Source organism: Pantoea anthophila, from assembly GCF_006494375.1.
Taxonomy (GTDB): Bacteria; Pseudomonadota; Gammaproteobacteria; order Enterobacterales; family Enterobacteriaceae; genus Pantoea; species Pantoea anthophila.
Map to the genome: position 1 here is coordinate 1 of NZ_VHIZ01000027.1, position 57,671 is coordinate 57,671.

Annotated in this window: 49 protein-coding genes and 1 tRNA gene (1 of these 50 running past the window's edge); 23 read left to right on the forward strand and 27 right to left on the reverse strand. The window is 56.8% G+C overall.

Annotated features, from left to right (window positions below; all coding sequences use genetic code 11):
- The 8 genes from FJW00_RS04955 to FJW00_RS04990 all read right to left on the reverse strand — a co-directional run.
- Positions 1 to 622: DUF6945 domain-containing protein (locus FJW00_RS04955; protein ID WP_444939630.1), on the reverse strand; the 622-nt coding region annotated here is incomplete at its 3' end.
- Complete coding sequence (locus FJW00_RS04960) at positions 594 to 794, reverse strand: hypothetical protein (RefSeq protein WP_140923189.1); 201 nt, start codon at positions 792 to 794, stop codon at positions 594 to 596. The genes FJW00_RS04955 and FJW00_RS04960, both read right to left, overlap by 29 nt.
- Positions 795 to 808: 14 nt before the next feature.
- Complete coding sequence (locus tag FJW00_RS04965) at positions 809 to 1,024, reverse strand: hypothetical protein (RefSeq protein WP_140923190.1); 216 nt, start codon at positions 1,022 to 1,024, stop codon at positions 809 to 811.
- Between the two features lie 836 nt (positions 1,025 to 1,860).
- Complete coding sequence (locus FJW00_RS22530; RefSeq protein ID WP_140923191.1) at positions 1,861 to 2,517, reverse strand: hypothetical protein; 657 nt, start codon at positions 2,515 to 2,517, stop codon at positions 1,861 to 1,863.
- Positions 2,518 to 3,455: 938 nt separating this feature from the next.
- Complete coding sequence (locus FJW00_RS04975; RefSeq protein ID WP_140923192.1) at positions 3,456 to 4,247, reverse strand: hypothetical protein; 792 nt, start codon at positions 4,245 to 4,247, stop codon at positions 3,456 to 3,458.
- Positions 4,248 to 4,777: 530 nt separating this feature from the next.
- Positions 4,778 to 4,859, reverse strand: a tRNA-Leu gene (locus tag FJW00_RS04980).
- 209 nt (positions 4,860 to 5,068) lie between these two features.
- The gene (locus tag FJW00_RS04985) at positions 5,069 to 6,100 is read right to left on the reverse strand and encodes a DUF1176 domain-containing protein (RefSeq protein WP_140923247.1); all 1,032 of its coding nucleotides are present in this window, start codon (positions 6,098 to 6,100) and stop codon (positions 5,069 to 5,071) included.
- An 11-nt stretch (positions 6,101 to 6,111) separates the two neighbouring features.
- The gene (locus FJW00_RS04990; RefSeq protein ID WP_140923193.1) at positions 6,112 to 7,140 is read right to left on the reverse strand and encodes a DUF1176 domain-containing protein; all 1,029 of its coding nucleotides are present in this window, start codon (positions 7,138 to 7,140) and stop codon (positions 6,112 to 6,114) included.
- Positions 7,141 to 7,405: 265 nt separating this feature from the next.
- On the opposite strand from FJW00_RS04990, the gene FJW00_RS04995 reads away from it, so the two are divergent.
- Positions 7,406 to 8,419 carry an HNH endonuclease family protein gene (locus tag FJW00_RS04995; RefSeq protein ID WP_140923194.1) on the forward strand — a complete coding sequence of 338 codons (1,014 nt, stop codon included), beginning with the start codon at positions 7,406 to 7,408 and terminating at the stop codon, positions 8,417 to 8,419.
- Complete coding sequence (locus FJW00_RS05000) at positions 8,416 to 9,081, forward strand: class I SAM-dependent methyltransferase (protein ID WP_140923195.1); 666 nt, start codon at positions 8,416 to 8,418, stop codon at positions 9,079 to 9,081. Before FJW00_RS04995 ends, FJW00_RS05000 begins: the two co-directional genes overlap by 4 nt.
- 118 nt (positions 9,082 to 9,199) lie before the next feature.
- Here the strand turns inward: FJW00_RS05000 and FJW00_RS05005 are convergent, their stop codons facing one another.
- Positions 9,200 to 10,198 (reverse strand): YsnF/AvaK domain-containing protein, encoded by a 999-nt coding sequence (locus FJW00_RS05005; protein ID WP_140923196.1) that lies wholly within the window; start codon positions 10,196 to 10,198, stop codon positions 9,200 to 9,202.
- Positions 10,199 to 10,214: 16 nt separating this feature from the next.
- Positions 10,215 to 10,616 carry a DUF2382 domain-containing protein gene (locus FJW00_RS05010; RefSeq protein ID WP_033736634.1) on the reverse strand — a complete coding sequence of 134 codons (402 nt, stop codon included), beginning with the start codon at positions 10,614 to 10,616 and terminating at the stop codon, positions 10,215 to 10,217.
- Positions 10,617 to 11,149: 533 nt separating this feature from the next.
- Between FJW00_RS05010 and FJW00_RS05015 the strand changes: the two genes are divergently transcribed.
- From FJW00_RS05015 to FJW00_RS05025, 3 genes are all read left to right on the forward strand, one after another.
- On the forward strand, positions 11,150 to 11,659 hold the full coding sequence (locus FJW00_RS05015) for a YjjA family protein (RefSeq protein WP_140923197.1): 510 nt from the start codon (positions 11,150 to 11,152) through the stop codon (positions 11,657 to 11,659).
- Positions 11,660 to 11,790: 131 nt separating this feature from the next.
- Positions 11,791 to 12,426, forward strand: a complete 636-nt coding sequence (locus FJW00_RS05020) for a hypothetical protein (RefSeq protein ID WP_046101128.1) — start codon at positions 11,791 to 11,793, stop codon at positions 12,424 to 12,426.
- Positions 12,427 to 12,441: 15 nt separating this feature from the next.
- Complete coding sequence (locus FJW00_RS05025; protein ID WP_140923198.1) at positions 12,442 to 13,110, forward strand: MarC family NAAT transporter; 669 nt, start codon at positions 12,442 to 12,444, stop codon at positions 13,108 to 13,110.
- A 47-nt stretch (positions 13,111 to 13,157) separates the two neighbouring features.
- Here the strand turns inward: FJW00_RS05025 and FJW00_RS05030 are convergent, their stop codons facing one another.
- From FJW00_RS05030 to FJW00_RS05040, 3 genes are read right to left on the reverse strand one after another with little or no spacing between them, the layout of a single operon-like run.
- The gene (locus FJW00_RS05030; RefSeq protein ID WP_140923199.1) at positions 13,158 to 14,420 is read right to left on the reverse strand and encodes a c-type cytochrome; all 1,263 of its coding nucleotides are present in this window, start codon (positions 14,418 to 14,420) and stop codon (positions 13,158 to 13,160) included.
- Between the two features lie 4 nt (positions 14,421 to 14,424).
- On the reverse strand, positions 14,425 to 16,194 hold the full coding sequence (locus tag FJW00_RS05035) for a GMC family oxidoreductase (RefSeq protein WP_058957598.1): 1,770 nt from the start codon (positions 16,192 to 16,194) through the stop codon (positions 14,425 to 14,427).
- 31 nt (positions 16,195 to 16,225) lie between these two features.
- Positions 16,226 to 16,954 (reverse strand): gluconate 2-dehydrogenase subunit 3 family protein, encoded by a 729-nt coding sequence (locus FJW00_RS05040; RefSeq protein ID WP_046101124.1) that lies wholly within the window; start codon positions 16,952 to 16,954, stop codon positions 16,226 to 16,228.
- A gap of 691 nt (positions 16,955 to 17,645) precedes the next feature.
- On the opposite strand from FJW00_RS05040, the gene FJW00_RS05045 reads away from it, so the two are divergent.
- Positions 17,646 to 19,217: an ABC transporter substrate-binding protein gene (locus tag FJW00_RS05045; protein ID WP_140923200.1), complete on the forward strand. Its 1,572-nt coding sequence runs from the start codon at positions 17,646 to 17,648 to the stop codon at positions 19,215 to 19,217.
- 159 nt (positions 19,218 to 19,376) lie between these two features.
- Positions 19,377 to 20,879, forward strand: coding sequence for a helicase HerA-like C-terminal domain-containing protein (locus FJW00_RS05050; RefSeq protein ID WP_140923201.1), 1,503 nt, complete (start codon positions 19,377 to 19,379; stop codon positions 20,877 to 20,879).
- Between the two features lie 32 nt (positions 20,880 to 20,911).
- On the opposite strand, the gene FJW00_RS05055 is transcribed toward FJW00_RS05050, so the two are convergent.
- A complete protein-coding gene (locus tag FJW00_RS05055; protein ID WP_140923202.1) occupies positions 20,912 to 21,406 on the reverse strand; it encodes a hypothetical protein in 495 nt (164 codons plus the stop codon).
- A gap of 248 nt (positions 21,407 to 21,654) precedes the next feature.
- Between FJW00_RS05055 and FJW00_RS05060 the strand changes: the two genes are divergently transcribed.
- Positions 21,655 to 22,944, forward strand: a complete 1,290-nt coding sequence (locus FJW00_RS05060; RefSeq protein WP_140923203.1) for a DUF445 domain-containing protein — start codon at positions 21,655 to 21,657, stop codon at positions 22,942 to 22,944.
- A 65-nt stretch (positions 22,945 to 23,009) separates the two neighbouring features.
- Here the strand turns inward: FJW00_RS05060 and FJW00_RS05065 are convergent, their stop codons facing one another.
- The gene (locus FJW00_RS05065; RefSeq protein ID WP_140923204.1) at positions 23,010 to 23,855 is read right to left on the reverse strand and encodes a BtpA/SgcQ family protein; all 846 of its coding nucleotides are present in this window, start codon (positions 23,853 to 23,855) and stop codon (positions 23,010 to 23,012) included.
- A gap of 29 nt (positions 23,856 to 23,884) precedes the next feature.
- On the opposite strand from FJW00_RS05065, the gene FJW00_RS05070 reads away from it, so the two are divergent.
- On the forward strand, positions 23,885 to 24,766 hold the full coding sequence (locus FJW00_RS05070; RefSeq protein WP_140923205.1) for a ribokinase: 882 nt from the start codon (positions 23,885 to 23,887) through the stop codon (positions 24,764 to 24,766).
- Here FJW00_RS05070 and FJW00_RS05075 read toward each other — a convergent pair.
- A complete protein-coding gene (locus tag FJW00_RS05075; RefSeq protein WP_140923206.1) occupies positions 24,759 to 25,709 on the reverse strand; it encodes an ABC transporter substrate-binding protein in 951 nt (316 codons plus the stop codon). The genes FJW00_RS05070 and FJW00_RS05075 overlap by 8 nt on opposite strands.
- Positions 25,710 to 26,032: 323 nt before the next feature.
- Here FJW00_RS05075 and FJW00_RS05080 point away from each other — a divergent pair, with 323 nt between their 5' ends.
- The 6 genes from FJW00_RS05080 to FJW00_RS05105 all read left to right on the forward strand — a co-directional run bounded on the left by FJW00_RS05080 (position 26,033) and on the right by FJW00_RS05105 (position 32,164).
- Positions 26,033 to 27,055 (forward strand): LacI family DNA-binding transcriptional regulator, encoded by a 1,023-nt coding sequence (locus FJW00_RS05080; RefSeq protein ID WP_111207644.1) that lies wholly within the window; start codon positions 26,033 to 26,035, stop codon positions 27,053 to 27,055.
- A 375-nt stretch (positions 27,056 to 27,430) separates the two neighbouring features.
- Positions 27,431 to 28,177 (forward strand): ATP-binding cassette domain-containing protein, encoded by a 747-nt coding sequence (locus FJW00_RS05085; RefSeq protein WP_167428931.1) that lies wholly within the window; start codon positions 27,431 to 27,433, stop codon positions 28,175 to 28,177.
- A 22-nt stretch (positions 28,178 to 28,199) separates the two neighbouring features.
- Positions 28,200 to 29,201 carry an ABC transporter permease gene (locus tag FJW00_RS05090; RefSeq protein WP_162484734.1) on the forward strand — a complete coding sequence of 334 codons (1,002 nt, stop codon included), beginning with the start codon at positions 28,200 to 28,202 and terminating at the stop codon, positions 29,199 to 29,201.
- Positions 29,202 to 29,204: 3 nt separating this feature from the next.
- On the forward strand, positions 29,205 to 30,284 hold the full coding sequence (locus FJW00_RS05095; RefSeq protein ID WP_140923207.1) for a phosphotriesterase family protein: 1,080 nt from the start codon (positions 29,205 to 29,207) through the stop codon (positions 30,282 to 30,284).
- 12 nt (positions 30,285 to 30,296) lie between these two features.
- Positions 30,297 to 31,052, forward strand: a complete 756-nt coding sequence (locus FJW00_RS05100; protein ID WP_140923208.1) for a glutamine amidotransferase — start codon at positions 30,297 to 30,299, stop codon at positions 31,050 to 31,052.
- Entirely contained in the window at positions 31,052 to 32,164 is a 1,113-nt protein-coding gene (locus FJW00_RS05105) for a M20 family metallopeptidase (RefSeq protein WP_140923248.1), read from the forward strand. The genes FJW00_RS05100 and FJW00_RS05105 overlap by 1 nt, the downstream gene beginning before the upstream one ends.
- Positions 32,165 to 32,259: 95 nt before the next feature.
- Here FJW00_RS05105 and lptG read toward each other — a convergent pair whose 3' ends face one another.
- Positions 32,260 to 33,336, reverse strand: a complete 1,077-nt coding sequence (gene lptG, locus FJW00_RS05110; RefSeq protein ID WP_009092354.1) for an LPS export ABC transporter permease LptG — start codon at positions 33,334 to 33,336, stop codon at positions 32,260 to 32,262.
- Positions 33,336 to 34,436 carry an LPS export ABC transporter permease LptF gene (gene lptF, locus FJW00_RS05115; RefSeq protein ID WP_058957610.1) on the reverse strand — a complete coding sequence of 367 codons (1,101 nt, stop codon included), beginning with the start codon at positions 34,434 to 34,436 and terminating at the stop codon, positions 33,336 to 33,338. Before lptF ends, lptG begins: the two co-directional genes overlap by 1 nt.
- A gap of 268 nt (positions 34,437 to 34,704) precedes the next feature.
- Between lptF and pepA the strand changes: the two genes are divergently transcribed.
- The 4 genes from pepA to FJW00_RS05135 all read left to right on the forward strand — a co-directional run bounded on the left by pepA (position 34,705) and on the right by FJW00_RS05135 (position 40,190).
- On the forward strand, positions 34,705 to 36,216 hold the full coding sequence (pepA, locus tag FJW00_RS05120; protein WP_140923209.1) for a leucyl aminopeptidase: 1,512 nt from the start codon (positions 34,705 to 34,707) through the stop codon (positions 36,214 to 36,216).
- 65 nt (positions 36,217 to 36,281) lie between these two features.
- Positions 36,282 to 36,740, forward strand: a complete 459-nt coding sequence (locus tag FJW00_RS05125) for a DNA polymerase III subunit chi (RefSeq protein ID WP_009092358.1) — start codon at positions 36,282 to 36,284, stop codon at positions 36,738 to 36,740.
- 5 nt (positions 36,741 to 36,745) lie between these two features.
- Positions 36,746 to 39,601 carry a valine--tRNA ligase gene (locus FJW00_RS05130; RefSeq protein WP_140923210.1) on the forward strand — a complete coding sequence of 952 codons (2,856 nt, stop codon included), beginning with the start codon at positions 36,746 to 36,748 and terminating at the stop codon, positions 39,599 to 39,601.
- Positions 39,602 to 39,680: 79 nt separating this feature from the next.
- Positions 39,681 to 40,190 carry a GNAT family N-acetyltransferase gene (locus FJW00_RS05135; protein WP_058957612.1) on the forward strand — a complete coding sequence of 170 codons (510 nt, stop codon included), beginning with the start codon at positions 39,681 to 39,683 and terminating at the stop codon, positions 40,188 to 40,190.
- Here the strand turns inward: FJW00_RS05135 and FJW00_RS05140 are convergent.
- From FJW00_RS05140 to rraB, 4 genes are all read right to left on the reverse strand, one after another.
- Entirely contained in the window at positions 40,185 to 40,973 is a 789-nt protein-coding gene (locus FJW00_RS05140; protein ID WP_140923211.1) for a histidine phosphatase family protein, read from the reverse strand. The two genes, FJW00_RS05135 and FJW00_RS05140, sit on opposite strands and share 6 nt — an antisense overlap.
- A gap of 13 nt (positions 40,974 to 40,986) precedes the next feature.
- Positions 40,987 to 42,306: an OprD family porin gene (locus FJW00_RS05145; RefSeq protein ID WP_140923212.1), complete on the reverse strand. Its 1,320-nt coding sequence runs from the start codon at positions 42,304 to 42,306 to the stop codon at positions 40,987 to 40,989.
- 362 nt (positions 42,307 to 42,668) lie between these two features.
- Entirely contained in the window at positions 42,669 to 43,430 is a 762-nt protein-coding gene (miaE, locus tag FJW00_RS05150) for a tRNA isopentenyl-2-thiomethyl-A-37 hydroxylase MiaE (protein ID WP_140923213.1), read from the reverse strand.
- A gap of 56 nt (positions 43,431 to 43,486) precedes the next feature.
- Positions 43,487 to 43,903, reverse strand: a complete 417-nt coding sequence (gene rraB / locus FJW00_RS05155; RefSeq protein ID WP_009092365.1) for a ribonuclease E inhibitor RraB — start codon at positions 43,901 to 43,903, stop codon at positions 43,487 to 43,489.
- Positions 43,904 to 44,065: 162 nt separating this feature from the next.
- On the opposite strand from rraB, the gene argF reads away from it, so the two are divergent.
- From argF to ridA, 4 genes are all read left to right on the forward strand, one after another.
- Positions 44,066 to 45,073 (forward strand): ornithine carbamoyltransferase, encoded by a 1,008-nt coding sequence (gene argF, locus FJW00_RS05160; protein WP_046101107.1) that lies wholly within the window; start codon positions 44,066 to 44,068, stop codon positions 45,071 to 45,073.
- Positions 45,074 to 45,357: 284 nt separating this feature from the next.
- Positions 45,358 to 46,293, forward strand: a complete 936-nt coding sequence (pyrB, locus tag FJW00_RS05165; RefSeq protein ID WP_009092369.1) for an aspartate carbamoyltransferase — start codon at positions 45,358 to 45,360, stop codon at positions 46,291 to 46,293.
- 12 nt (positions 46,294 to 46,305) lie between these two features.
- Positions 46,306 to 46,770 carry an aspartate carbamoyltransferase regulatory subunit gene (pyrI, locus tag FJW00_RS05170; RefSeq protein WP_009092371.1) on the forward strand — a complete coding sequence of 155 codons (465 nt, stop codon included), beginning with the start codon at positions 46,306 to 46,308 and terminating at the stop codon, positions 46,768 to 46,770.
- A gap of 72 nt (positions 46,771 to 46,842) precedes the next feature.
- Complete coding sequence (gene ridA / locus FJW00_RS05175; protein ID WP_058957616.1) at positions 46,843 to 47,229, forward strand: 2-iminobutanoate/2-iminopropanoate deaminase; 387 nt, start codon at positions 46,843 to 46,845, stop codon at positions 47,227 to 47,229.
- A gap of 53 nt (positions 47,230 to 47,282) precedes the next feature.
- Here the strand turns inward: ridA and lplT are convergent, their stop codons facing one another.
- From lplT to FJW00_RS05200, 5 genes are all read right to left on the reverse strand, one after another.
- The gene (gene lplT, locus FJW00_RS05180) at positions 47,283 to 48,473 is read right to left on the reverse strand and encodes a lysophospholipid transporter LplT (RefSeq protein ID WP_009092375.1); all 1,191 of its coding nucleotides are present in this window, start codon (positions 48,471 to 48,473) and stop codon (positions 47,283 to 47,285) included.
- Complete coding sequence (gene aas / locus FJW00_RS05185; RefSeq protein WP_009092376.1) at positions 48,470 to 50,620, reverse strand: bifunctional acyl-ACP--phospholipid O-acyltransferase/long-chain-fatty-acid--ACP ligase; 2,151 nt, start codon at positions 50,618 to 50,620, stop codon at positions 48,470 to 48,472. Before aas ends, lplT begins: the two co-directional genes overlap by 4 nt.
- A gap of 91 nt (positions 50,621 to 50,711) precedes the next feature.
- Positions 50,712 to 52,097 carry an efflux transporter outer membrane subunit gene (locus FJW00_RS05190; RefSeq protein ID WP_140923214.1) on the reverse strand — a complete coding sequence of 462 codons (1,386 nt, stop codon included), beginning with the start codon at positions 52,095 to 52,097 and terminating at the stop codon, positions 50,712 to 50,714.
- 2 nt (positions 52,098 to 52,099) lie between these two features.
- Positions 52,100 to 55,201 (reverse strand): efflux RND transporter permease subunit, encoded by a 3,102-nt coding sequence (locus FJW00_RS05195; protein ID WP_140923215.1) that lies wholly within the window; start codon positions 55,199 to 55,201, stop codon positions 52,100 to 52,102.
- Positions 55,198 to 57,671, reverse strand: partial view of an efflux RND transporter permease subunit gene (locus tag FJW00_RS05200; RefSeq protein WP_140923216.1) — the 3' portion only. It continues 727 nt past the right edge of the window; 2,474 of the gene's 3,201 nt are visible here — the last part of the coding sequence; the start codon falls outside the window, past its right edge; the stop codon is at positions 55,198 to 55,200. Before FJW00_RS05200 ends, FJW00_RS05195 begins: the two co-directional genes overlap by 4 nt.

A 57,671-nucleotide genomic window follows, 5' to 3' on the forward strand; every position in this document is an offset into this window, starting at 1 on the left:
CTGTCTGCTGTTCGTCCTGGCTGTCATCGCTGCCAGAATCGGCTGAAGTATGAATATCATCAGAAGAAGGTAAAGCGGGGTTTGTTTCTGGCTGCTGTGGTTCTTGCGGGGAAGTTTCTGTAACAGCTTCTGTCTCTTGAACTTCTACTTTCGGCGCTTCCTGTGGGCGCTTGCTGCCGAATACCGGATATTCTAAACAGTTTACCCAACCTAATTTTTTATCTTTGCGTTCAAGCAAGAAATCATCAGGGTTAATGTTGTAGACTACATAACTGTTAGAACGTTTATCTTTTGCAAGGGTGATTGATTCTATTTCAATCAAACCGGCACTTGCTAATACTGGTAGGATTCTTTCGATTGTACTTAAACCTAATGAGCATCCTGCCGCTATATCGTCCTGGTTATCAAAGTAACCTTGATGCTCTGTACTGAAATAGCTATACCTGTAACGCATTACCTTATAAGCTGCTTTTACATTGGGAGTTAGCTTTACAGTTGCGCCAGTTTTCTTATTAGTTATGCGGGTTGCTTCTGATAGGGCTATTTCTTCACTACGGTAGAAATAAACATCGCCGTCTATTACTTTTTCAACTTCACTGTCTGTTGCTTCGGTCGGTTCCATTCGGGATTTGTGCATTTTGATCTCCATTTGCAGAGTTCGTTAATTTGAAATGTTCATCTAAGATTTTTGCAGCCAGACGAACGGCGGAAATTCCTTGTTTGTTAGCTTCTTCAACAAGGGCATTACGTAATTCTGATTTCAGTTTGATGTGTAAACCATTTTCATAAGCCATTATTAGATCTCCTATTAGGTAGTAATAGATTGTTGTTTTCTCAGTTCAACAAGCTTTTCAGCAGCCATAACTAATGCGTGTATAGCAAGTGCTTCACGGATTTTCTTAGAAGTTGCTGATTCGGGATCGATTGATGCTTGAGACTGGAGATGTTGTCTTGTGTATTCGCCTGAAAGAAGAAGTGTAACGTAGTCAAGATCAGGTGAATGTATTCGGTTATATCGAGCCATGAGCCTCCTGTATTTAAAATTATTTAATCTCCCTATCTCTATAGTACATGAATACAGACTTGGAGTCAAGGTGTTTAGGAATTTATTTTATTAAGCTCGCTTAGACTACCAGGATCTAAGGTTGAATGCAAGCTAATTTACAAAAATAATGGTAAATCGAATTCTACCCACCTGTAACGCTCTATGCTGCGTTCTAAGGCTTCAGGTAAGCAAACGTATTACCTACCCTTAGAAAACGCCGGAGAATGGCTTATATTTGGCCTTGTTATCTGTAACTTACGCTTAACTGTAACTCTGGAGAATATCCGGCGCGGCCCCCTTCTAACCGATCAGCCAGGCGTTAGCGTGCTGGCTACAATGGACTTGCGTCCAGTGTCTGGCTGTAGCCAGTGGAGCACATCAAATCTCAGGTTGAGATGATGGAAGGTGTAACCGATCATCGAAAGCTGGAATAGCATTGTGCCAGGGTAGGACGTGCAATCGTCCGATGTAGCACAATTATCAATGCCCTGTGGGCGACAACGGAGCAGGAGCAAACGATCTATATTACTTCTAAGAACTGTTGTTCAAAGAAAGAACAATCTTATAATTATTATTAAAGATCTATTTAACTTATATTCTATTTAATAGATCTATTTAACTACTCCCTCAAACTGAGGGCTATTTCTTCAAGATACCCCTCAAACTGAGGGACGTTTATAATATTACCCCTCAAATTGAGGGCCATCTCTATGACTGGTGCATCTACTGTTAGAAGAATACCCCTCAAACTGAGGGCTATCCCCATCGGCAAATTTTACCTATGGTAAGCCTATAGTTTTACCGTTCAGCACATTTCATAGTGACAAGTTTTTGAGCTTGTCTTCTAATCGTACAATTTCTTGATCAATATTGGCAAACCCATTAGAAATAGATTCCCTTACTTCTCCATCAATGGCTTTAATGCCTTGAGCGTAATCGATCATTACTTCTTGCTTTGCAGCATACAATCGCTGGTAGTAATCGGCATTATTATTTTTGTCAGCCATCCCTAACAATATTTTCTCATGCTCAACAATTAGTTGATTATTACCCTTGAAGGACTGGATTAATGAGCGAGCATATGTATAGATGTTGATGATTGAATCTCTTGGCTCATCATTCAACTTGGCAATAAACTTTGCATTTTGCTCGTAGAACGTGAAGTTATCATCACCAATAGGAAATCCTAAAAGCAGCATATTACCAGGACGTATATTCTCGATGTGAACTTTCATACGCTTGTCATACAGGACAAGAAGAGTAGAAATCTCACCTTTGATTCCTTTTAATACCGACAACTGAAGTTCTAAAGAATCTCTTTCTGCTTCTTTTCTGGTAATTGTTGCTTCCCGATCTACTCCTTTCAATGTAAACCAGCCACCAATAACAGCACCAATTAACGCTGTGATAAATGAGGACAGCCATTCAGGAATACTGTGTAAAAAGCTACTTAATTCCGCTAAAAACCCCATAATATTATCCCTTAATTATCGTGGTTAAGATGGGTTCCAGAATGCCATATGTTAGTCCCAAAGTTAACTTTCATTTGTTGGCCTAACTTTGACAAAGCCAGACGCAGCAAGGCTTGCAGGGTGATCGGTAGATGATTGTCACAATTCAACAATTTCAAGTTTGTTTGGCAAGAGCTTTCCTCTGCTATGTTGGTGCTATCAAAACCTGAAATTTTTTCTGTTTTTTGAGAGAATCGAAATGCAGATGATTACAGATGATACAGTTTCATTGCGAAATCATTTTCCAGGTGGGCGGATCTGTCCCATAAGGGTTTGTAGTAATTTTAAGGTGAAAGCCTCAAAACTTAAAAAATGTTAGTTCGTGGCAGATTAGCCACAAAAATTCTGAACAAGAAAAGTTGTCCTTAACATCTCTTAAGTCTCTTTATTGTGTGATCAAATAGCCTTCCTACCCTCGCTGGGGCTTCAAGTTAGCGAAAAGCAATACCTGACTAAAATAGTCAAGTACTTATAACATCTATTATGTTAAAAAGGCTGTTTTTCGAGCACTTTTTTCAATGTAAATTAGCAATCTTGAGTGATTAGGGGATTTTATGGGCGAAATTTGGCTACGATATTTCGTACAAATTATGACCAATTATTTGGCGGGGGATCGACGGCGTTCAGCAAAGCAGCCTTTGAGATGGGATACTTTCTTCAATCAATTATAGAGTTGAGGTATGGCTTTTATGAAGTCGCCCACGACGGGGGGAATTTTGAAATGAATAAAACGATAACCATGATTTTACTGTGCCTGGCAGCGGCGAAGGCTTTAGCCTTACAAGTAACGTTAACTGATGTTGAGCGTGTGGAGAATGGGAGAACTGCCCTATGCATTTACAAAGGGCATAACATAACCCGTACTGTTGAGGTTCCAGCAAGCCAGGATTGCAAGGCGGCTATGTCTTTTGAGACTGATTCTTAGCATTATCTACTGCGTTAATGAGATTTCCAAAAGCATTAATAAGCAAGGGCGTTTCAGTAATTTCTATTTTCAAAACTTTCTGATGACTGCCCTTACCTAACTGAGATTTGAATCTTTTGGTTTTCATGTCGTAATAACTGTTGCCAGGTGAAAACACATACAAAATCAGGAAACCATCTGCGATAAAGTACCAAATTACCCCATTGATACTTTCTTCAGGCATTTGTCTAATGTTGCTAAGCACAGCCTTAATGGTTTCTTCTTTAAAAAAACCCGTTTTATCAACAATCCTAAACAAGCAAATTTTTATGAAATCATCTATTCGAACTCTGCTTAATTTATTGAATCTTGGGTTATTTTGATAGATACAGTACCGCAAAGCATCATCAAGTTTTTCCTCACCTTGCACAGTGTTGTAGTGCGCATGTTTAGCTACTGATGCTCGCCAAAGAATACTCAACAAATAAAGGTAGTATTTATCATAGTTAAATGAGCTAAAAACAATGTGGTCATGATTTTTAGTGACCTTGTTACGGTTCCTTAATACATCCATTCCATACTGCTCAAAAGTAGTGTTCAAGTACTGTTCGCATTCTCGGCATAGCATAGGTTCTTTGGGGTCAAGACTACCTTCAAGGCTGTGCTTGCCGTCACATACCATCACTAACTTTCCCTGTTGTTTCAATCTCTTGAAGTAGCTCTTTGGAATAATGTGCGATTCCTGTAACTTACTTTCCTTAAGACATAACTTGCAAATTTCAAGCATAGCTTAATGCCTTATACATTTCGGATTGTATAATTTTACAGCAATTTTTTTTCCAGGCAATAGTATGCCATAAGCGCCGTGATGGGGTATTAACCGATCAGCGCCGTAGGCGTCATCTGTGTTGTGCTTTCACTCATTCTCTTATCAGGTAGCCGTTGTAATCCGGTGGCTGAGACCGTGGCAGAGCCAGACACTTTCCCGATCTGGTTAGGATTCCCATCTATCGCCTGTTTATCCCCTGTGCTGTCTCACGACATGGCATTACGGAACACCGCGCTAAGTGTGGAACGAATGAAAATTTTGGGATGGTTTAGAGACGTGGGCTGCGTCATAGCTTTCAAGTTGAAAACTGTACGTGTTTGAAGCTTGGAACTACACGCCGCTATGAGATAGTATTCCCTGATCTGCCACTACTAACTACAGCGGCAATTTCTGGTGAGGATTTGGATCATTTCTACCATGCAAAGGAGTTCGATAATTTTTGCTAAAGCCAGTGATGACGGGCTTTGTAGATTGATCAAGGTACTGAATGCCGAAGGCCGGACTCGAACCGGCACACCTTTCGATGGTTGATTTTGAATCAACTGCGTCTACCGATTTCGCCACTTCGGCACTGAAGGGATGCGGAAAACGTTGGGGATTATACCGTTACCCCCTGTTTCCGCAACCCTTATCCGCAGGCTAAGGTACAACTGCTGAAAAAACCATCTTTTCAGATTTCATGATCATCAGTTGGCAGCCTTGCTGACGCTGATTATTCCCCTCGCCCGCTCTGCAGCGGTTCCTCCAGCCCTCATGGTCCCCCTGGCGTAACCAAAGCGCTAACCCGAAACAGGCTTCACATCCGTTACCAGCGTGGGCAGATCCCAGGTGCCGCCCGCATGGATATAGCGGCACATCCCGGTTCCGCCGTCATAGCTTTTGCGGAAAGCCTGACCATCCCAAACCCAGCTCTCCTGGTTCATGCAGTCGCCGATGCCCCGGCCTTTCTGCACGCTGGTGATCTCGCCCTTGTCGTAATCCGATCCGGACACGGTTACCAGCACCGGCTGGCCTTTTAGCTGATTATCGATCACCCAGTAGCCATAGCCTTCGTTGTAAGCGGCTCGCCAGCAGAGCGCCGAAAGCAAGGCATGTGTCTCATCCAGTGGCGTAAGGGTGAGTCCGTCGGTCTCCGGATCGCTGTTTTCGGCAGGTGAGTATAGGCTGTCGCACGTGTCATCGTCATTGCGATTGACGGTTGAAAGCAGTCGGGTTTTCAGCGCGTCGATTTCCGCATCGGTCAGCAGACGGGGTTCGCCGCTGACGGTTTTTGCTGTCTGGATAACCGGTGCGGGCACAGCCTTAGCCACGCTGCTCTCCGGCTTATTGCCCTTTCTGGTGAGCGCGCCTGGCGTGCCGATCCGGCCCTGTACGTCGTCCGCTTTCATCAGCACGGCATAGGCGCCTTCGCCGGAAAGCAGGAAAGGCTTTGTGCCGCCTTTAAATTCAACTTTACCGTTGCCTTTGACGGCGCTGATGACCTCAGAAGTCTGACTGGCCGACATGCGCCAGTTGTCGTCAGCCGCCACCAGATCGCCGGCTGATTTCCCGTCGATCCACAGCGTCAGCTTTTCCGCCGGTTCGCTGTCATCTTCGGTGTCGCCCAGCGTCACCTCTCCCACCGTCTCTGTTCCGGGTCCGGCGGCACGGGTGAGCAGGATAGAGCCGGACGGATCCTCTTCTTTGCCATAACCCGCAATGCGGCAGGTCAGCGTATTATCACAGGCGACTTCCCAGTCTTTGTGCTCAAAGGTGGTGCCGCTCTGGCTGGCCTGAGCCGACAGGGAGAGCATCGCCAGAACGAACAGCATCGGTTTACGGTTCACTTTATTCCCTCATGTTTTACGTCTGATATCAGCGTGGGTATCACTCTGTCACCGAGGGTACGTGGAAACCAGCAGCCATCGTTGATTTCCACAAGGCTTTGACGAAACGCCCTGCCATCCCAGACCCACTCTTCTTTAAACACGCAGCTGCCGGCACTGCTTGCCAGCGAAACATTGGTGATTACCCCCTTTTCCCAGGTCTGAGCGTCGGTGGTGACGGCCACCGGCTTCGCTTTGCGCTGCGGGTCGGTGACCCAGAAGCCGTATCCCTGGTTATAGGCTGCGCCCCAGCACTGGGTGGAGAGCAACGTGTGCGTTGCATCCAGTGGCGTGGCGGTAATATCGCCGCTGATAATATGATCGTTGACGTCCTTCTCTCCGACTGCGGTCAGATAATCACATTCCTGATCCTGGGTTAATGCGGCAAGCAGCTGCGGCCTGAGCGCTGCCGCCTCTTCTTTCGTCAGAACAGAGGGCTGAGAGTGACTGATCTGTGCCGCCTGGATAACCGGAACAGCCACGGCTTTTGCGACGCTTTTTTCGGGCCTGTCGCCTTTTTTCACCCAGGCACCCGGCGTGTTGATGCGGCCCTGCACGTCATCCACTTTCAGCAGGGCTGCATAGGCGCCATCACCGGAAAGCTGAAGGGTCTCATTATCCCCTCTGAACTCCACCGTGCCGCGGCCTTTGATAGCCTGAATCAGCGCCAGCGACTGCGCATCTGACAACCACCAGCGATGCGCTTTCTGCGTCGCATCACCCACACGCTGGCCGTTGATCCAGAGCGTGAGCGCTGTTACCGGCTTCTGATTTTCATCATCCTCCGACAGCATGATTTCGCCAGCGGTGGCGGTATCCGCGCCCGCTGCACGCGTCAGCAACACGCCGCCCAGATTCTCTTCTGTGGTTTGCCCGCCGACACGGCAGGTTAAGGTGTTATCGCAGGCGACTGACCACGCCTTGTGATTAAAAGATACGCCGCTTTCCTGGGCGATAACCGGGGTGGCAAGCGCTGCCACTAGCATTACCCGCTTCTGAATAACCGTCACGCTGCTTCCTGTTCCCTGAATATGAGGTGAGTGAAATGACAATCTGCCGCTAAGCAGAGGACCTCCCTGCGGATGGACCCGGCAACAGCGGCTATCATAATCTCTTTATGACCTTTTAACGCCTTTTTATCCCTGAAAGCGCGCCCTCCTCATCCCGCCCCTTACGGTTTACATTTACCTGTGTTTGTTATCTGATCCTGTTACGTGAATTTTCGAGCTGCCTCGCAAAACAGGAACCTGCATGCGCTTTTACCAGGCCGATCCCCGCCTTGAAAACTACTGGCGCGGCGTTATTCTCTTTGGCAAAAATGTCGCCTCCTATAAGTTTGCCCTGGCCCATGCGCTCTATGATCTGAAGCAGCCAGACAGCGATCTGATTACGCTGGAAGCGCTGGCCGTGCCCTTTACGCGTCATTTATGTGCTCACCTGCGCGATGCCCCAAAACAAATCACCAGCAAAAGTAGCGGGTTTCTGGAGGCGTGCAGACAATTCAATGCGGGCGACATCACCGAAGATCAGCTGATTGCCATTACCGTGAAGCGCGGCTTTGCGAATGTCATTGATGCCTTTCATAACGTGAATCACGCGGAGATCGACAAACGTTTCTTTCTGGATGAACGGCGCAGCCATAAAGGCATCCGGCTGACGGATAACTTTTATCAGCTGACAGAAAATGATCAGTTTGCCAGTCTGGTCGCGGAAACAGAGGCCAGATGGCGGCTGGTTGAAGAAGCCTGGGCGATGAACGTTTCACGTAACCTGATTGCGGTTGATTATGATGATAACGACAAGATGCTTTTCAGCCGTCAGAGTGGTCGCCGCGTCACCATTACCAGCTGTCGCAGCAGCCTGAACGGCTACCAGAAAGGCCGGTGCTTTTATTGCTTCCGGCCGATTGGCGTGACGGGCGGTGAGGAGAACCTGGCTGATGTCGATCACTTCCTGCCGCTGATGCTCAGCGAAGAAATTGGCAACCTCAACGGCGTCTGGAATCTGGTGCTGGCCTGCCAGACCTGCAATCGCGGTGCTCAGGGTAAGTTTGCACGTATTCCCTCAATCTCGCTGCTGCAGCGCCTGAACGATCGAAACGAATACTTTATTAACAGCCACCTGCCACTGCGGGAAACGTTAATCCGTCAGACCGGCGATACACCCCAACAGCGGCACAGCTTTCTGCAGACAAACTGGAACAGGGCAAAATTTGCCCTGCTGCATGAGTGGCAGCCAGCGGCACAGGGAGACAGCCTGTTTTGAGCAATGAAGAGTATTACCGGGAGCACGCTCAGCGTTTTTTTCGCGATACGGCAAACGTAGATATGTCGGCACTTTATCGGCCTTTTATCAGCGAATTGCCGCCCGGCGCACGCATTCTGGATGCAGGCTGCGGTTCAGGGCGTGACGTCAGAGCCTTTAATGATATGGGCTTTGTCGTCGAAGCCTTTGATGCTTCCGCCGAACTGGTTGCGCTGGCCCGTCAGTTTTCCGGGAACGCGGTGGCGCAGAAGCGTTTTCAGGAGGTTGATGCGGTTGAAACTTACGACGGGATCTGGTGCTGCGCCTCACTGCTGCATATCTCCGAAGCGGAACTGCCTGGCGTCATGACCAGACTGGCCATCGCACTGAAACCAAACGGCGTCTGGTATCTCTCGTTCAAATATGGTCGCGGCGAGCGGGAAAAGGACGGCCGCAGATTTACAGATATGGATGTGGCCGGGTTGCAGAAGCTGATTGATGGCGTTAATGCTCTCGGCGCTCAGACGCTGGCAGAAAATAAGCCGCTGAAGACAACAGAAGCGGGTGCCGGGGAGAACAGGTTCGCTCTTGAGACAGCACATCTCTGGCAGACCGGTGATTTACGTGCCGGCCGGGGCGATGAGATCTGGCTGAATGCGATTCTCAGGAAAACGTTAAGCTGACATCTCTGCCTCTCAGGCGAGGTTCCAATCCCACAAAAAAGCCAACCTTGCGGTTGGCTTCTTCGTGCATGCTCAGCATCGGGCATTGCCCTCAGCGCCTGTTGTCAGGGTTGGCGCCTCAGTGCGAATGGTCATAATCACGATGATGCAGCTTGTTTTCAACCTTATCCTTCACTTCGCTGGCTTTCTCGCTCACCTTCTCCGTCAGGCTCTCTTTGTGGTCGCGGTTCTGCACGCCGGGTGAGGCCGTGCCTGCGGTTGCTGGTTTGCCTCGTGCCGCTGAACCCGGCAGCTCGCTATCCAGACCGCCACGGGCATGGTCGATATCCACTTCCTGACGACGCACCGTGTCATTGATGGTCTCGGTGCGGTCACTGCCATCGGTTCGCACCACCACTTCTTCTTTCACATGAGCCGTTTTGTTGATCACTGGCTGCTCATGAGTCTCCGCCACTTCGACGGTTTTCTCGGACCAGTCCACCTCTCCGGCCAGCGCGGGTTCATTCACCGAGCGGCGGAAGATGTCAGCGTGCTGCTCATGCAGCGAAATCTCTTCAGAGACGGTATCGGTCACCGTATAGCGGCGTACACGGGTGGAGCCTTCGCTGACCAGACGTTTACCCACTTCAATCTGCTCTTCGGCCAGACGCAGAATATCGGCCTCGCTCTCATCACCGGTCAGCGAGGTGCGTCGCGGCTCAACCTGACGGTCGTTGGTCTCACCGGCAAACTGTTTACCGGCCGTCGGGTTTACGCCCGGCGTGGTCGTGCCGTTATCCAGGGTGCTCTGCATACGTGACGGGACATCCACCGAGTCATGTGAATGGAGAATCGTCATGGCACGAGCCAGCTTCTCCTCTTCGGTGCGCAGCGTCAGAACCACGCCGCCTTTATCCATCGCCCGGGTATAGACATCCGCCTGATCTTTATCGACGGTATGGCCAAACAGGCGCTGCCAGAGGCTCGGATGGCGGACTGACTGCCCTTCCTGCTCTAAACGCTCTCCACTGATAAGACTGATGTCCCGATCGGAAAAGCCTGCTTTCACGAGATTTCTTTTCGCGGCCTCTGCCTGATTTGCAGAATCGAACAGTGTTACGATTTTTTCCTGTGCCATGATAGGTTCCTCTCTGTTAGCGGGTTTGATCGTCATCTCTCTCAACGTTCACCTGCTGCTCACGTCGGGTCACCACTTCCTGAAAAGGAACGTGTTCCTGCACTTTTCGGATGTGGATTTCCTCTTTAAGCACCAGTTTTCTGACGATTTGGATTTCTTCTTCAACTACCGGGACAATCAGTACACCGTTTTCTTCCCTGATATCGGGCATCGTCTCTACGGGTTGTGCTTTTGCTACATGCTCAACCTCAACCTTATCCCGGTTAAGCAATGTACTGATGACCTCGTCATGCTCGGTTGTGGAACGGGTAACCCGGACATGTCCATCCACAATCTTTTGCTTCGTCAGGGCTATTTTCTCTTCAGCGAGTTTAAGCGCGACCTCTGCAGAGTTATTGTGTTCTGGCTGCCCAGCCATATTGATTCTCCCGTTAAGATTAAATATCTGCCACAACTGCCTGACACAGTGATTAAGCATGAACACTCTCGCTGATTTCGCAAGCCGGAATAATAAAATTTCCGGCGAATGAAATTTATATTCAGCCCCCTCGATTAACATCAAATCAAATAAAAACCCTGTTTTTACCGCTGCGCTAAAAATAGAAAAACCTGTAAAAACAGAAACCTGAAAAGAACTGGTTTCACTGGCAAACAGTTACCTTTCGGTATGTGGCGTCAGGATTTATGCCGATAAAAAGGCCACAAAAATTCGCGGCAACCAGGAATATTCCTGCCATAACGGGCGAGAATATTAAATAATGTTTCAGCGCCAGATCTTTATTTACACAGCCATCATGCTGCGCCGGGAAATAACCCAGGCCGCGCTTTACTCTATTATTCAGCGCCATGATTACAGAAGAGTCTTAAAGTCGAATTAAATAAAAAAGTTCAGGAACTTTCTGTGCCTTTGCCTCTCTTAGCAAAACTGAATACGCAGATACCGAGGTTGAGATGAAACAGGCACAACGCAGTGTGTGGGGATGGGGACTGGCCGCGCTTCTGGTCGCAGGCAGTGCATCAGCAGCAAGCTGGCAGGATCAGCTAAGCAGTGCAGCGTCGCAGCTCAGCCAGCAGAATAGCAGTAACACCACCAGCACCACGCAGCAGAATGGCGGGCTGTCGCTCTCCTCCATTACCAGCATGCTGGGCGGCGGCGACAAAGCGGTCAGCGCCAGTAGCATGACGAACGCGGCCGGCGTGATGCAGTACTGCGTCGAGCATAACGTGGTGAAAAACAATGTGCAGTCGGTGAAAGATCAGGTGCTGAGCAAGCTGGGCCTGACCACGCCCGCCGCGCAACAGCAGCAGACAGACTACACCCAGGGCCTGGCCGGCCTGCTGAACACCGGTAACGGTCAGCAGCTCAATCTGCAGAGCCTTAGCAACTCGCCAATGGGTGAGAAACTCAAAACCAAAGCCTGCGACGTGGTCCTGAAGCAGGGCAAAAACTTTATCTCCTGATCCCCTCTCTGCCTCCCTCTCCTCGCGGTTCAGCGGGGAGCGGGAAACTCCCCCGTGCTGTGATGCCTGACATTCCCTTAACCTGGGGTTGAGCGCTATAGTGTTGTTTTGGTTTCTACAGGACAGCACGCATGAAAGGCATCAACATCGCACTTTACTTCGACCCCGATCAGATCCAGGCCTGCGTCCACCAGCAGGACGGCAGCTATCTCAGCAAAAAATTCGAGTATGACGATGGCGTGATTGAAGAGATCTATCAGTGGCTGGATCAGTACGAACCCAACCGCACACATATCTGTCTGATAGAAAACGAAACCGCCGAACTGCTGGCCGATGAGCTGGTCGACAGCGGCTATCGCGTTCACCAGGTCACCATGCACCAGCTGCTGAGTTGGTTCGCAGCCGAACCCCCTGCTTCCCCTGATGGCACGCCGATGCGCGCCATGCTGCGCTTCCTGGAAGAGGAGCATCCGCGCGAATATGAATCCCGCACGCCGCAGACCGAAGCGCTGATGGAGATGTTCGATGAGCTGGACGCGCTGGAGATGGTCGATGACGGCGACGACGAAGACGCCCTGCCGGGCGATCTGCTGCGCGCCATGAAGAAGCATAAAATCACCGCCAGCGCCGCGGCCCAGCGACTGCTGCCGGAAGTCAACGAACGCATCCGCGAACACCTGATGCAGTATCCCGAACTGATGACGCCTGAAATCCTGCAGGACTTCTTCCCCGAGTTGCTGGAAGCGCTGGAGCGCCCGAAACATTAATCAGGGGGATCTGACATGCTGGAGCTGATCAAAGCGGTAAGCCTGGGTCTGGTCGTGCTGCTGCCGCTGGCGAATCCGCTCACCACCGTGGCGCTGTTTTTAGGGCTGGCGGGTGACATGAACTTCCAGGAGCGCAACCGTCAGGCGCGCCAGGCGTCTCTCTACGTGTTCGCCATCATGCTGGTGGCGTGGTACGCGGGCAATGCGGTGCTGAACACCTTTGGCATCTCGATTCCCGGCCTGCGTATCGCCGGTGGACTCATTGTCGCCTTTATCGGTTTCCGGATGCTCTTTCCGGCGAAGCCTGCCAGCCATTCGGTGGAAGCAAAGCAGAAACTGGATGAGCTGGACGAGGCCAAAGAGCCGGTGAACATCGCCTTTGTGCCGCTGGCGATGCCGAGCACGGCCGGGCCGGGAACCATTGCGATGATCATCTCTTCCGCCTCGACGGTGAAAAGCGGGGTCGATTTTCCCGCCTGGGTGCTGAGCGTCGCGCCGGTGCTGACCTTCCTGCTGGTGAGTGTGATTTTGTGGGTCTCGCTGCGCAGCTCCGGAGCGATCATGAAGCTGGTCGGCAAAAGCGGCATTGAGGCGATCTCGCGCCTGATGGGATTTTTACTGGTCTGCATGGGCGTGCAGTTTGTGATTAACGGCGTGCTGGAAGTGGCGCGCACCTTCCACTGATACGGGCGTTCCCCTCTCCAGACCGGCCGAGGGGAAGCCCTTCTTCGTTACTTCAGCGTTTTACGCACCTCAGCCACCTGATCTTTACTCACGGCTGGCGCGCTGTTGCTCCAGCCCTGACGAATAAAGGTCGCCAGCTGCGCCACTTCATCATCACTCAGCCGTCCGGCAAAGCCAGGCATCGCCAGTTTTGACGGGGCCTTAGCGACAGAGGGTTGCTGCGCGCCCGCCAGGATCGTATGGATCAGACCGGTGGGGTCGCTGGCGTTGACGATCGTCGCCTGATCCAGCTCCGGGAAGACGCCCGGTGCGCCTTTACCGGTCACGAAGTGACAGGCACCGCAGTTATCCAGATAGAGACGCTCACCTTCGCTGAGGTTTTTCGCCGCGGTAAGTTTTGCTTCCGTTGCCTGCTGCGCCTGCACGTTATAGGCCTGCAGGGGCGGATTGCCGCCCAGAAACTTCAGGTAAGCGGCGATGGCGTTGAGATCGGCATCGGTCATGTGCGAACTGCTGTGCTCAATCACAGAGGTCATCTCGCCGCCCACCGCCGCCTTATCGTTACGCCCGGTCTGCAGGTAATCCACGATCTCCTGCTGGCTCCAGTGCGGCAGGCCACGCAGCGACGGCACTGCCCAGTGGTTCAGGCTGCCACCTGCCAGGAATTGTTCGTCACCGCTGTCGAGGGCTTTTTCGTTCATGCCCAGGCCGCGCGGCGTATGGCAGCTGCCGCAGTGACCCAGGCTCTCCACGATATAGGCACCGCGGTTAACCTCGGCTGATGCGCCACCGATTGGCCGGAACGGCTTATCGGACGCGAACGCCCAGTTCCAGAAACGCATGCCCCAGCGCTGGCTGAACGGGAAGCTCAGATCCGTTTCCGGTGGCTGTTCTGCGCTCGGCTGCACGCCTTTCATAAAGTAGACGTAGAGCGCGTGGATATCGGCATCGCTGATTCTGGCGTAATCGGGATAAGGCATCGCCGGATAGAGACGGGAGCCGTCCGGCAGGATGCCTTTACGCACCGCGTCAGCAAACTGCTGCTCGCTGTAGTTACCGATGCCGTGTTGCTTATCGGGCGTGATATTGGTGGAGAAGATGGTGCCGATGTTCGAGGTAATCGCCAGTCCGCCCGCATAGTCAGGCTTGCCCGGCAGCGAGTGGCACGCCATGCAGTCACCGAGGCGGGAGAGGTATTCACCCTGCTTAATCAGTTGTGCTTCATCTTCGGCGTGAACCGGCAGCGCAGAGAGGCTGCCCAGCAGCAGCGCGCTGCTGGCGATAAAAGAGTTAAGTTTCAGCTTATTCATGCGCTTATGCCTGTACCAGTGGGCCGGGATTTTTCAGGTAGTGATCTTTAATCGCCTGTGCGGCCATCAGGGTAATCGCACCGATGGTGTCGGTCGGGTTCGCCTGGAAGTTCTGCGGGAAGGCGTTGCCGCCCGGCACAAAGACGTTATGCACATCCCAGCTCTGCAGGTATTTGTTCAGCGCCGAGGTTTTCGGGTTATCGCCCATCACCGCCCCGCCCACGTTGTGGGTCGAGACATATTTGGTGATATCGAAATCCGCGCCCATCGGCAGGAAGCTCATGCTCATGCTGTCGGGGTTCAGCTCTTTAGCGATATTGCCGACGATCCCTTTCAGATGCTGCTGCAGCCTCAGCTCATTCTCTTTCCAGTTGAAGGTCATACGCAGCAGCGGCAGCCCGCGGTGATCGTTGTAGTTCGGATCGAGATCCAGATAGATATCGCGGTAGGACTGACAGGTGGTGGTAATGCTGATCTTCATCGAATGACCGTACCACTCCTCCAGGCCCTCCTTGTAGCCCATGCCCCAGGAGGGCGTGCCTTTTGGCAGCGCGGTGCTGATGGGCGTGCCGGTCGCCTGTGAACTGTGGATCTTCGCGCCGCCCAGGAAGCCCAGCCCGGGGCCATCGAAGTTGCCTGGCGAGATATCGTTAAACATCTGCCCGGTCGCGCCTGCGGTGGCGTAGGGGTTAAAGTTTTTATCTTTGAAGAACAGGGTCGCGCCGCCGTTCGACAGGAAGGCGTAGTTACGGCCGACCACGCCCTCTTCGGTTATCGGGTTGTACGGCTTGCCGATGCCGGAGAGCAGCATCAGCCTTACGTTGTAGAGCTGGAAGCTGCTTAGCACTACGATTTTCGCCGGCTGGAAGCACTCATTGCCCTGCGCATCGATGTAGATCACCCCTTTGGCGGTTTTCTTATCATCGTTCAGCACCACCTTAATCACTTCCGCGTTCACTTCATAAGAGAAGTTCGGCATGCGCTTCAGCGCGTCCATCACCGCCGTCTGCGGCGACGCTTTGGAGTAGTTCAGGCAGGGATATTTACTGCAGTAGCCGCAGTAGTTGCAGGGGGCGATCTGGTTGCCGTAGGGGTTTTTCCACGCCCGCGACACACAGGCCGACGGGTTCGGGAACGGGTGGTAACCGAGTTTTTGCGCCGCCTCTTTGAACATCACATTGTTCAGCGTGTCTTCCAGCGCGGGCAGCGGATAAGGTTCAGAACGTGGCCCTTCAAACGGATCGCCGCCCGGCAGGATTTTGCCGCGCAGATTGCCGGTGTTGCCCGACTGGCCGCAGATCAGCTCGAATTTGTAGTAGTACGGCTCGATCTCTTCCCAGCTGAAGGGGAAGTCCATCACCCGCATATCTTCCTGCAGAATGCCGGGCTTGTACGCCTCGTCGACATAGGTTTTGAGTTTGATATCGGTCGGAGTGGGACGGATCAGTACCGCCGTCCAGTGCATGCCTGCGCCGCCGACGCCGGTGCCCGGCGCAAATGCACCCCATTTACGGGTAGGCAGTGCGGTCTGGCTGCTGTTGTAGCGCACGGTGACCGCCACTTCTGCCGGGGTGGCGAACACTTTGTTGCGCACCGCATAGGCATATTCATCTGCCGGTTTCGGATAGGCGAACTCGTCATAATCGCGATCGCCGCCGCGCTCCAGGGCGCGCACCTCCAGTCCTGCCAGCGCCAGCTCAATACTCATCAGTGAGCCTGCCCAGCCGAGGCCGCAGACCACGACGTCGACTTCTTTTTTAGTAACCTGTGCCATGATAATCCTGTTTACCTGATGTGGAAGCGCCTCAGGCGCGTTCACCTTTGATGCTGACCGGGCCGAGCGGATAAGGCACGTTGTGCTGTTTGACCCACTCGGTGAAGCTGGCACGCGCGCCGGGGAAGCCGATGGCGATCCAGGCTTTCATCCCTTTATTGCCGCCATACATCGGGTCGGCCAGATAGCCATGTTTGGTATCGGAAAGCAGCTGGCTGAAGAAATGTGACGGTCTGAGATCGGCTTCGCCCAGCGCGGCAAAGTCGATCTGGTTTTTATTCACCTGCGTCAGCACCGCATCCTTCTCCTCCAGCGTCAGCGCAGCAAACGCTTTCTGATGGGTGTCATGGCACCACTGATTGAGCAGCTTTATGCCGGTCTGGTAGATCTGCTGGGGACGGAACGGGATCTGATAGCCCAGCGTCGCGGGAGCCTGGGTATTGAAAGGCCCCTGCAGATAGATCTCACTGCCGAAGGCTTCGCTGTGCAGCTGCTGATCGATAAAGATCGGCACATTGGTTTCCAGCGCGCCCGGCGCTTTGCCTTTGCCGCCTGCCGGGATCAGACGATCGGTGGCCGCCAGGATGAACTGCCACTCGTCGGCACTGAAAAAGATCGGCCTGTAATCGGCTAACTCGGGGGCCGCCATCTCTGCCGCCTGTGCCGCCGTGATGCCCTTTAACACCAGCTCACTTAATGGCAGCGCCAGCAGTGAACCGAGCAAAAATTTACGCCTGGTGGTGGGTTTTTCTAAAAGCATATCCGCACGACTCTCATCTGCTGAATACCCCTCTTAATCGCTGATGACGCTGAAAGGCGATGCGCAGAGGGGTATTCCCCGCCGGTATTCACGCACACGGCACAGACGACGGCAGAACGGTTAAGGGCGGGTAGAATTATCTATCGGTGACAAAGAAAATATATCGGTTAAAGACCTGACAATCTTAGGGATATAAATGTGTCTGAATGTAAATTTAAAATTTACGCGCTGTCACAGCAGAAAAAGGTTATCAGACGGCACCCATTCAGCGGGCAGAAAAAAGCATAACCGGAAGGGGTAATTCCGGGAAAAAACGATAAAAATCGGTTAATTAGCCATTACCCGGCAGCTATGTGGCGGGATATTTTCCTACTGTCATTATCACGCTAATTGATCGATAAAAGAATTACGCTTCCCTGCTCGCTGTCTTTTCAGCACGCCACGCTTTAAACAGGCCGCTTTTTTCAGGTGGTCAGTTACAGATAACGGGCTTTTGCTTCGGTGAGCAGGAATAATATTTCCGGTTCGAAAAGAGTCTTAAAAAAATAATCACCATCCGCCATTATATTCTCCTTCCTGTCCGCCTGAATCTGACGCGACTATTTGTGCAAAGCTCAGAACAAACCGGCATTTTGAGATTATCGGACGCCCGCTAGAGTAGAGCCATTACCGACTCAGGATAACCCTCTCTATGCGAAAAACGCTTTTGTCCCTGTTAACGGCGCTGACTCTGGTTCATTCCGCACACGCCGCCACCCCCGCCGATACACTGGTGGTGGCCGTTCCGCTGGATGGCATCATCAGTTTTGACCCGGCGGAAAGTTTTGAAGCTATCAGTAACAGCAGCCTGCGTAATATTTACCAGCTTCTACTGGAGCCGGATCATCACAATCCGCAGCAGCTTTCGCCGCTGGCCGCGACCCGCTGGCAGGCGGGCAAAACGCCGCACAGTCTGGTGTTTGATCTTAATCCCCAGGCCCGCTTCGCCAGCGGTAATCCGCTGACCGCTCAGGATGTGGTGTTCTCCTTAACCCGCGCGGTGAAGCTGAATAAAGCACCCTCTTTTATTCTGGGCGAGTTTGGCTGGACGCCAGAAAATATCGACCAACAGTTCACGGTGATCAGCGACCACCAGCTTGAGCTGCGCTGGCCGGCGGAGATTGGCCGCGACCTGGCGCTGCGCCTGCTGACCGCGCCGGTCGCCTCGATTGTTGACAGCAGGCTGGTCCGGCAGCACGCCAGTAACAACGACTACGGCAACGGCTGGCTGAAGGTGCACTCGGCAGGCAGCGCCGCCTACGCCATCAGGCAGTTTGTGCCGCTGCAGGCGCTGGTTCTGGAGGCCAATCCTTACAGCACCCAAAAACCGCATCTGAAGCGCGTTCTGCTGAAAGGGGTGGCCGATCCGGGCAGCCGCCGGCTGCTGATCCAGCAGGGAGATGTGGATGTCGCCTATCAGCTCGGCCCGGACCAGATCGCCGCGCTGAAGAACACGGCGGGGGTGCGTGTCGAGGCCTTCCCGTCGAGCCTGGTTTACTACCTCGGCTTTAACACCCAAAGTCCGCAACAACCGGCGCTGGGCAATCCGGCGCTGTGGCAGGCAGCGCGCTGGCTGGTGGACTATGAGAGCCTGGCGAACCAGCTGCTGAAAGGTCAGTACCGTATTCACCAGAGCTTCCTGCCGGACGGGTTTGACGGCACCCTGAATACCACACCGTTCCACTACGATTTGAAAAAGGCACAGGAAATACTGCAGAAAGGCGGCATTAAACCGGGCACGCATATCGCGCTGACGGTGGTCAACCAGCCCCCTTACATCGATGTGGCGCAGGCGCTGCAGGCGAGCTTTGCCAAAGCCGAGGTGCAACTCGATCTTCAGCCGGTGGCGGAATCGGAGCTGTGGAGCAAAATGCGCAGTCGTGACTTCCAGGCGATCTTCTCCTACTGGGGCGCGGACTACATCGATCCCAACACCAACGCCAGCGCCTTTGCTTATAACGTGCCCGGCGGCGGCAAAACCCTGGCCTGGCGCGTCGGCTGGACCATCCCTGAACTCAGCGCGCAGACCCGCGCCGCCGCCGGAGAGAGTGACGCCGCAAAACGTCGCAGCCTTTACACGGCCCTGCAGACCCGCGTCCAGCAGGATTCGCCGTTTGTTCTGCTGCTGCAGGGCGCAACTCAGGTCGCCGTGCGCAGCAACCTGAAGAGCCTGCAGCAGGGTATCGGCGTCAGCCTGCTCAATTTTGAAGAGGTGCAGAAGTAGAAAACCCGGCAGGGGTGCAGCCTGCCTGAAATGACACCAGTAAAAGCGAGGCCGTTGCAGGACAGCGCAACGGCCCCGCTTTTGACGAATTGTTCTCCTCTTCCCTGCCCTTCGCTTGCTATCCTTCAGGCATAACCCGTTGCCCGAGAGAGGAAAATCATGACATCTCCGCTACTGATTGCCCGGACGCCTGACGTCGAACTCCATCTGTTACCGCAAATGGCGAACCGCCACGGCTTAATCACCGGCGCAACCGGCACCGGTAAAACCGTCACGCTGCAGAAGCTGGCCGAATCCTTCTCCGCCAGCGGCGTGCCGGTCTTTATGGCCGACGTGAAAGGCGATTTAACCGGCGTGGCGATGGCCGGTCAGTCCGGCGAAAAGCTTCAGGAGAGACTGGCGAAGATCGGCGTCACCGACTGGCAACCGCAGAGCAATCCGGTGGTGCTGTGGGATATCTTTGGTGAGAAAGGCCATCCGGTGCGGGCAACCGTCTCCGATCTCGGCCCGCTGCTGCTGGCGCGCCTGCTGAACCTTAATGAGGTGCAGAGCGGCGTTCTGCAGATTATCTTCCGCATCGCCGATGATCAGGGCCTGCTGCTGCTGGACTTCAAAGATCTGCGCGCCATGACCCAGTACATCGGTGACAACGCGAAGAGCTTCCAGACCCAGTATGGCAATATCAACAGCGCCTCGATCGGCGCGATTCAGCGCGGTCTGCTGACGCTGGAGCAACAGGGTGCAGAGCACTTCTTTGGCGAACCGATGCTGGATATCGCCGACTGGATGCGCGTCGACAGCAGCGGTAAAGGCGTCATTAACATCCTCTCTGCTGAAAAGCTCTACCAGATGCCGAAACTCTATGCCACCAGCCTGCTGTGGCTGCTGTCAGAGCTGTATGAGCGTCTGCCGGAAGCGGGCGATCTGGATAAGCCTAAGCTGGTCTTCTTCTTTGATGAGGCGCACCTGCTGTTTACCGACGCGCCGCCGGTGCTGCTGGAGAAGATCGAACAGGTGATGCGCCTGATCCGCTCCAAAGGGGTCGGCGTCTGGTTTGTGACCCAGAACCCGGCGGATATCCCGGATCGGGTGCTGGGCCAGCTTGGCAACCGCGTACAGCACGCCCTGCGCGCCTTCACCCCCAAAGATCAGAAGGCGGTGAAAACCGCCGCAGAGACGCTGCGCGCCAATCCGGCTTTTGACAGCGCAGAGGCCATTCAGGCACTCGGCACCGGCGAAGCACTCATCTCCTTCCTGGATGCCAAAGGCAGTCCGTCGGTCGTCGAGCGCGCCATGGTGATTGCGCCTGGTTCACGCATGGGGCCGGTGACAGGCGATGAGCGCAACGGTCTGATCAACCATTCGCCGCTGTATGGCAAATATGACACGGACATCCATCGGGAATCGGCTTATGAACGGCTGCAACAGGGCGTGCAGGCCGCCAGTGACAAGGCCAATGCGCCTGCAGCCAAAGGCAACGCGGTAGCGGTCGATGACGGGATTCTGGGGGGATTAAAAGAGATCCTGTTTGGCAGCACCGGTCCGCGCGGCGGCAAGCGGGATGGTGTGGTGCAGACCATGGCGAAGAGCGCCGGGCGTCAGATTACTCACCAGATCATTCGCGGCGTGCTGGGCAGCCTGTTTGGCGGTCGTCGCCGCTAAAGGTGGGTGGCAGCCGGGCTGCCACCTTAACGCTACTGATGTTTCCAGTGGGTGGAGACCGGGTTGGTGACACTGTTCTTTTCCTGCGTGTAGGTACCGTTCTGCTGGGCAATCGCTTCGCCGGTATTGACAATCGCGTTCTGGATAAACACGTTCTGCTTATCGCCGCGCACAAAGGTCAGCTGATGGAAGGCGGTCTTGTTACCCCAGTCGCTGGAGGGCAGCGAGATAAAGCGCACCGTGAAGGTCTCATCATCGAAACTGCCCTGCATCACGTAGACGCCGTAATGGTTTTCACCCTGCGAGATGATTTTATAGGTGCCGTTGTCGTAGTAATAAATTTCGGCATCGGGAAAGGGTTTTTTGTCGTACATTTTACGGTAATGCAGGACCTGCTTAATGGTGGGCTTGCCGAAGCTGACGGTCAGATTTTTTCCATCGGCAGAGGTGGTCAGCCCTTCTGCATGCGCGCCGATACCACTCATTAACATCAACAGACTGGCGGTTGCCGTTGCGATTGCTTTCACGTGAATTCTCCTGGTCTGGTTCCATGGATAGGGTGTGTCAACGTAAGGAGACTGCCTCCGGAATGTACACCGCCGTAACTGTTTATCAGAGTGGTAATTTTTAAGGTGATTAGTTTTTAGGAACAGTCTGGTCAGCGCCTCGCCCGCCCGGTTAAGACCGCATTAATCCGTGCCAGACTTAACTGCACTTTTCGACCGGGAGAGGAGAACGTTGACCTGTTAAGCAGGCAAACTGCTAAGATCAGGATATGGATAAACAACGCGAACTCAAACGGACCAAACGCCTGGCGCTCTCGCTGCTGCTGCTGGCCGCTCTCACCTTTATCGTCACACTGTTTCTGCCGCCCAGCTTTTACGTCAGCGGCATCAAAGCCATAGCGGAAGCCGCGATGGTCGGCGCACTGGCCGACTGGTTTGCGGTGGTGGCGCTGTTTCGCCGCGTGCCGGTGCCGTTTATTGCCCGTCATACGGCCATTATTCCGCGCAACAAAGATCGCATCGGTGAGAATCTGGGGCGCTTTGTGCAGGAGAAGTTTCTGGATACCGATTCGCTGCTGAATCTGATCCGCCGCTACGATCCCTCTACCCTGCTGGCGCAGTGGCTCAATGCGCCAGGTAACGCCGACCGCGTGGGCCGCCATCTGCTGCAGGTGATGCGCGGCTTCCTGGATCTGACCGATGACACCCGCATCCAGACCTTTATGCGTCGTGCGGTGCATCGCGCTATCGACAAAGTCGATCTCAGCCAGACCAGTGCCCTGGTGCTGGAGAGCCTGACAAAGAACAATCGTCACCAGGCGCTGCTGGACGCGGCAATCGATCAGCTGCTGAAGCTGCTGCACAAACCCACCACCCGGGAATTTATCGCTAACCAGCTGGTGCGCTGGCTGAAGCGCGAGCATCCCATCAAGGCGAAAATGCTGCCGACCGAGTGGCTGGGCGAGCACAGCGCAGAACTGGTGGCGAACGCGGTGGATTCCCTGCTGGATGATGTGGCGCTGGATCAAGGCCATGAGCTGCGGCTGGGCTTTAACCGGGCGGTTGAGAAGCTCATCGTGAAGCTGCAGAGCGACCCGGAAATGGCGGCCCGCGCCGACGAGATCAAAGGCTGGCTGAAAGAGGATGCCTCCTTTAACCGCTATATCGGCGAGCTCTGGAATGATATGCGCAGCTGGCTCAAGGCAGATTTCAGCAGCGAAGAGTCGCGCGTGCAGGCGAAAATAGGCGATGCGGCACGCTGGCTGGGCGAAACCCTGGCCGCCGACCCGGCGCTGCGCGACTCAATGAATCAGCACCTGGAGCAGGCCGCCCGCAGCGTCGCGCCGGAGTTTGCCCGCTTCCTGACGCGCCATATCAGCGACACGGTGAAAAGCTGGGATGCACGGGATATGTCGCAGCAGATAGAGCTGAACATCGGTAAGGATCTGCAGTTTATCCGCATCAACGGGACGCTGGTGGGCGGCACCATCGGGCTGATCCTCTACCTGCTGTCGCAGCTTCCCGCCGTGCTGCCGGTGGTGAAAGGCTGGCTGGGCTGACGTACCCAAAAAACCTCGCCTCCCTGCGGGATTTTTTGTTCTCTGCGTCAGGCAATAAAGGGCGGTTATGGCTGCTCCAGCGCAGGCTGCGCGACCGCCATAAACGCTTTTACCCTCTCCCGATCCACATCGTTCCACCAGACGCCATCGACTTTGAGCGCACTGGCCACGATCACGGCCTGCGTGCGCGCCAGAATCTGGCAGACGTTGGCGGGCGTCACGCCCGATCCCACCAGCAGCGGTAAGGTGGTGGCAGCGCGGATCTCGTCGATTTCCTCCAGCGTGGCGCTGTCGCCGGTGCGTTGTCCGGTGGCGATAACCGCATCCGCTTCGAAGAAGTCGACATCGCGGGTCAGTTCCCGAATAGAGCGATCGGCCACTATCGCGTGGCTGCCGTGTTTAACATGGCTGTCGGCGAATACCCGGATATGTTCGGCCCGCAGCTGGCTACGGTAGCGCAGCGCTTTCGCGGCAGCCCCTTCAATAAAGCCTTCGTTGGCGATATAAGCATTCGCCCACTGATTGACGCGGATAAAATCCGCCCCGCCCGCCAGCGCGGTGGCAAAGGCAGGCAGCGCGGCATTCGCCAGCACGTTAATGCCCAGCGGCACGCCGAAACGCTCCCGCACTTTTTCCGTAATCACCGCCATCAGCGCCGGCGTTTCCGGGCCAATATCCTCAGGTTTTGAAAATGGAATATCGCCATGATTTTCCACAATCAGGCCGTGAACCCCGCCAGCAATATAATTTTCCGCATCGCGTAATGCGCGATCAATTATCGCGCTGACAGGTTTGCCCCGATATTTTGGTGAGCCCGGGAAGGGGTCACAATGAATGACGCCAATAACCGCTTTAGGGCGTGAAAATATCGCTTGTATTGCATCAATTTTTTCTGCTGATATAGCAACCATCGCTTCTTTATCCTGTTCGGGAAAACACTATGCGTGTTTATGTGGCTGGAAATATTACTGTCGATGAAACCTGGTCTGTTACCGACATTCCGGCTAAGGGCGCCTCTGTTCACGGTTATCAGCGATCGCAGGATATCGGCGGAAAAGGCGCGAATCAGGCGATAGTGTTATCCCGTTGCGGCATTGAAACCTGTTTAATTGCCGCGACCGGTCACGACAGCAAAGGAAAATGGATCCGTCAGCAGCTCATGAACGAGCCCGTGACGTTACTGCCCACGCAGCCCATGACCGCGTTGAGCGACACCTCGCTTATTCTGCACAGCGCCGACGGCGATAACGCCATTATTACCAGTACATCGGCGGCAGATGCGCTGGATATCAATACGCTTAGCCACCATCTGGCCAGCGCGCGTCCCGGCGATCTGCTGGTGCAGCAGGGCAATTTCTCGCCCGAAAAAACCCATGCGCTGTTCAGCCTGGCCAAATCCTGCGGCCTGATAACCGTATTTAACCCCTCACCCGTGCACGCCGCTTTTGCCTCATGCTGGTCGCTGGTCGATATCGCCGTGGTCAATCAGCACGAAGCGCAGCAGCTGCAGCCCCGCGCAGTGAAAACGTTAGTGACCACACTGGGCAGTGCGGGCGCCTGGCTGACGCAGGGCGACCAGCGAACGTTTTGTCCGGCGCAACCCGTTAATGCCACAGATACCACCGGCGCAGGCGATACCTTTCTTGCCGTGATGCTGGCTTCCGCGATCCTGCGCGGGGGGGAAATCGATGCCTTAGCACTGACGCATGCCAGTCAGGCTGCGGCGCTCACTGTCAGCCGTCATGGGACACGTCAGGCCTTCCCCACCGCAGAGGAACTCGCCGCGCTGCTCCAGTCAGGCGGCGAGCCAGCGGTTATTTAAACATTGCGCGATAACTGTCCACGTTGGCTTTGGTCACCACCGTGGCCGGAACCAGAATGGTTTTCGACACGGTTTTGCCTGCGGTAATCGCGTTCAGGGCTTTTACCGCCTCTTCACCCATCTTTTTCGGGGCTTGTTGCAGGACAGCCGTGACATAACCGCCATCAATCCCGCTGATGGCTTTGGACGTCAGATCCCAGCCAAAGACTTTGATCTCTTTCTGGCGGCCCTGGTTTTCCACCGCCGCAATTGCGCCCAGCAGTGCCGGCTCGCCGGTCGCGTAGATAGCGGTTAAATCCGGGTTACCGGTGATCAGGTTTTCTGCCGCCGTCATCGCCGTATCCTGCACGTTCTGACCATCAACCACATCCGCGACGGTGATGCCCGGATTGCTTTTGATGGTTTCTTCAAACCCTTTCTGACGCTGGTTCTGTACGGCCGAATTCAGCGCACCCACAATGCCCAGTCGCGCTTTGCCGCCCATATTTTTCGCCACGTAGTCGACAAAATAGTGACCAATAATTTTGCCGCCTTCCAGGTTATCCACGCCCACCTGTGCCGCCTGTGGGCCCGCCGGTAATACCGCATCAATCGCAATAACCGGTATTCTGGCGGCGGCCGCTTCTTTAATGGCTGGCATAATGCCGTTGACGTCAATCGCGTCCACCATAATGCCCTTCACACCCTGCTGAATATAGGTTTCAATGGCGTCGTTTTGAGACACTGGATTATCGTTGGCGTTAAAGATCACTAAATTTTTACCGCTGGCTTTCGCTGCTTCCTGGGCGCCATTATTCATCTGATTAAAAAACAGGGCCTGCTGATTGATCTGAACCAGCGCATAAGTGGGCGCGGCTTTTGCCAGTGAAAATAATGAACCCGCAGACAGTAAGCCGGTTGCCAGCGCAACAGCACGCAGTTTTCTGGTGTTAAATGCCATCATCTTAAAATTCCTCGTCGGGAATGAGCGATAACCAGTCGATCTCCGCATTAAAATGCAGAGGGAATAGTGTTGGCGGGCAAATATCGTCTGAATGGCTGCTTCAGCCAGAACCTGAATAATCGACTTTCTGCACACCGTCCATTATGGTGCACGTGTGAAAGGAATTAATCGGGTTTGGGAGTGACTCCCGGGTCGTGCGGTAAACTGCCTTTAACATTCGCTTCTGGCTAAATTTTGTCAAGCGATTATTTTATCGTCAGCGGGCATGGAAAAACTGTCTCCGCTGCGCGCAACTGTGTTACTGATAGCCGATTCCGGGCAAGATGGCAGGTGATATGAGTAAAAAACGGGTGCTGTTATCGGATGTGGCAGCGCTGGCCGGGCTCTCTAAAGCGACCGTATCCCGCTATATGAATCAAAGCATTATGCTGCCGCAGGAGACGATTGATCGCATTGAAGCGGCGATTCGTCAGCTGGATTATCGCGGTAACAGCCTGGCGCGTCGCCTGAGTAAGGGCGGCAGCGAAACCCTGGGGCTGGTGCTGCCCGATATTACCAATCCCTTCTTTGCCGAACTGGCAGATGCCGCTGAAGAAGCCGCCTCTGCCCATGGCTACAGCCTGGTACTCTGTATTACCCGCAACCATCCGGACAAAGAGAGTCAGTTTATTCGCTGGCTGGATACCTGCCAGGTGGATGGCCTGCTGTTTACCACCAACCATCCTGATAACGGTCTGTTACGCAAAGAGATTAACCGCCACCAGCGCATCGTGCTGCTGGATGAGGACATCCCTGGCAGCGTCGTGCCTAAGGTGTTTGCCGACAACGTTCAGGGTGGACGGATGGCTACCGAAAATCTGATTGCTGCGGGTCATCGGGATATCGCCTTTGTCGGCGGCCCGGCGGAGCTGATGAGTGTACGCGAACGCTACCAGGGGTTCTGCACCGCAATGGAGCAGGCTGGCCTGCGTGTCCCGCCCGAATGGGTGATGTACGGCGAATACCAGCGTGAGTTCGGTAAACAGGCGCTGGAACAGCTGTTCAGCCGCGCAGAGCGCCCCACCGCCGTCTTTGCCGCCAGCGATTTTCTGGTACTGGGATTGATGGATGGCCTGCGCGCGCGTGGGCTCAGTGCGCCCGACGCGCTGTCACTGGTGGGCTTTGATGACGCCACCTATGCTGACTTCACCCAGCCGCGTATATCCACCATCCGCCAGCCCGCACGTGAACTGGGCCGCACGGCCGTAGAGATCATGTTGCGTATCCTGAATGATGACCTCCCCGTCCCCGCCGAAACCCGCCTGCAGGTTGAATGGGTGGCGCGCGACTCGATACGGATCCGTTAACCACGATCCAGAATGGCGCAAAAGCGCACAATAGTGGCGCAAAAAGTGAGCGCCTTAATTTTGCCGTTTTCTGTTCAGTAAACCGGTTTACCTGAAGTCAAACCGCAAATGTGCTGTATTACAGTGAGTTAGACCATAAGTGCCACGCCGGGTCACAGACTGGCACGGAAGCTGCACTGTCTCACCCGGCAAACAAATATCGTGTAGCGTGTTGTTCTGTGTGTTGTGACAAAGGGTTTATCCTGTAGGTAAACCGGTTTACAAGGGCGTAAACCGTGCCGGATAGCCCCTTTTTACATGCAGAGTAACGGTCCCGTTAGTGGTGATGGGAGTAATCATATGCAGCAGGCACACACTGCCCTGACACGGGTAGAGATGGTGAATATTACCAAGACCTATGGCGCAATCCGGTCTCTGCAGGGCGTCAACCTGCAACTGGCTCCGGGTGAAGTGCTGGGTCTGGTGGGCGACAACGGCGCGGGAAAATCCACGCTGACCAAGGTGCTGTCAGGTGCGGTCGTCCCGACCAGCGGCACGATTCGTATTGATGGTGAAGAGCAGCATTTCTCTAACCCGGCGGATTCGCGCCGCTGCCATATTGAGATGGTGTATCAGGACCTGTCGCTGTGCGACACCGTCGATGTGGCAGGCAACCTGTTTATGGGACGTGAACCGATGAAGTCCATTTTCGGCATCCCGTTTCTGGACGAAGAAAAAATGCACACTGACGCGCGGGAAATGCTGAAAGGCCTGGGAATTTCTATCCCGGATACCCGGCTGCTGGTGCGCAACTTATCCGGCGGGCAGCGCCAGGCGATTGCCATTGCACGCGCTGCCGCCTTCGATCCCAAGGTACTGATTATGGATGAACCCACCGCCGCGCTGGCCGTCGCCGAAGTGGAGGCGGTGCTGGAGCTGATCCGCCGGGTGTCGGCACGGGGCGTGAGCGTCATCCTGATCACCCATCGCTTACAGGATCTTTTCCTGGTGTGCGATCGCATCATGGTGATGTACGAGGGCACCAATGTGGCGGAGCGCCGCGTGGCCGAAACGGATCTGACCGAGATCGTCAATCTGATCGTGGGTGAGAAGTTTGTCGCCCGCTCGGCCGCTGCGCACTGAGCGAGGTAACAGGATGACTATTATGAATCTGAGCAGTTCCCGTATGACACAGCACTCGCTGCCGCGTCGTCTGCTGCACAACCACTCTGGCGTGGTGAGCATCGCGCTGTTTTTCGTGTTCTGCTGCGTGGTCTTTTCCCTGATCACCGGCAACTTCCTCAGCAGTGCTAACTGGCTGAATATCATTCGCCAGAGCGCGCCGCTGCTGATCGTCGCCACAGCGATGACGCTGGTGATCACCACGGGCGGGATCGATCTTTCCGTAGGATCGACGCTGGCGCTGGTCGGCGCCCTTTCCGCTATCGCGCTGAATAACTGGGGCCTGCCCTGGCCAGTGGTGTTGCTGGGCGGCTTGCTGCTGGGCGCGCTGGTGGGGGCCATTAACGGCTTCTTTATCGCTTACGAAGGCATTCCGGCCTTTATCGTCACGCTGGCGACGCTGGCGGTGGTGCGCGGCGTGGCGCTGCTGATTACCCAGGGCTACTCCATTCCCATCCCTGCCGACAGCCCGTTCGCTTTAATGGGCCGCGCCTGGGTACTGGGCGTGCCAATGCCCGCGCTGATAGGCATCGTGGCGCTGATCGTTGGCCATATCGCGCTGAATCATATGCGTTTTGGTCGCTATGTCACGGCGATTGGCGCGAATGCGGAAGGCGCGCGCCGGAGCGGCATTAACACTAAAGCCGTGACCATGAAGGTCTACATCCTCAGCGGTATGGCGGCGGCGCTGGCGGGCATGATCATCACCGCGCGTCTGGGCAGCGGCTCCTCTAACCAGGGCGAAGGTTTCGAGTTGCAGGTGATCGCGGCGGTGGTGCTGGGCAGTACCAGCCTGTTTGGCGGCTTCGGGACCGTTATCGGCACGCTGCTCGGCGCGCTGTCGATTGCCATCATCCAGAACGGCCTGATTCTGTCGCATATCTCCCCGTTTTACACGCAGATCGCCACCGGTACGATTATTCTGCTGGCCATCTGGCTCAACACCCGCATTCTCAACCCGACGCGATCGGCGGCGAAAGGATAGCTGATGAAACACTCTATTTTTCGTCATCCCGATCCGCTGCCGCTGGGCAGCAACAGCGGCTATGTGATGACCGTCCTTGGCCCGCTGCCGGTGAGTGAGATGGGCGTGACGCTGATGCATGAGCACATTCTGCTGGATGCCTCCGGCAAGTGGGTACCGCCCTGCTGCTGTGGCGAGCGTCACCTGGCGGAAATGCCGGTCAGCATCGAAAACCTGGGCGAGCTGTCGCTTAATCCGCTGATCAGCCGCGATAACTGTCAGCTGTTTGATGTGGATCTGGCGATTGAAGAGCTGATGAAGTTCCGGGCACTGGGCGGCGAGACGGTGGTGGATCCCACCAATATCGGCATTGGTCGTGACCCGAAAGCGCTGCAGCGCATCGCGCGCCTGACCGGGCTGAACATCATCATGAGCACCGGGCTGTATCTGGAGCCCTCACATCCCGACTGGGTCAAAACGATCAGCATCGACGCGCTCGCTGACAGGCTGATTTATGACCTGGGCGGCAGAGAGGAGAAACCCGAGGTGCTGGCTGGCCTGATCGGCGAAATCGGTGTGTCCAGCCGCTTTACCCCTGACGAGGAGAAATCCCTGCGGGCGGCGGGCCGCGCCAGTGCCGCGACACGCGTGCCGGTTGAGGTGCATCTGCCCGGCTGGGAGCGCTTAGGCCATCGGGTGCTGGATATCCTGGAAGAAGAAGGCGCTGACCTGCATCATGTGGTGCTGTGCCACATGAACCCCAGCTTTGCCGATAAGCGCTACCAGCGCGATCTGGCACAGCGCGGCGCCTTTCTGGAATATGACATGATCGGCATGAGCTATTACTACGCCGATGAGACCGCGCAGTCACCGTCCGATGAGGAGAATGCCCGCGCCATTCGCGAGCTGATCGATGACGGCTTTATCGAACAGATTTTGCTGTCGCAGGACGTATTCCTGAAAACCATGCTGACCCGCTACGGCGGTCACGGCTATGGCTACATCCTTAAACATTTTGTCCCGCGCCTGAAACGCCACGGCGTCAGCGGCGAACAACTTGAAACCTTACTGATTGCTAACCCACAGCGCGTTTTTGGTGGGTAAGGGAGAACCTGAATGCAGAAGAAAATTTTACTGGTCGGCGAGTCCTGGACCAGCACGTCTGTTCACGTCAAAGGCTTCGATCAGTTTGCCACCGCCACCTGGCATAATGGCGCGACCGACTTTATGGCGGCGCTGGCCGACAGCGATTATGCCATCACCTACATGCCCGCCCATGCTGCCGCCACCGACTTTCCTTTAACCCCGGACGGGCTTCAGCAGTGGGATGCGATCATTCTGTCCGACATCGGCGCCAATACGTTGCTGCTGCACCCGGATACCTGGCTGAAGAGCCAGCGCACGGCAAATCGCCTGACGCTGATCCACGACTATGTGGCGGCGGGCGGCGCGTTGATGATGATTGGCGGCTACTTCAGTTTTCAGGGTATCAATGGCGGCGCGCGCTATCGCAACACGGTGGTCGAGAAAGTCCTGCCGGTGCGCTGCCTGGCCTGGGATGACCGCATCGAAACGCCCGAAGGCGTTTATCCCTGCGTGACCGAATCTCACGCGCTGTTCGCCGGTATGCCAGACGACTGGCCATGGCTACTGGGCTATAACGAAGTGGAGATGCACCCGGAAGGTAAACTGCTGGCGACCATCGCCGGCACGTCACATCCGCTGCTGGCGGTGCGCGAGTATCAGCAGGGTCGCTCACTGGTCTGGACCAGCGATATGTCTGCGCACTGGCTGCCGCAGGAATTTGCTCAGTGGCCGGGTTACCGCCAGCTGTGGATCAACTGCCTGGACTGGTTAACGGTGCGCGGATGATGAGCCAGAGCCAGACGCTGGCGCAGCAGCTGTTGCGCTTTGACACCATTAATCCCCCGGGCAACGAAGCGGCCTGCATGCACTTTCTGGCAGAGTGGCTGGCGGAACGGGGCTTTGAGGTCACCCTGTCCCCCTTCGGTGAAAATCGCCTGAACCTGATTGCCCGTCTCCCTGGCCGTCAGCCCGGCCCGCAGCTGGCATTTACCGGCCATCTGGATACGGTCCCGCTCGGCAATGCTGACTGGCAGTTCGATCCGTTTGGTCAAATCGTGGGTGACCGGCTTTACGGACGCGGTTCGAGTGACATGAAGGCCGCTGTCGCGGCTTTTGCTGTGGCCTGCGTGACGCATCAGCAGGCGATTCAGCAGGGTTCCGGCGTCGTGCTGATGATCACCGGCGGGGAGGAGACGGGCTGTGACGGCGCGCGGGCGCTGATTGCTGCCGCTGACCTGCCCGATGTCGGCGCATTGATTGTCGGCGAGCCCACCGCCAACTATCCGGTTATCGGCCACAAAGGCGCACTCTGGCTACGCTGTGAAACGCGCGGGAAAACGGCCCATGGCGCGATGCCGGAACTGGGCATTAATGCCATTTATCTGGCGGCGGAGGCTCTGGGCAGGATCCAGCACTTCTCGCCTGGCGCGCCACATCCGCTGATGAAGCAGCCGACCGTTAACGTCGGACGCATTTCAGGCGGCCTGAACATTAACTCTGTGCCCGATCGCACCCAATTTGATGTGGATATCCGCAGCGCACCCAATCTGCAGCACGCCACCATTCGACAGCAACTGACAACCTTACTGGGAGAGAGCGTAACGGTGACGACGCTGGTGGATCTGCCGGCCGTGCTGAGCGAAGAGAATCAGGCCTGGATTCATTCCGTTTATCAGCATTGTCAGGCGTTACATGACGCTCCGCTGACGCCGCGCATTGTGCCCTATTTTACTGATGCGTCACTGTTGTTGCCCGCACTGGGTACGCCGCCCTGCATTATCCTTGGTCCCGGCGAGCCATCCATGGCACACCAGACCGATGAATATTGCCTGCTGAGCCGGTTAGCGGAAGCGGAGCTGTTGTATGGTGCGTTGATTAACGACTGGATGAAATCATAGAGGGGTGCCTCAGACGGCCGGGCGAATAAAGGGGCGCACGGCGCCCGCCATAAAAAAGGCCGCCCTGAGAGGCGGCCTTTTTTCATTCACGGTGCTTAGCGCCGCTTAATCAGCATAAACATACTGATCGCAAAGAACGCGAAGCTTGGCAGGATCGCCCCCAGCACCGGCGGCAGTCCGTAAACCAGACTCAGCGGGCCGAAAATCTGATCCAGCACGTAGAACAGGAAGCCGAAGCTGATACCGGTCACGACGCGTACCCCCATCGACACGCTGCGCAGCGGACCGAAAATAAACGACAGCGCCATCAGCATCATCACCGCCACCGACAGCGGCTGGAAAATCTTGCTCCACATATTCAGCCGGTAACGTCCTGACTCCTGGCCGCTCTGCTTCAGATACTTACTGTAGTTATACAGACCGCGAATCGATAACGCATCCGGGTCGAGCGCCACCACGCCCAGCTTGTCAGGCGTCAGATTGGTTTTCCACTCGCCGCTCAGACTCTGTGAGCCGGTAATCTGCTTCGGATCGGTCAGGTTCGACTCATCGACCTGCGACAGTATCCAGCGCTTTTTGTCTTTATCCCAGGTCGCCGTCGCCGCATAACGCACGCTCTGTAAACGGCGCTGATCGGTAAAGTTATAGATGCTGACGCCGTCAATCTCATTGTCGCCTTTAATGCGCTCAATAAAGATGAAGTTGTTGCCATCCTTCGCCCACAGACCATTCTGCGTCGACACCAGTGCGCCGCCGTAAAGCTGCTGCGCCCGGTAGTTACGCGCCATCTGCTCGCCTGACGGCGCCACAAATTCCCCGATCGCCATGGTCAGCAGCACCAGCGGAATCGCCGTTTTCATCACCGACAGCGCCACCTGCATGCGGGTAAAGCCCGCCGCCTGCATCACCACCAGCTCACTGCGCTGCGCCAGCGCGCCCAGTCCCAGCAGAGCACCCAGCAGGGCCGCCATCGGGAAGAAAATCTCAATATCTTTGGGCACGCTCAGCAGGGTGTAATAGCCGGCGCTCAGCGCGCTGTAGCTCCCCTGCCCGGTCTTACGCAGCTGATCGACGAACTTGATGATGCCGGAAAGCGACACCAGCATGAACAGCGTCAGCATTATCGTATTGAAAATCGTTTTACCGATATAACGGTCAAGAACGCGAAACATCAGACTGACCCTCCGCGTGTAAAGCGGGCGCGAACCCGACGCATCGGCACCGTATCCCACAGGTTAAGCACTATCGCCAGCAGCAGATAGCTGATATTCACCACCCACATCCACACACCCGGATCGAGGCGGCCTTTTGCTCCGCTCGACTTCAGCGAACTCTGCAGCAGGAAGAAGATCAGATAGAGCAGCATCGCGGGCAGCATCGACAGCACGCGTCCCTGACGGGGGTTCACCACGCTGAGCGGCACCACCATCAGCGCCATCACCAGCACCGCGAACACCAGCGTCAGACGCCAGTGCAGCTCAGCCTTAAACTCAGGCGTGTTGTTGCTGAACAGGCCGGTAAAGCTCGACTGCTCTGCATCATTCGGATCGAGCGTCGCCGCCTTATAGCCCACAATCGCCTGATAGTTGGTGAAGTCGGTAATGCGGAAGTCACGCAGCAGGGCCGTGCCCTCAAAGCGGGTGCCCTTATCCAGCGTCACCACCTGCGAACCATCTTTACGCTGCTCCATGTGGCCGCTGTCGGCCAGCACTACTGACGGACGCGCATTGCCTTTAGGCCGCAGCTGCGCCAGGAAAACGTTGCCAAACTGGTTGCCCTTTACATCCTCGACAAACAGCACGGCGCTGCCGTCGCTGGAGGTCTGGAACTGGCCAGCGGCCATCGCCGCGGCTCCCGGGTTCGCTTTGGCATTCTGCGTTACCTCATCCTGATAGCGGGATGACCAGGGGCCGAGCCAGATAACGTTTACCGCCGCCACCAGCGAGGTAAAGAGCATCAATACCATCGCCGCTTTAACCAGCACGGCCTTACTCAGGCCGCAGGCGTGCATCACGGTAATTTCACTTTCCGTGTAAAGCCGTCCCAGCGTCATCAGGATCGCCAGAAACAGACTTAAGGGCAGTATAAGTTGTGCCATTTCAGGCACGCCGAGTCCTAACAGTGTCAGAACCAGGTTTGTCGGCACTTCGCCATCCACCGCGGCTCCCAGGATCCTGACTAACTTCTGGCAAAAGAAGATGAGTAGCAGGATAAACAGGATAGCCAGCTGGCTTTTGAGCGTTTCCCGAACCAGATATCTAATGATGATCACGCTTAGTACGCCTGTGAAAACTTGTCTTTTTGCAGGAAAATCGCTAGTTTCAACGCTTATCAGCCATTTTTCTTCATCAATGGCCGTCGTCGTAGCTAAAATTGTATGAAAAACGCGTCCGGGTGGTGAAAAAACAACATCTTGTCACCCTGATTCATTATGACCTCCAGCGGCAGAATGTCATGCTGCGACAATGAATAAATGGGTCATGAGCGCGCTACATTCTAGCGGCAGCAGCGGCCGTTGTCTTTAAGATTCAGGAGAGTGCATGGAGTTCAGTGTAAAAAGCGGAAGCCCGGAAAAACAACGCAGTGCCTGCATTGTCGTTGGCGTTTTCGAACCGCGTCGTCTGTCACCGATTGCCGAACAGCTGGATAAAATCAGTGACGGTTACATCAGTGCCCTGCTGCGCCGCGGCGAGCTGGAAGGAAAAGTGGGCCAGACACTGCTGCTGCATCATGTGCCAAATATCCTGTCTGAGCGTATTCTGCTGATTGGCTGCGGGAAAGAGCGTGAACTGGACGAACGCCAGTACAAGCAGGTCATTCAGAAAACCATTAATACGCTGAACGACACCGGCTCCATGGAAGCGGTCTGCTTCCTGACCGAGCTGCATGTCAAAGGTCGCAATACCTACTGGAAAGTGCGTCAGGCGGTGGAAACCTCAAAAGAGGCGCTCTACAACTTTGATCAGCTGAAGAGCAACAAAGCCGAGCCACGTCGTCCGCTGCGCAAGCTGGTGTTCAACGTGCCGACCCGTCGCGAGCTGACCAGCGGCGAGCGGGCGATCCAGCACGGGCTGGCGGTTGCCGCCGGTATGAAAGCGGCCAAAGATCTCGGCAACATGCCGCCTAACATCTGTAACGCCGCCTATCTGGCGTCACAGGCGCGCCAGCTGGCCGATGCCTTCAGCAAAAATGTGACTACCCGCGTGATCGGCGAACAGCAGATGAAAGAGCTGGGCATGAACGCCTATCTCGCCGTCGGCGCCGGCTCGCAGAATGAGTCGCTGATGTCGGTCATTGAATACAAAGGCAATCCGGACGCCGACGCGCGCCCGATTGTGCTGGTGGGTAAAGGGCTGACCTTTGACTCCGGCGGCATCTCCATCAAGCCGTCCGACAGCATGGATGAGATGAAGTATGACATGTGCGGCGCCGCCGCGGTCTATGGCGTCATGCGTATGGTGGCCGAGCTGAACCTGCCGCTGAACGTGGTCGGCGTGCTGGCGGGCTGTGAAAACATGCCGGATGGCCGTTCGATGCGTCCGGGTGACGTGCTGACCACCATGTCAGGCCAGACGGTCGAAGTGCTGAACACCGACGCCGAAGGCCGTCTGGTACTCTGTGATGCGCTGACTTACGTCGAGCGTTTCGACCCGGAAGTGGTGATCGACGTCGCGACGCTGACCGGTGCCTGCGTGATTGCGCTGGGCCATCACATCAGCGGCCTGCTGTCGAACCACAATCCGCTGGCGCATGAGCTGATCAGCGCGTCCGAGCAGTCCGGCGATCGCGCCTGGCGTCTGCCGATGGCGGATGAGTTCCAGGAGCAGCTGGAGTCCAACTTTGCCGATATGGGCAACATTGGAGGCCGTCCGGGCGGCGCGATCACCGCCGCCTGCTTCCTGGCGCGTTTCGCCCGCAAATATAACTGGGCGCACCTGGATATCGCCGGAACCGCCTGGCGCTCCGGCAAGGCCAAAGGCGCCACCGGTCGTCCGGTGCCGATGCTGTCACAGTTTCTGTTGAATCGGGCAGGATTGAACGGCGACGATTAAGCGCCCTCTTTTCTGACAGCAAGGGCGGATCTGATTCCGCCCTTGATCTTCTGATGAGCAAACCGATGAAAAACGCAACCTTCTACGTGCTGGAAACCGATGCCACCCAGGATGGCCTGAGCGCTGTTGAAGCGCTGGTGTGCAATCTGGCGGAAACACGCTGGCGGGCCGGAAAGCGGGTGCTGATTGCCTGCGAAGATGAACAGCAAGCCATTCGTCTCGACGAAGCGCTGTGGCAACGACCGGCCAATGCCTTCGTGCCGCACAACCTGGCGGGTGAAGGCCCGCGCTACGGGGCGCCGGTTGAGCTGGCCTGGCCACAGCGTCGCGGCAGTTCACCGCGCGACCTGCTGATAAGCCTGCTGCCCCACTTCGCAGATTTTGCTACTGCTTTCCATGAAGTGATAGACTTCGTTCCTTACGAAGACGCTCTCAAACAACTCGCGCGCGATCGCTACAAAGCGTATCGCAGCGTGGGTTTCCAATTGAATACGGCAGCGCCACCACAGCCGCAAACGACATAGCAGAAATGGAAAAGACATATAACCCGCAAGATATCGAGCAGCCGCTTTACGAGCACTGGGAAAAGCAGGGCTACTTCAAACCGAATGGCGACACCAGCCAGGAAAGCTTTTGCATCATGATCCCGCCGCCGAACGTCACCGGTAGCTTGCACATGGGTCACGCCTTCCAGCAAACCATCATGGACACCATGATCCGTTACCAGCGCATGCAGGGCAAAAACACCCTGTGGCAGGCGGGCACGGACCACGCGGGCATCGCCACGCAGATGGTGGTTGAGCGCAAGATTGCGGCTGAAGAGGGCAAAACGCGCCAGGATTATGGCCGCGATGCGTTCATCGAAAAAATCTGGGAGTGGAAAGCGGAATCCGGCGGCACCATTACCCGCCAGATGCGTCGTCTCGGTAACTCCGTTGACTGGGAGCGCGAGCGCTTCACGATGGACGAAGGCCTCTCCAACGCTGTTAAAGAGGTGTTTGTTCGCCTCTACAAAGAGAACCTGATCTACCGTGGCAAACGCCTGGTGAACTGGGACCCGAAACTGCGCACCGCAATCTCCGATCTGGAAGTGGAAAACCGCGAGAGCAAAGGCTCGATGTGGCATATCCGCTATCCGCTGGCGGATGGCGCTAAAACCGCCGACGGCAAAGATTACCTGGTCGTCGCCACCACCCGTCCGGAAACCCTGCTGGGCGACACCGGCGTGGCCGTGAACCCGGAAGATCCGCGCTATAAAGATCTGATCGGCAAATTCGTAATGCTGCCGCTGGTTGGCCGCCTGATCCCGATCGTCGGCGACGAACACGCGGACATGGAAAAAGGCACCGGCTGCGTCAAAATCACCCCGGCTCATGACTTCAACGACTACGAAGTCGGCCGTCGTCATCGCTTACCGATGATCAACATCCTGACCTTTGACGGCGATATCCGCGACCGCGCTCAGGTGTATGACACCAACGGCGAAGCCAGCGATGTCTGCTCCGACGACATCCCGGCCGCCTTCCAGGGCATGGAACGCTTTGCCGCGCGTAAAGCGATTGTCGCCGCGGTGGATGAACTGGGCCTGCTGGATGAGATCAAACCCCACGACCTGACCGTTCCTTACGGTGACCGTGGCGGCGTGGTGATTGAACCGATGCTTACTGACCAGTGGTATGTGCGTACCGCCCCGCTGGCGAAAGTGGCGGTTGAAGCCGTTGAGAACGGTGATATCCAGTTCGTGCCGAAGCAGTATGAAAACATGTACTTCTCCTGGATGCGCGATATTCAGGACTGGTGTATCTCCCGTCAGCTGTGGTGGGGTCACCGCATTCCGGCGTGGTATGACAACGACGGCAATGTCTACGTCGGCCGCACTGAAGACGAAGTGCGCGCGGAAAACAACCTGGCCGCCGATGTGGCGCTGCGTCAGGATGATGACGTGCTGGACACCTGGTTCTCCTCAGGCCTGTGGACCTTCTCTACCCTGGGCTGGCCGGAGAACACCGAAGCGCTGCGCACCTTCCATCCGACCAGCGTGCTGGTCAGCGGCTTCGACATTATCTTCTTCTGGATTGCCCGCATGATCATGCTGACCATGCACTTCATCAAAGATGAAAATGGCAAACCGCAGGTGCCGTTTAAAACCGTCTACATGACCGGTCTGATCCGTGATGAAGAGGGTCAGAAGATGTCAAAATCCAAGGGCAACGTGATTGACCCGCTGGATATGGTTGATGGCATCTCGCTGGAAGCGCTGCTGGAAAAACGTACCGGCAACATGATGCAGCCGCAGCTGGCCGAGAAGATCCGCAAACGTACCGAGAAGCAGTTCCCGAACGGCATCGAGCCATCAGGCACCGATGCGCTGCGCTTTACGCTGGCGGCACTGGCCTCAACCGGTCGCGACATCAACTGGGACATGAAGCGCCTGGAAGGGTATCGCAACTTCTGTAACAAGCTGTGGAACGCCAGCCGCTTTGTGCTGATGAACACCGAAGAGCAGGATTGCGGACAGAATGGCGGCGAGATGACGCTGTCGCTGGCGGATCGCTGGATCCTGACCGAGTTCAATCACACGGTGAAAGCCTACCGTGAAGCGCTGGATACCTATCGCTTCGATATCGCGGCGAACATCCTGTATGACTTCACCTGGAACCAGTTCTGTGACTGGTATCTGGAGCTGACCAAGCCGGTCATGAACAGTGGCAGTGAAGCGGAGCTGCGTGGCACCCGTCACACGCTGGTTCACGTACTGGAAGCGCTGCTGCGCCTGGCGCACCCCATCATTCCGTTTATCACGGAAACCATCTGGCAGCGCGTGAAAGGCCTGAAAAACATCAGCGATGACACCATCATGCTGCAGCCGTTCCCGCAGTTTGATGCCGCGAAGGAAGATGCGGAAGCGAAAGCTGATATCGAGTGGATGAAGCAGGCGATCGTTGCCGTGCGTAATATCCGTGCGGAGATGAACATTGCGCCGAGCAAGCCGCTGGATGTGCTGCTGCGTGACTGTTCACCGGCTGCCCAGCGCCGCGTTGAAGAGAACCGTAACTTCCTGTCACGCCTGGCGCGTCTGGAAAGCCTGACCATTCTGCCGTCAGGCGAGAAAGGTCCGGTCTCGGTCACTAAAATTGTGGAAGGCGCAGAGCTGCTGATCCCGATGGCGGATCTGGTCGACAAAACCGCTGAGCTGGAGCGTCTGGCAAAAGAGCTGGTTAAGCTGGATGTGGAAATCGAGAAGATCGAGACCAAGCTGGCGAACGAAGGCTTTGTTTCACGCGCGCCGGAAGCCGTGGTGGCGAAAGAGCGCGAGCGCGTGGCAGACCTGCAACAATCAAAAGCAAAACTGATTGAACAGCAGGCGGTCATTGCGGCATTGTAAGCGTCTTAGCTGACAGCTTATTCATAAAGCCGGGCTTGCCCGGCTTTTTTATTGTTCTCGTACAAATCCGGAAGAGATGATGACGACCAGCGCCACTCCGCTTTTTGACCTCCAGGTGCGGCCGATTACTGCCGCCGATAATCCGCATATCGCTCATGTCATCCGCGTTGTTTCGGCGGAATTTGGGCTGACGGCTGACAAGGGCTATACCGTCTCCGATCCCCAGCTCGACCAGCTGTTTGAGCTCTACAGTGCCGATCAGAGCGCCTACTGGATTGTTGAGTATCAGGGCAAGGTGGTGGGCGGCGGAGGCGTGGCGCCTCTCGCCTGCAGTGCGCCAGACATCTGCGAACTGCAGAAAATGTACTTCCTGCCCGTGGTGCGCGGCCAGGGCCTGGCGCGCGAGCTGGCACTGCGGGCGATGGATCATGCACGCAGCCACGGCTTCCGTCGCTGCTACCTTGAAACCACCGCCAGCCTGACCCGCGCCATCAGACTCTATGAGTCGCTGGGCTTTGCACACATCGAAGGCGCAATGGGCTGCACCGGCCATGTGGATTGCGAAGTGCGCATGCTGAAGACCTTATAAACCGCGCTCCACGTAACGCATATCGTTGATGGACTCGATTTTGAACTGCCCGTTATCGGTGTAGCGCAGCAGCGTCACACTGGCATTCTTAAGCTGCTCGCGTAACGAAGTATTGCCCAGCGCCTGCAGTAGCGTGGTGATAGCCATACCGTGACTGACCACCAGCACATTGCCTCCGCCCTGCTGCTGCGCCTGCTTCGCGATAGCCGTAATACTCTCCACCATGCGCTTAGCTACCTGCTGATAGGTTTCGGCCTGGCCGGAGGATTTAACCCCTGGCAGCGATGGCGTGCCTGCGGCTTCCGCCTCATGAATCGCATCGATCATCCTGTCCATCTGAATTTTACCGGCGCTGAATGCCTCCAGCAGCGCCGTGTCGGAGGGATAACCCGCCTGAAGGGCGGCAGCGGTAATCAGATTTTTATCCAGATCGCCTTCATAAAGGCCAAATCCCACCTCGCGCAGCCCTTTCATCTCTTTCAGTACAGGCGGATTTTTCCAGTTCTTCATCACCAGCTGCGCGGTTTCCCTCGCCCGACCCGAATCGCTGGACCAGGCCGCGACGAAGGGCAACGGCTGTAAACCCCGTCCCAGTTGCTCTGCAACCGCGGCGCCGGAAGCGGTCAGCGGCGTATCGGCCCATCCCTGAGCGCGATGCACCGTGTTAAACATGGTCTTGCCATGCCGGGTCACATAGAGCATCACATCCGCGGCCCAGGCGGAGCCGGCAGTGCTGACGGAGATGAGGGCAATTAACATCAGGGTTTTCAGTTTCGTTTTCATTTTACTCTCCGGGTTAAAAAAGATTGAATTTATATTGAATGACCACTTCGGCGGATAAACTGCGGGAGCGCTGAACTTTTCCCTGACTATTCAGGCGCGGAGTCTCTTTACTGTTTTTATATGACCAGCCATAACCGGTCAGCGTAAATAGCGTCAGATGTTTAAAGGTGGGATGCTGATTACTGAACTGATTAATTAATGAAACCTCGCCGGTTCGCACAAGGTTATTACGATAATGGAACTGACCATAATTAAGCTGTATTCCGCTGCTGATCCCTTTTGCAATTTCATACTGACTCAGAGAGACCAGCGCCAGCTCTCTGTCGCGCATATAATCTTTGCCCGCGGAGGTCAGTGAAGTGAAACGTCCCCGGGTATTTTTAGTCAGGGGTCGGGCATAATATCCCACCGCCTGCTTTTTAGGGGCGGATGTCCAGCCAGCAGCCAGCCTCTGCGTCCAGGCGCCCTGCTTCCAGATGGCCTCCCCGACATAGTGCCATGCCTGGTGATCAAAGGTTCTTTTGCTGGCGGGCATACTTTTATACTTTTCCAGCGCCTGGCTGCCATAGATCTGCGAAGCCAGTGACCAGTGTGGCGAGAGGGAATAGCCTGCCTCAATGACATGACGGCGCTGATAGCGTTCGGCCTCGCCAAACGCATAGGCCAGCGCGTGACCGCTATCTTTGTAGCTCAGCGCCGCGGTGTAAATGGCGTCGATTTTTTGCCGGGCCTGGGTTTGCAGCGCCAGCGTTTTACCCGAGTCGTGCCGTATGGCTTTGTTAACCATGGCAAGATCCAGCCGGGCATTCTGCCACGTCACGGCACCGCTGTAGCCGGCATAGCTGTTGCGCGACAGGCGATCCGTGGTCGTCAGCACACCGATATTTTTCAGTTCCTGCCAGCCCGCCTTCCCCTCGAACCGCAGCGCGCGGTTGCCGAGCTTCAGCTTAAGATAGCGCTGACTGAACTTGCTGAAGCCGTGCGCATCCCGCTTTTCCATGTTCCCGCCGCTGTCATAGAGCAGACCACGCGTGGAGAAGTAGTCGCTGGCGCCCAGGCGTACGGCGCGGGTGTAGGTCGCATCAAACCCGAGCAGGTCCCACTGATAACCGGAACGAAAATCGAACGTCGCGGCCTGGCCCCAGGCGTTGTGAACCGCAGTGGGCTGTGCTTCGTTCTCCTTGAGATACTTCCAGTGGTTGCGCAGTCTGAGATCGAGCGCAGCGTCACGCCATAATCCGGAGGAGGTCTGAATGCCGGACGCATTAACATTTCCCCAGCAAAGGGTCAAAAATAGCGAAACAAATAACAGAGAATAACGTTTTCCTTTCATTATGAAGTCCTTCACCTGGCGATATTAAAAATCCGTCCCCCCATGACAATAAGGGTGACCTGGTGCCGTTAACCCATAAAAAAACCCGACCCACTGCCCTCTGTTAAAAAGGGCAGTGAGTCGGGTTTTGCTTAAAAAAAATAACAATCCCGCACTGACTCCGGGACTATATTTATTTAAGGGCGGAAAGTCAGCGTAAAAAAGCCGTTATGTGATAGGTGGCACAAAATATCTTTGTCTGCCAGCGTGATTTAAAATAAAGCGTTACACAGCGCGTTATTTAAAACAGCGCCACGCAGAAAATATAAACGCGATCACCCAACCAGAAAAAGAGACACCCCGATCAGGGTGCCCTCAGGGATTCACCAGGCGGGTACGCCGCTGTGAAAACGCAGCTCCGTGTCCGGCTCGCTAATCAGCTTCGCCTCGACCTGGCCAATTGCCTGCACCCGTGGCGCGATATCTTTTGCCGCGATCTGCGCGGCCAGCGTCAGGTAATCCTGATAGTGGCGCGCCTCGGAGCGGAGAAGCGACAGATAGAACTTCGCCAGCTCGTCATCCAGCCAGGGAGCCAGACTGGCAAAACGTTCGCAGGAGCGCGCCTCAATGTAAGCGCCGCAAATCAGCTTATCCACCAGCGTTTCCGGCTCATGGGTGATCACCTCACGCAGCAGAGATTTTGCATAGCGGCTGGAGGTGATCTTCTGATAGACCAGTCCGCGTGACTGCATAATCTCCCACACCTGATAGAAGTGATGCAGCTCCTCTTTAATCAGCAGCACCATCTTTTCCACCAGCTCATCGGCCCAGGGCAGCGCATTGCGCACGATGATGCGTTTGGTCAGATTTTTATGGGCATTGATAAAGTCGCTGTCGCCATCTTCGCGGAAGATGAAGTCTTCATAGGGTTTCAGCCAGGCGAGAATCGCCTCGCCGCTCGGCTTGTCGGCCACATACTTACGGATTAACCATACCGCGGTCTGCGCGGCTTTCAGTTCGCACACCAGATGGTCGGTCAGCAGCAGGGTCAGGTTTTCCGGCTTGCGCGCCTCATCAATCCAGGCTTGCGGCGTGCGGCAGTGCAGAAACTGACAGATCGGTTCGAGTAGCGGTGCGTAATTCATGATGTCAGAACAGAGCAGGAGAAGGTAAGAGGCGGAGAGGGCTCCGCCCGGGCGACTTAGTGGCGAACACCATCATCATCTTCATCGTCGATAGCGTCGTCATCTTCCTCTTCGGCATCGGGATCTTCGAAATAGGTGCCCCAGCCGTCATAATCGACGTTGTATTTACCGACCAGGTTAACCAGCTGCTCAACCTGCACATCGATCAGTTCCGCTTTCAGCGCCGATTCGCTGAGGATGTCAACGCACATGACGGTCGTGCCATCTTCCAGCTCCAGCTCTTCCGGCTCGGTCACTTCATAACCCAGCTTAAAGGCGTCAACGGCCGCTTTTTCCAGCGAATCAAAATTATTGCATGAGAGATGGTGCTCGATGGTATAGAGCGCATCGGGATCGCTGCCATCCTCCAGCAGTTCTTCGATAATCTGCCGCGTCTCTTCACGCTGCTCTTCCAGCAATGCTTCATATGCCATAACGATGTTCCTCTCTGAGTTCGGCAATAAACCGCTATTTTCCCACACTGCCTGTCGCGCCACTACACAAAACGACAAGTTTATTGGCACCCGCTCTTGAAAATGCATATTCATACGGTTAGATTGAATTTTAATTCACTTTAATGATTACCGGAGTGTTGTATGAGTCAGCTGTATCAGCGCCATTTCCTCAGGCTTCTGGATTTTACCCCCGCCGAAATGGATCACCTGCTTACCCTTTCCGCTGAATTAAAGCAGGCGAAAAAAAGCGCCAGCGAAGTGCAGTACCTGAAAGGCAAAAACATCGCGCTCATCTTCGAAAAAGACTCGACCCGTACCCGATGCTCTTTCGAAGTTGCCGCTTACGATCAGGGTGCTAACGTCACTTATCTCGGCCCGAGTGGCAGCCAGATCGGCCATAAAGAGTCGATGCGCGACACGGCGCGGGTGCTGGGCCGGATGTACGATGGCATCCAGTATCGCGGTTACGGTCAGGCGCTGGTTGAAACGCTGGCGGAACATGCCGGTGTGCCGGTCTGGAACGGCCTGACAGACGAATTTCACCCGACCCAGCTGCTGGCCGACCTGCTGACCATGCAGGAGCACCTGCCGGGCAAAAAACTCAGTGACATGACGCTGGTCTATGTCGGTGACGCACGCAACAACATGGGCAACACCATGCTGGAAGCGGCGGCGCTGACCGGACTGGATCTGCGCCTGGTGGCCCCGGAAAGCTGCTGGCCCGAGGCGCAACTGGTGGCAGAGTGCCGTGAGGTCGCCCGTCAGACCGGCGGAACCATCACCCTCACCGACAACATTGCTGACGGCGTCAAAGGCGCAGACTTCATCTACACCGATGTCTGGGTGTCGATGGGTGAAGCCAAAGAGGTCTGGGCAGAGCGTATCGCCCTGCTGCGTGACTATCAGGTTAACCGGGCGATGCTCGATCTGACCGGCAATCCGCAGGTGAAATTCCTGCACTGCCTGCCCGCTTTCCATGACGATCAGACCACGCTGGGTCAGCAGATGGCGGAGCAGTACGATCTGCCCAACGGCATGGAGGTGAGCAACGAGGTGTTTGAGTCGGCGCACAGCATTGTCTTCGACCAGGCCGAGAACCGGATGCACACCATCAAAGCGGTGATGGTGGCCACGCTGGGCCAGCGCTGATCGTCCGGCGGCAGGCGGGCTGACGCCACAGGTTGTCACCCGTTTGCCGCCCCGGCCCTCTCCGCAGCGCAAACGTTTTCCCTTGCTGCGCCACCGCGAACGGGTATAATGCGCCCCAATTTGCCGGAGGAAATATGCGACAGCACAGCGGACAATTTGACGCGCCATCACGCCTGACCGCAGGCGGTGCTGCTGTTTCTTTCGGTCATCGACCCGATCATAAAAAAGCCCCTTAAGCAGGGGCTTTTTTTTGTCCGCAATCCGGCCGCGCAGAGGAGAGAGTTATGGCTAACCCGCTATACCGCAAGCACATCATTTCAATTAACGACCTCAGTCGTGAAGAGCTGGAGCTGGCGCTGCACACCGCCGCTCAGCTGAAAGCCCATCCGCAGCCGGAACTGCTGAAGCACAAGGTGATTGCCAGCTGCTTCTTTGAGGCCTCGACCCGCACCCGCCTGTCGTTTGAAACCGCCATTCACCGTCTGGGGGCGTCAGCGGTGGGCTTTGCTGACGGCAGCAACACGTCACTGGGCAAAAAAGGCGAAACCCTGGCCGACACCATTTCCGTCATCGGCACCTATGTGGATGCGATTGTGATGCGTCATCCGCAGGAGGGCGCGGCGCGGCTGGCGACGGAGTTTTCCGGCGGCATCCCGATTCTCAACGCCGGTGACGGGGCCAACCAGCATCCGACCCAGACGCTGCTCGATCTCTTCACCATCCAGGAGACCCAGAGCCGCCTGAATAACCTGAACGTGGCGATGGTGGGGGATTTGAAATATGGCCGCACCGTGCACTCCCTGACCCAGGCGCTGGCGAAGTTTGATGGCAACCGCTTCTTCTTTATCGCGCCCGATGCGCTGGCGATGCCCGCCTATATCACCGACATGCTGGACGAGAAGAGTATTCCCTGGTCACGCCACGACAGCTTTGAAGAGGTCATGCCGCAGCTCGATATTCTTTACATGACGCGGGTGCAGAAAGAGCGGCTCGATCCGTCTGAATATGCCAACGTCAAAGCGCAGTTCATCCTCCGCGCCGCCGATCTCGCCACGGCGCGTGACAACATGAAAGTGCTGCACCCGCTGCCGCGCATCGACGAAATCACCACCGATGTCGACAGCACCCCTTACGCCTGGTATTTCCAGCAGGCGGGTAACGGCATCTATGCACGCCAGGCTCTGCTGGCACTGGTTTTAAACAGCGAACTCGCCCTGTAAGGAGATCTCATCATGACGCAGGACAACAAATTGCAGGTCGAAGCGATCAAACGCGGCACGGTCATCGACCACATTCCGGCACAGATCGGCTTTAAGCTGCTCTCTCTGTTCCGGCTGACCGAAACCGACCAGCGCATCACCATCGGCCTGAATCTGCCGTCAGGCGAGATGGGCCGCAAAGATCTGATCAAGATTGAAAACACCTTTCTCACCGACGATCAGATCAATCAGCTGGCGGTCTATGCGCCCGATGCCACGGTTAACCGCATCGACGACTATGAGGTGGTGGCCAAGATCGCCCCGACGCTGCCGGACCGCATCGAGCGGGTGCTGACCTGTCCCAACAGCAACTGCATCAGCCGCAGCGAGCCGGTCTTCTCCAGTTTTGCCGTGAAGCAGCGCGCCGACGATGTGCATCTCAAATGCAAATATTGCGAAAAAGAGTTCGCCCGCCACGTGGTGCTGGGTCACTGGTAATCGCCCTGCCCGACCTTATAATGGGCAACACCGGCGGCACCGCCGCCTGATGACATAATTAAAGGAGCCATGATGTCCCGTGAAATCAGTACTGAGAAAGCCCCTGCCGCGATCGGTCCCTATGTTCAGGGCGTCGATCTGGGCAGCATGATCATCACCTCAGGTCAGATCCCGGTCGATCCGGTCACCGGCCAGGTGGCGGATGACATTGCCGCACAGGCGCGTCAGTCGCTGGAGAATGTGAAGGCGATTGTGGAAGCGGCGGGCCTGAAGGTGGGCGATATCGTGAAGACCACGGTGTTCGTGAAGGACCTGAATGATTTTGCCACGGTCAACGCCACCTATGAGGCGTTTTTCACCGAGCATGACGCACACTTCCCGGCGCGTTCCTGTGTCGAAGTGGCGCGTCTGCCAAAGGATGTGAAGATTGAAATCGAAGCGATCGCGGTCCGTCGCTGATTCGTCCGTCCGCCTCTCTCCGCCGCGCAGGCCGGAGAGAGGCGGTGACGCGCTTAACGCTTAGCCGGTCGCCACAGCCACAGTACGGCTATCGCCAGCGCAAACAGTACGCCAAACCCGACGCCCGTTGCGACAGCAGGCGCACCCGCCTTTATCGCCAGCGTATAGAGCCCCAGCATCACCAGCATCGCGCTGTTCTCACCGAGATTCTGCACCGCAATCGCGTTGCCGGAACCCACGCTCTCTTTGCCCCGCGCCTGCAGCAGCGCGTTCAGCGGCACCACAAAGAAACCGCCCAGCGCGCCAATCAGCATCAGCAGGAGATAGGCGCTGACCAGCGAATGCTGCAGCGAGAAGACGACGACCATCACGCCAATCAGGACGCCCGCGGGCATGCAGCGGCGCACCGTCTCCAGCGTCACCAGCTTCGCCGCCGCCGCCGCTCCCAGCACAATCCCGATCGCCACCATCGCATTCAGGGTGGTGGGAGTGGTATTGTCGCTGATGCCCAGCGCCACCGGCACCCACAGCACCAGCAGGAAACGCAATGTCACGCCAGCGCCCCAGAAGAGGCTGGTGCCGAGCAGCGAGAAGCGCGTCTCTGCGTCGCGCCACAGCAGCCCAACGGCATCGAAAAAGCGGCGCACCATGACGCCCGGCCGCCAGCTCTGGCCTGGCCGCGCCGCCTGCAGTTTCGGGATAAAGAGGTTCGCGGCGACCGCAATGCCGTAGGTGAGCGCACAGATCCCCAGCGCCGCCAGCAGATGCCAGTCCGCCAGCATTCCGCCCGCCACCGAGCCGAGCAGAATGGCGGCGATGGTCGAGCCCTCCATCAGCCCGTTGGCTTTGACCAGCTTCTCGCCGTGGGTAATCTCACCCAGGATGCCATATTTGGCCGGAGAATAGGCGGCCGCCCCCGCGCCGACCAGGGTATAGCCGATGAACGGATTGAAGCCGAAGCAAATGGTCAGCGCCCCCAGCAGCTTCAGGCTGTTGGCGAGCATCATCACCCGCCCTTTTGCCATGCTGTCCGCCACCTGACCGACAAAAGGCGCCAGCAAAATGTAGGCCGCGACAAAGAGCATCTGCAGGATCGGCTGGCTCCAGTCGGGATAGAACTGGCTTTTCAGCAGCGCCAGCGTGGCAAACAGCAGCGCGTTATCGCCGAAGGCGGAAAAGAACTGGGCGACAATCACGGCGATCATGCCGCGTGACATCAGCGGTGCAGTGCGATCAGGGCTCATGTCTGCTCCTCTTCCGCCATCTTTTTCAGCGTCACATAGTCAGGTTTGCCGCTGCCGAGCTGCGGCAGCTGTTTCACCACCCGGATGTCGCGCGGCAGCGCCAGATCCGGCGCGCCCAGCTCGCGGGCCGCTTTCTGCAGCGTGTCGCGCGCCAGTTCAGCGTCGGTGGTGAAGAGCACCAGCGCTTCGCCGCGCTGCCCATCGGGACGCAGTGAGGCGGCGTGCTGTTTGTCCGGCGACGCCTTCAGGGCGATCTGCTCGACGATCTCCAGCGACACCATCTCACCGGCAATCTTGGCAAAGCGTTTGGCACGGCCCTGAATCTGGCAGAAACCGCCTTCATCGAAGCTGACGATATCGCCGGTGTCATACCAGCCCGCCTCCATATTGCCTTCACCATCGTCGGCGACCGGCGCTTCGAGTACGCCAGGGTTTTCGACCCGCAGATAGCCCTTCATCACGTTTGGCCCGCGCAGCTGCAGCCGTCCGCCGTTCTCGATGCCCGGCACCGACATCAGCCGTGAATCCATGCCCGGCAGAATCCGTCCGACGGTGTGCGCCTTCGTCGCCATCGGCACGTTGATGGCGACTACCGGCGCACACTCGGTGACGCCATAGCCTTCAAGGATGCGGATGCCGTACTTCTCCATATAGAGCTGGCGGGTGTTCTCCTGCAGCTTCTCGGCCCCCGCCACCACATAGCGCAGGCGGGCAAAATCGTACGGCGCGGCAAAGCGCGCATAGTTGCCCAGGAAGGTGGAGGTGCCAAACAGCACGGTGCAGTTGCGGTCATAGACCAGCTCCGGCACGATGCGATAGTGCAGCGGGCTGGGGTAGAGAAAGACCTGCGCGCCGGTCATCAGCGGCGTAAACAGGCCGACGGTCAGGCCAAAGGCATGAAACAGCGGCAGCGCCGACATAAAGCGATCGCGCGGCGTGAAGTCCGCCACGGTGCGGATCTGTTCGACGTTCGCCAGCAGGCTTTTATGCGAATGCACCACCCCTTTAGGATTGCCCTCCGAGCCGGAGGTAAACAGCACCATCGCGGCATCTTCCGGCTGCTGCGGCAGCTGGGCGCGGCGCGGCATCAGCAGGTGCGCGACGATCCAGAGTTTATCTTTCGCGGTCACCGTCTCTTTCAGATCTTCCAGATAGATCCACTGCACCTCACCGAGCCCCTGCGGCAGATGCCACAGGTTACCTTTCTCCAGGAACTGCCGTGAGGTGAAGACCGTTTTAATCTGCGCGGCGGTCAGCGCCGCCCGCATACCGTTCACGCCTGCGGTGTAGTTAAGCATCGCCGGAACGCGACCACGCAGTGAGGCACCGAAAATCGCTGCGGCCGTGACGGTGGTATTTGGCAGCAGCAGCCCGACCACTTCACGCGGCTGACTGTAGCGCTCCAGAATCCGGCCCACGCCCAGCGACTTTTTCAGCAGTCCGTTGTAGCTGTCAGGTTTGAAACTGACATCTTCGATGCAGCGCTTAAACGCGCCGTAGCGGGTCCGGGCGGAGAGCAGCGCCTCAAACAGGGTTTCACGCGGACGCACCGCCATGCGCGCTTCCATCATGATATGGTGCAGATGCTCCCCGGCCAGCATACGCCGGTCGCGCGCCCGTTTCGCCTCCGGCATCGGAATGCGGGTGGCGGGCAGCACAGAGAGGGTGATGCGCGGGAACAGGCGGCGTTTGAACACGCCCGCCAGGCGACCAAACGGCGTGAACTCTGCGCCTTCAATCCGCATCGGCACCACGTTCGCACCCGAGCGGGCCGCGACAAAGCCCGCCCCGCTGTAGATCTTCATCAGCGAGCCGGTGACGGTAATCCGCCCTTCCGGGAAGATCACCACCGGACGGCCACTGTCGATCAGCCGCACCAGCTGCTTCAGCGCCATCGGCCGGGTCGGGTCCAGCGGCACAAAGTCGATAAACGGTCTGACCAGGCGCATAAACCAGCTTTCGCCGATGGTCGAGTAGATGGCGAAGACCGGTCTGACCGGCAAAAATAGCGCCAGCAATATGCCGTCGAGAAACGACATATGGTTCGGCGTGATCAATACCTTCTGTTTATGCAGTTCGGCGACGTCGCCACGCAGTTCGACCCGCCATAACAGGCGGAAGATGAGGCGCAAGAGTGTGAAAACCATGCCGGCTCCTTAGCATCGGGGAAAAATAGGCCCTCACGATGCAGGATTTGAGGCAGTTCGACAACAGAATTATCGCCACACCGACACCGTATCAGGGTGCCTGCCAGCCGCCGCCAAGGGCGGCAATCAGCGCCACACTGCTGACCCACTGCGTGCTCTGCAGCGTCAGCAAACTCTGCTGGGCACTCAGGCTGCTGTTCTCTGTGGTCGCCACATCCAGGTAGTTAATCATGCCCGCCTCATACTGCAGACGCGTCACCCGCGCCGAGGTCTGCGCCGCGTCGGTGGCACGCTGCTGCGCGGCAACCTCGCCCTGTAGCGTGTTCAGCTCTACCAGCTTATCTTCCACCTCCTGCATCGCGGCCAGCACCGTCTGACGATAGGTCGCGACGCTGGCATCCCAGGCTGCCCGCGCCTGATCGACCCTGGCAGAGGTCGCGCCCGCGTCAAACAGCGTGCCGCTCAGCTCTGGCCCCAGTGACCAGACGCGGTTTGGCAGCGAGAACAGCGAATGCAGCACCGAAGCGCTGACGCCCCCGCTGGCGCTCAGGGTCAGGTCGGGATAGTAACCGGCCACCGCTACCCCCACGGCGGCATTGGCGGCGGCCATGTTGCGTTCGGCGTACGCGATGTCAGGACGGCGCTGTAACAGCTCGCCCGGCAGGGCTGCCGGAATCGCGGGCAGCGTAGCGGTCAGCGGCGCGGCGGTCAGCGTGAAGTCAGCGGGGGCTTTGCCGACCAGCAGCGCAATGGCGTGTTCCATCTGCGCGCGCTGCCACTGATAATCCTGCGCCGAGGCGCTGGCGCTCTCCAGTTGCAACTGCGCCTGAGCCAGAGTCGCACGCGATGCGGTGCCCGCCTGATACTGGCTGTTAATGACGTTCAGGTAGCGCTGATAGGCATCAACGCTCTGCTGATAGCACGCGATTTTCTGATCCATGATGCGCAGCTGGAAATAGTCCTGTGCCAGCTCAGACTGGGCGCTCAGAGTAATATTGGCCAGCTCTGCTGCGCTGGCCGAGGCGCTGGCGCGATCCTCCTCCAGCGTGCGCCGCAGTTTGCCCCACAGATCCAGCTCCCAGCTGGCACTCAGCGCCGCCTGATGGCTGCTGCTGGTGGTGCGAACGCTACTGCCAGTGGCATGGCTGCCGCTGCGCGTCACGCTGCCGTCATAGCCCAGCGAAGGAAACAGCGCTGCGCGAGACTCCGCCGCCAGCGCCTGCGCCTGCCGGTACTGCGCGGCATAAGTCGCCACGTTCTGATTCGATACGCTCACCTGGCTCAGCAGCCCGTCTAGCGTGGCGTCATGGTAGACCGACCACCATTTGCCTTTGCTTTGCGCATCCAGCGGCGTCGCCTGCTGCCAGCCCCGGGCCTCTTTATAGTGAACCGGCATCGCCACCGCCGGGCGCTGATAGTCGGGACCCACGCTACAGCCAGCCAGCAGCAGCACAATAAACGGGATAAAAGGTTTCATGGTCAGGTTTCCGCATGGCGCAGACGACGCCATTGACGTTGAGTGGCACGACCCAGACGATCGAGCCACAGATAAACAACCGGTGTGGTAAACAGCGTCAGCAGCTGGCTGAGCGCCAGTCCGCCCGCAATCGCGATCCCCAGTGGACTGCGCAGGTCGGCATCACCGCCGCTGCCCAGCGCCAGCGGCAACGCGCCGAAGAAGGCGGCCAGTGTCGTCATCATGATCGGACGGAAGCGCATCAGACACGCCTGAGTGATCGCCTGCTGCGGCGACATGCCCTGCTGCCGTTCCGCGTCGATAGCAAAATCGATCATCATGATGGCGTTCTTTTTCACAATGCCGATCAGCAGGATGATGCCAATCAGCGCGATCACCGTGAGCTGCGTGTTGGTCAGCAGCAGCAGTAACAGCGCGCCGACGCCCGCGGACGGCAGGGTTGAAAGAATGGTCAGCGGATGGATGTAGCTCTCGTAGAGCACGCCGAGCACGATATAGACCGCCGCCAGCGCTGCCAGAATCAGCCACGGCATGGTGGCGGTCAGCTGGGAAAAGGCAGCGGCGGTACCGGCAAAACCGGCGTGAATGGTTGACGGCAGGCCCAGCTTCGCCATCGCCTGTTTAATCAGCAACTGCGCCTGCTCCAGTGAGACGCCCTCATTGAGGTTGAATGCTAGGGTACTGGTGGCGGACTGGCCCTGATGCGCCACCGACAGCGGCGCATTGCCGCCGCTGAAGCGGGCAAAGGCGGAGAGCGGCACGCGGTCACCGCTGTCGTTAATCACATAGAGCTGCTGCAGCGTCTCCGGATTGGCGGTGTCGCTATCCTGCAGCGACATCACCACGTGATACTGATTCAGGGTGTGGTAGAGCGTGGCGATCTGTCGCTGACTGAACGCATTGTTCAGCAGCGTATCGAGCATTTTCACATTGACACCCAGCCGTGTGGCGCGGTCACGATCAATGGTCAGCTCCACCTCCTGACCGCCAGTCTGCGAGTCCGAGTCCACACTGTTGAGCTGGGGGATTGCCGCCAGCGCCGCCTGTACTTTCGGCGTCCAGACCCGCAGCAGATCAAGATCGTCCGCCTGCAGGCTGTACTGATAAGTCGCATTAGCGCTGCGTCCGCCAATGTGCAGATCCTGCGCCGCCATCAGGAACATCTGTGCCCCGGCGATGTGGCTGGTTTTGCGCGTCAGCCGGTTGGCCACTTCGCTGGCCGTGGCATCACGCTGGTCAAAGTCCTTTAGCCGCACAAAGAAGTTGGCGCTGTTTCGCGATCCAAACATCCCGCTGCCCATCGACGACATTACGCTCTCAACCGCCGGATCTTCCTGAATGATTTTGGTGAACATCAGCATTTTTGGCTTCATCGCCTGAAAGGAAATGTTCTGATCGGCACGCAGCGCGCCCATCAGCAGCCCGGTGTCCTGATTCGGGAAAAAGCCCTTCTGCACTACGGTGAACAGGAAAACATTGAGCAGCACGGTCAGCAGCAGGCTGAGCATGGTCAGTTTCTGATGGCGCATCACCCAGGCCAGCCCGCGTCCGTAGGCGGCCAGCAGGCGGTTCAGCTGGTTTTCAATAAACTGATAAAGCGGATGCGGCCGCTGGCTGACGGGCGGCTTCGGTTTCAGCAGGCGCGCGCAGAGCATCGGCGTCAGGCTGAGCGAGACAAACAGCGAGATCAGCAGCGACACCGTGAGTGTGACAGCAAATTCGCGGAACAGCCGCCCGACAATGCTGCCCATCAGCAGAATCGGGATAAACACCGCGATCAGCGATACGGTCATCGACAGCACGGTAAAACTCACCTCCTGCGCCCCGCGCAGCGCCGCCCGCAGCGGACTCAGCCCGCGTTCAATGTGACGGGTGATGTTCTCCAGCACCACAATCGCATCATCCACCACGAAGCCGGTGGCGATAATCAGCGCCATCAGCGACAGGTTATCCAGGCTGTATCCCAGCAGGTACATCACCGCACAGGTGCCGATCAGCGACACCGGCAGTGCCAGTGCCGGAATGATCACCGCCTGCAGATTGCGCAGGAAAATAAACACCACCGCGATGACCAGCAACACCGCGATCAGCAGCGTCTCTTCAGTGTCATACAGCGAGGCGCGCACGCCGGGCGAACGGTCAACCACCACCTTCAGCTGGCTGTCAGCGGGCAGGCTCTTTTCCAGCCGCGGCAGCTGCGCTTTTATTGCGTCGATGGTTTCCAGCATGTTAGCGCCCGCCTGACGTTTAATGCCGATCATCACCGCAGGCGTGGCATTAAGGAATCCCGCCTGATAGCGATCTTCCACCGAGTCATAGACCGTGGCGACGTCACGCAGCCGCACCGCTTTGCCCTGCTGCCAGGTGATGATCAGATCGCGGTAGCTGGCGGCCTTCTCCAGCTGGCCATTGCTGTCCACCAGCCACGACTGGTCACTGCCCTGTAAGATCCCTTTGGGCAGATTGGTGGTGCTGTCGGCGACGGCGGCGCGCACCGTCTCCAGCGAGATGCCGTAGTGGGTCAGCTTCAGCGGCTGCAGATCAATCCGCACCGCGGGTAAGGCGCTGCCCATCAGCGACACTTCGCCGACGCCCTGTACCTGCCCCATCGCCTGTTCGATTTTGCTCTCCGCCAGATCGTAAAGCTCGCCGGGCGTGCGGGTCGCAGAGGTCAGCGCCAGCATCACAATCGGCGCGTCTGAGGGGTTAGCTTTGCGATAAGTCGGCAGCGAGGCCATGGCGCTCGGCAGCAGGCTGCGCGCCGCGTTGATGGCCGCCTGCACGTCGCGCGCCGCGCCGTTGATATCGCGGTCCAGCTCAAACTGCAGGATGATGCTGCTGGAGCCCTGCGAGCTGCTGGAGGTCATCTCGCTGATACCGGCAATCTGCCCGAGTGAACGCTCCAGCGGGGTCGCGACGGTGGCCGCCATGGTCTCGGGGCTGGCCCCCGCCAGGCTGGCGCTGACCATGATGGTCGGGAAATCGACCTGCGGCAGCGGTGCCACCGGCAGCAGCCGGTAACCCAGCGCACCGAGCAGCAGGAGCGCCAGCGTCAGCAGCAGCGTCGCCACGGGACGAAAGATAAATAGCCGTGTCAGGTTCATTGCCCGCTCCGCGCCTGCTGCTGACGGCGTTTCACCCAGGCGTTGCCGCGCTGCGCCAGCCCGTCAAACCAGAGGTAGATGACCGGCGTGGAGAAAAGCGTCAGCACCTGACTGACAATCAGCCCGCCGACAATCACCAGCCCCAGCGGCTGTCGCAGCTCGGCACCCGAGCCGGAGGCGAGCATCAGCGGCAGCGCGCCGAGCAGCGCCGCCATCGTCGTCATCAGAATCGGACGGAAGCGCAGCAGGCAGGCCTGATGAATCGCCTCACGCGCGCTGAGGTGCTGCTGGTGTTCCGCCTCCAGCGCGAAATCGATCATCATAATGGCGTTCTTTTTCACGATGCCGATCAGCAGGATGACGCCAATCAGCACAATCAGGCTGAACTCCGTGCCCGCCAGCAACAGTGTCAGCAGCGCGCCCACCGCCGCCGACGGCAGCGTAGAGAGAATCGTGACCGGATGGATAAAGCTTTCGTAGAGGATGCCGAGCACCACATACATGGTGATCAGCGCCGCCAGAATCAGCCACAGCGTGTTGCCGGTGGCGCTCTGGAATGCCGACGTTTCGCCCTGGTAACGCAGCGTGGTGCTCTCCGGCAGCTGCAGCTGCTGCCGCACGTCGGCGATTGCCCGCTGGCCATCCTCCAGCGAGTAGCCTGGATTCAGGTTGAAGGAGATCATCACCGCCGGGAACTGATTCAGCCGCATGTGCATCAGTGATCCGGTTCGCTGATGAATTGTGGCGATAGCGGTGAGTTTTACCATGCCGCTGCCGGACGTGGTGCTCTCCGTGGCTGAGGATGAGGATGAGGATGTGGTGGTTGATGACGTCGTGCTGCTGGATGACGACGTGGAACTGCTGCTGGTGGACGGCTGCAGATAAACATCATCAAACGACGCCGGCCCTTGCTGGAAGGCCGGCGCCACTTCCAGCACTACCCGATACTGATTTGACTGGGTAAAAATGGTCGAAACCAGACGCTGACCAAAGGCGTTATAGAGCGCCGTGTCCACGTCCGATGCGGTAATGCCGAAGCGCGCCGCTTTGTCCCGGTTCAGCTCCACGTAAGAGACGCGCCCCTGATCCTGCAGGTTACTTACCACGCCATTAAACTCGGGCCGCTGCTGCAATGCCGCCACCAGTTTCGGCGAGGCGCTGACCAGATTTTCACTGTCAGCGTCGTCCAGGGTGAACTGATACTGACTCGGCGAGACCTGGTCGTTGACGGTGAGATCCTGCGCGGGCTGCAGATAGAGCCGGATACCCGGCACGCTGGCGGTCGCCTGGTTCAGCTGGCTGATCACCTCGCTGGCGCTGAAATCGCGGGAGCCAAATGGCTTAAGGTTGATCTGCAACCGGCCGCTGTTGAGGCTGGTGTTGGTACCGTCAATACCGATGGTCGATGAGACACTCTCTACCGCCGGATTTTTCAGGATCAGGGCTGAGAGCGCCTGCTGCCGCGCAGCCATCGCGTTAAATGAGACATCCTGTGAGGCGACGGTGACGCCCTGAATCAGCCCGGTATCCTGGGTCGGGAAGAAACCCTTCGGCACCATCAGATAGAGCAGCGCCGTCAGCCCGAAGGTCGCCAGCGCCACCAGCAGCGTCAGTTTCTGGTGATTGAGCACCACGGTCAGCAGCCGGTCATAGCCGCGCACCAGCCGGTCGAACAGCGCGCCGCCCTTGCGGGCAAAGGTAGACTGCTGCTCTGGCGGAATGTGGCGCAGCAGATACGCGCACAGCATCGGGGTCAGCGTCAGCGACACCCCCATTGACACCAGGATCGCCACCGCCAGCGTAATCGCAAACTCCCGAAACAGCCGCCCAACCACATCGCCCATAAACAGCAGCGGGATCAGCACCGCAATCAGTGAAAAGGTCAGCGAGATGATGGTGAAGCCAATCTGCTGTGAGCCTTTCAGCGCCGCCTCCATCGGCGACTCGCCCTGCTCCAGCCTGCGCGAAATGTTCTCCACCACCACGATGGCGTCATCAATGACAAAACCGGTAGCAATGGTCAGCGCCATCAGCGACAGATTATTCAGGCTGAAGCCCGCCAGATACATCACGCCAAAGGTGCCGACCAGCGACAGCGGCACCGCCACGCTGGGGATCAGCGTGGCGGCCACGTTGCGCAGGAACAGGAAGGTCACCATCACCACCAGCGCAATCGACAGCATCAGCTCAAACTGTACGTCGCTGATTGAGGCGCGAATGGTCTGGGTGCGGTCAGAGAGAATCGTCATCTTCACGCCGTCCGGCAGCGCGGCCTGCAGTGCGGGGAGCTGTGCCTTGATGTTGTCCACCACCTGAATCACGTTCGCACCCGGCTGGCGCTGCACGCTGATGACAATCGCAGGCTGGTTGTTAGCCCATGCGGACTGGAAGCTGTTCTCTGGCCCCTGTTCGATATGGGCGATATCTTTCAGGCGCAGCGCCGCACCGTTCTCATAAGTGAGGATCAGGT

Bases quoted from the DNA above. Each gene is read 5' to 3' on its own strand.
- FJW00_RS04960 (WP_140923189.1), bottom strand. From the start codon at position 794: ATGGCTTATGAAAATGGTTTACACATCAAACTGAAATCAGAATTACGT.
- FJW00_RS04965 (WP_140923190.1), bottom strand. From the start codon at position 1,024: ATGGCTCGATATAACCGAATACATTCACCTGATCTTGACTACGTTACA.
- FJW00_RS22530 (WP_140923191.1), bottom strand. From the start codon at position 2,517: ATGGGGTTTTTAGCGGAATTAAGTAGCTTTTTACACAGTATTCCTGAA.
- FJW00_RS04975 (WP_140923192.1), bottom strand. From the start codon at position 4,247: ATGCTTGAAATTTGCAAGTTATGTCTTAAGGAAAGTAAGTTACAGGAA.
- FJW00_RS04985 (WP_140923247.1), bottom strand. From the start codon at position 6,100: ATGCTGTTCGTTCTGGCGATGCTCTCCCTGTCGGCTCAGGCCAGCCAG.
- FJW00_RS04990 (WP_140923193.1), bottom strand. From the start codon at position 7,140: ATGCTAGTGGCAGCGCTTGCCACCCCGGTTATCGCCCAGGAAAGCGGC.
- FJW00_RS04995 (WP_140923194.1), top strand. From the start codon at position 7,406: ATGCGCTTTTACCAGGCCGATCCCCGCCTTGAAAACTACTGGCGCGGC.
- FJW00_RS05005 (WP_140923196.1), bottom strand. From the start codon at position 10,198: ATGGCACAGGAAAAAATCGTAACACTGTTCGATTCTGCAAATCAGGCA.
- FJW00_RS05010 (WP_033736634.1), bottom strand. From the start codon at position 10,616: ATGGCTGGGCAGCCAGAACACAATAACTCTGCAGAGGTCGCGCTTAAA.
- FJW00_RS05015 (WP_140923197.1), top strand. From the start codon at position 11,150: ATGAAACAGGCACAACGCAGTGTGTGGGGATGGGGACTGGCCGCGCTT.
- FJW00_RS05020 (WP_046101128.1), top strand. From the start codon at position 11,791: ATGAAAGGCATCAACATCGCACTTTACTTCGACCCCGATCAGATCCAG.
- FJW00_RS05025 (WP_140923198.1), top strand. From the start codon at position 12,442: ATGCTGGAGCTGATCAAAGCGGTAAGCCTGGGTCTGGTCGTGCTGCTG.
- FJW00_RS05030 (WP_140923199.1), bottom strand. From the start codon at position 14,420: ATGAATAAGCTGAAACTTAACTCTTTTATCGCCAGCAGCGCGCTGCTG.
- FJW00_RS05035 (WP_058957598.1), bottom strand. From the start codon at position 16,194: ATGGCACAGGTTACTAAAAAAGAAGTCGACGTCGTGGTCTGCGGCCTC.
- FJW00_RS05040 (WP_046101124.1), bottom strand. From the start codon at position 16,954: ATGCTTTTAGAAAAACCCACCACCAGGCGTAAATTTTTGCTCGGTTCA.
- FJW00_RS05045 (WP_140923200.1), top strand. From the start codon at position 17,646: ATGCGAAAAACGCTTTTGTCCCTGTTAACGGCGCTGACTCTGGTTCAT.
- FJW00_RS05050 (WP_140923201.1), top strand. From the start codon at position 19,377: ATGACATCTCCGCTACTGATTGCCCGGACGCCTGACGTCGAACTCCAT.
- FJW00_RS05060 (WP_140923203.1), top strand. From the start codon at position 21,655: ATGGATAAACAACGCGAACTCAAACGGACCAAACGCCTGGCGCTCTCG.
- FJW00_RS05065 (WP_140923204.1), bottom strand. From the start codon at position 23,855: ATGGTTGCTATATCAGCAGAAAAAATTGATGCAATACAAGCGATATTT.
- FJW00_RS05070 (WP_140923205.1), top strand. From the start codon at position 23,885: ATGCGTGTTTATGTGGCTGGAAATATTACTGTCGATGAAACCTGGTCT.
- FJW00_RS05075 (WP_140923206.1), bottom strand. From the start codon at position 25,709: ATGATGGCATTTAACACCAGAAAACTGCGTGCTGTTGCGCTGGCAACC.
- FJW00_RS05080 (WP_111207644.1), top strand. From the start codon at position 26,033: ATGGCAGGTGATATGAGTAAAAAACGGGTGCTGTTATCGGATGTGGCA.
- FJW00_RS05085 (WP_167428931.1), top strand. From the start codon at position 27,431: ATGGTGAATATTACCAAGACCTATGGCGCAATCCGGTCTCTGCAGGGC.
- FJW00_RS05090 (WP_162484734.1), top strand. From the start codon at position 28,200: ATGAATCTGAGCAGTTCCCGTATGACACAGCACTCGCTGCCGCGTCGT.
- FJW00_RS05095 (WP_140923207.1), top strand. From the start codon at position 29,205: ATGAAACACTCTATTTTTCGTCATCCCGATCCGCTGCCGCTGGGCAGC.
- FJW00_RS05100 (WP_140923208.1), top strand. From the start codon at position 30,297: ATGCAGAAGAAAATTTTACTGGTCGGCGAGTCCTGGACCAGCACGTCT.
- FJW00_RS05105 (WP_140923248.1), top strand. From the start codon at position 31,052: ATGAGCCAGAGCCAGACGCTGGCGCAGCAGCTGTTGCGCTTTGACACC.
- lptG (WP_009092354.1), bottom strand. From the start codon at position 33,336: ATGTTTCGCGTTCTTGACCGTTATATCGGTAAAACGATTTTCAATACG.
- pepA (WP_140923209.1), top strand. From the start codon at position 34,705: ATGGAGTTCAGTGTAAAAAGCGGAAGCCCGGAAAAACAACGCAGTGCC.
- FJW00_RS05125 (WP_009092358.1), top strand. From the start codon at position 36,282: ATGAAAAACGCAACCTTCTACGTGCTGGAAACCGATGCCACCCAGGAT.
- FJW00_RS05130 (WP_140923210.1), top strand. From the start codon at position 36,746: ATGGAAAAGACATATAACCCGCAAGATATCGAGCAGCCGCTTTACGAG.
- FJW00_RS05135 (WP_058957612.1), top strand. From the start codon at position 39,681: ATGACGACCAGCGCCACTCCGCTTTTTGACCTCCAGGTGCGGCCGATT.
- FJW00_RS05140 (WP_140923211.1), bottom strand. From the start codon at position 40,973: ATGAAAACGAAACTGAAAACCCTGATGTTAATTGCCCTCATCTCCGTC.
- FJW00_RS05145 (WP_140923212.1), bottom strand. From the start codon at position 42,306: ATGAAAGGAAAACGTTATTCTCTGTTATTTGTTTCGCTATTTTTGACC.
- miaE (WP_140923213.1), bottom strand. From the start codon at position 43,430: ATGAATTACGCACCGCTACTCGAACCGATCTGTCAGTTTCTGCACTGC.
- rraB (WP_009092365.1), bottom strand. From the start codon at position 43,903: ATGGCATATGAAGCATTGCTGGAAGAGCAGCGTGAAGAGACGCGGCAG.
- argF (WP_046101107.1), top strand. From the start codon at position 44,066: ATGAGTCAGCTGTATCAGCGCCATTTCCTCAGGCTTCTGGATTTTACC.
- pyrB (WP_009092369.1), top strand. From the start codon at position 45,358: ATGGCTAACCCGCTATACCGCAAGCACATCATTTCAATTAACGACCTC.
- pyrI (WP_009092371.1), top strand. From the start codon at position 46,306: ATGACGCAGGACAACAAATTGCAGGTCGAAGCGATCAAACGCGGCACG.
- ridA (WP_058957616.1), top strand. From the start codon at position 46,843: ATGTCCCGTGAAATCAGTACTGAGAAAGCCCCTGCCGCGATCGGTCCC.
- lplT (WP_009092375.1), bottom strand. From the start codon at position 48,473: ATGAGCCCTGATCGCACTGCACCGCTGATGTCACGCGGCATGATCGCC.
- aas (WP_009092376.1), bottom strand. From the start codon at position 50,620: ATGGTTTTCACACTCTTGCGCCTCATCTTCCGCCTGTTATGGCGGGTC.
- FJW00_RS05190 (WP_140923214.1), bottom strand. From the start codon at position 52,097: ATGAAACCTTTTATCCCGTTTATTGTGCTGCTGCTGGCTGGCTGTAGC.
- FJW00_RS05195 (WP_140923215.1), bottom strand. From the start codon at position 55,201: ATGAACCTGACACGGCTATTTATCTTTCGTCCCGTGGCGACGCTGCTG.